Genomic DNA, 57671 nt, shown 5'->3' on the forward strand with positions numbered 1-57671 from the left:
TTAAGTAAACGTAGACATTTCATGAAAAACGATATTTGGTTCAGAAATTGAAAAGAAAATGGATGGCGATATGGTTTGGTCACAAGATATGGGACCTGCTTTTTAGGCAAAGGAAATAATAAAAAGTGTGGGTCTACCAAATGGAGGAATAGACGTCGTTCTAATTTATATATCCTTACAGATGAATGATTAGAATTATAATCAGCAGATTCTTTTTGTGTTAAGCGTTAATCGGTTTTATTAATCTAGTGCACCAACATTATTGTTTAATAAATATACAAAAAAGAACGGTCATACTTGGAGAAGTATGACCATTTTTGTTAGTGTCTTTTGATTTAACATTAGCTTACCTTCGTTGTTTTACTTTTACTCTTGTTCCGTGATTTGTCTTGAGCGTATACCTTTATAGTAGACCCCTTCTTTTGTGCCTTGATTTTCACTTTATAATTTCCTCGGCTATCTACTACTCCTTGTCCGATTTTCTTGCTTCCATTGTAAATATAAATGGATGCGCCTTTTTCACTCTTACCAGTAACCGTTATGGTCTTACTAGTTATTTTATTAACCGTTGGGACAGGTGGAGCTGTTTTATCAATGACCTTAACAGTTCTGCTGGAGCTCTTATTTCCTGAAGCATCTTTCGCATAAACAACAATGGAAGTGCCAGCTTTTTGCTTCGAAATCTTCATGGTATACGAACCGCTTTTTGATGTGGCTTCTCCAATTGTTTTGGTTCCTACAACCGCATATACTTTTGCATTGGTTTCGGCTTTACCAGTAATAGCCGTCGCATAATCATAAACGGTATTAACACTTGGAGCAGAAGGAGCTGTTTTATCGATTACTTTTACCGATTTACTTGCACTCTTATTTCCAGCTACATCAACCGCATAAATAAGAATCGTTGTACCGGCTTTTTGTTTAGCAATCTTCATGGAATAAGCACTGTTTTTCGCTGTTGTTTCCCCGATTTTCTTGCTTCCCACCATCGCATATACTTTTGCATTGGTTTCAGCTTTACCAGTAATAGTAGTCGAATAATCATAGATAGCATTAACGCTTGGAATAGACGGCGCTGTTGCATCTTTAACCGTTAAATCTTTTGCCTCACTTGTGTTTCCTGCTTTATCAGTAGCTGTGACGGTTAGTTTTGTTCCAGCTTTTTGTTTGGATATTCGGACGGTGAATTTACCATCGGTACTTGTTGTAGTATACCCTATTACTGGTGTACCGGCTTTAACCATAAGGATGGAACCAGGTTCGCTTTCCCCTATTATATTCGTCGTTTTATCTGTTACTTCATTCACTTTTGGTAATGCAGGAGCTGCGTTATCTAAAGGTGGTGTCCAAGACGAATCTCGCTTTTTAATATAAGCAGAGGAAATATAACCAGTTGATTTCCCATCTTTCGTTTTAACATGAAACCAGACAAACTGATTTGCATTTGCTGTTTTCTCTGTTTTTAAGGTATATGCCAATTCTCCTGTGATTTCCAATAAAGTATTTTTTGGAGCTATATAATTTATCTCACTGGAAGCAGCAGGCTGTGCTCTTAAATACCTATTCCCTCCTGTTACGACTACATCTTGCCCGTTTTTTACAAAGTAGACAGAAGTATGCAATGGGTCAGTTAGTATAAATGTCTTTTCCCTAAAAACAATATTGTTGTTAGGGTCGTATGAGAAATGCTCTTTCTTGAAAGGAAATTGTGCTAAAAATTGAGTTTTTGTTAAGAAGCTATCATTTTCAATATAAGAAAAGACTATTTCTTGATAAGCTTTTGTATTTTTCGTCCCATCGCTCTGGTATACAGGACCGTTAATAGATTTTGTTCCATTGTACGCCATGATAGGGAAATACCAATTTTCTATTTCCTGTCTTCCTGCACCTTGTATTTTTGGAAGAGTATTGTTATCGAAATAATCGTACTTTTCGTTGAGGATTTTGACGCCCTCCTCGATATTGAAAGTAATATCGTATGATAATTTCTCTACATATTTTAATTTCTCTTCCTTGCCGTACTCCTCTGGTATATCTGTAACCTGCATGATACCGATTCCATCATCATAGGAAATTTTAGGTTTGTTCGGCGCTATGAATTGCACCCAATCACTTTCTTTCCAAGCCACAGCCTTTACTACTTCAGGAGGGATTTCTGCATCCAAAGCTGCATTCGTCAGTAAACAGTTAATATGCTGAAAAGAGGGATTTTCATTTTCCTTAATTACACCAAACAACGGTGAGCATTTGGATGCCCATTCTGACGCGGCAGAGGTTTCTTCATTGACCAAACCAAGTAATAAACATGTTAATAATCCTGTTCTCAATAAGATAGATTTCATTATTCCATTCTCCATTCTACTCAGTTAACAATCTAGCTATATTTTACCATAATTAGTTTTTATTAATAGATTCTCCAATGTTATTTAAATAATAGAATGAAGACTTGAAACACAGCCAAGGTAGTATTACTAGATTTAAAACAGAACAAAAAAAGAGTTAATACTCATACAAGCATTAACTCAAAAGTAAAACATCTAGATGGATGCTCCAACACTATATAAAAAACTAACTCACTTTTACCGTTTTGCTTTTACTCATGTTGCCTGATTTGTCTTACTAACTGAAATCCAAAATTAAAAGTAGTTACAAAGAACTATTTTTTATCTTATCAAAAATAAAATAGATATTTTCACATTTAATAAAATCAATTTGTTAATATCAGCGTGTAGAGTTTTGAAAGGAGGAAAATAAACGTGATAACAACCGAATACCCTTCTATATTAAAAGTTAAGGATATACAAAATATATTAAGAATCGGACAAAGACAAACGTATGATTTAGTTAAAACTGAGGATTTCAAGACAATACGACTTGGTAATAGACATCTCTATTCTAAAGAGCACTTTATTAATTGGTTAGAAGGAAAGGGGAAATAGACATGACAAATATAAGTACGCTTGATTCATATCCAGATGTTATAACTGTTACCGAATTACAAAATATCCTTGGGATAGGGCGGGAACAAGCTTATATACTAGCTAACAGCAATTCTTTTCCTGTTAGAAGAGTTGGGAAGAGAATTATAATATATAAACCAACTTTTATAGAATGGTTAAAAAGTTAACTAAACAGATGTATAAGATATCAAAAAGTTAAACATACTGTATCTATAAGACTATTAACGATAAAGGAGAGTTTAATATGAGAGGCAGCGTAAAGAAAGAGGGAAGAACTTGGTGTTATACAGTCGATATTGGTAAAACAGCTGATGGTCGGAGAATTAAAAAGAAAAAAAGAGGATTCAAAACTCAGAAAGAAGCACAAAATTCCTTGAATGAAGTGTTAAATGAAATCAATAAAGGGAAATTTATACAGGCTGCAAAGTATACTTATTGTGACTTTTTAGACATTTGGATGGAACAGATTGAACATTCAGTTGCTAGTTCTACTTTTTCTACATATTCTAGTATTGTAAGTAATTATTTAAAACCGGTGATTGGTCATTATTTAATAGAAAATTTAAATATTAGACTACTAAATAATTTTAAAACCGGTTTACATGATAAAAAATTGTCCAATAACTCCATTAGTAAGATTATTTCTGTGCTAAAAAACAGTTTAAATTATGCTGTAGAACAAGAATATCTTTCAGTAAACCCTGCTAGTAAGATTAAAAAACCACCTGAAATTCTTAAAACTACTATTGAATGGTCAGAAGATGATATCAGGAGATTTTTAGATGTCGCAAAAGGTACAGTATACTACCCCGCATATCTTTTAGGAATTTTTTGTGGTCTTAGGCGTGGCGAGATTCTTGGTATAACTTGGAATGAAATTGACTTTACCAAAAAGAAACTAGTTGTTCTGAAAGTTTTAAGTACAGATGGAAAGACAATCATTATGAAACCTAAGACAAAAGGCTCTCGAAGGAATGTTGATATTCCTACTGATATCTTAATGGAACTTAATAGAATAAAAAATGAGCAAGAGAAAAAAGACCATATATCCAGAGAACTTAACTTGGTTGTACCTAACGAAATTGGTACAACTGTAAACCCTAGAAACCTTCTACGTAATATGAAAATATTAATAAAAAAAGCTGAAGTACCTAATATAACATTTCATGACTTGCGTCATATTCATGCTTCTCTTCTTCTTCAACAAAACATTCACATGAAAGTTGTTTCTGAAAGATTAGGACATACAAAAATATCAACTACTATGGACAGATATTCTCACTTAATTCCTTCACTACAATCGGAAGCAGCGGAATCATTAAATTATTTATGGGGTAAATAGACAGCAGATTGCTGTCTATTTTATTGTTATTAGTATGAAACTTACACTTCCACAATTACCTTATTGACTGTCAATCATTTTAAGAATGTCCTTAAAAATACAAAGGAAGTTTTCAGTGTGGTAAAGTTCTAACCTACTCAGAATCCAGCAGGATATCTGTGCTGATAAATGGGAATTCCGGGTATTCCACAGAAATACTTAGTTTTTTTCCGACTTCATCCTTTCTGAGAGCTCATTCGCTCCGTCTAAAGCCCCTTGATGTAAATAAACTACTGTTTGATAATACCCAATTGCTGCCCCAAACTGCATCTTCCATAAATTCCTTAAGGAGTTTTCTTTTTAGAGTTCTTGAATGGTTGGACGAACAATCATCTCATTAACCGCTACATCTGATGGTTGTTCAATTGCAAATGCAATGGCACGAGCAATGCTAGCAGGCTCGATTCCAATTTTGCTATCTTCAACGATTGCAGATTTCAACTCTAAATCTGAAATGGATTCTAGTAATTCTGTAGCAATAGTTCCTGGTGAGATAATGGTTGTACGAATATTGTTGCTAGCCTCTTCTATACGGAGACCTTCTGTGATGGCACGTACAGCAAACTTTGTACCACTATAAACTGCACTAGCAGGGAATACTAAGTGACCAGCTATTGAGGAAACGTTAATAATATGCCCTTCTTTTCTTTCTCTCATGGAGGGAAGAACAGCAGCAATACCATAGAGTACACCCTTGATGTTCACATCAATCATCTTATCCCATTCATTGATTTTTTTCTGATGAACAGGTGATAGAGGCATTACTCCTGCATTATTGACCATTACATCAATCTTTCCAAACTCTTTAAGAACATAATTAGCTAACTCTTCCATTTGTTCATTTGAGGCAACATCCGTCACTTTATAAATAGCTTGCCCGCCATTATTTTGAATCTCTTCTTGTAATTTCTTTAATCGCTCTTCACGACGAGCCGCCAGTACCAGCTTCGCACCTTTAGATGCAAGTTCTTTTGCAGTAGCTTCTCCTATCCCACTAGAAGCACCGGTAATAATGACAACCTTACCTTGAATATTTGACATATAAATAACATCCTCTCTTAATAAAAACGTGATAAAAAACAATTACGATGTTATTCCTCAATCTTAAACCAAGGACCTGAAGCTTGAATTATATTCCAAAGTTTTTCAGGAAGCTCAAGCTCGCTTACTTTTGACGTCTTAATGGCTGTCTCAATTTCAGCTTCTTTTCCAGTCTGAACCTTTTCTACCCAGTCTGGATTCATGATTAACGTATGTCCAATCGCTGCTAGGGATAGACCCTTATCTACCGCTGTTGAAACGTCATCCGGAGTTACCATAGAACCAGCAGCCATTACAGGAACTCTGCCGTTTACATGTTCAACAATTAATTCAAGATATGTTTTTTCATCTTTACTATCTACAGGCTTTGAGGATAGGGCATTAGCCAACGAAGCATGTACATAATCAACATCTGCTTCAATAAGACGATTAATTAATTCATAGGTATCCTTCATTCTCAAACCGCCTTCTTCATGTTCGTCAGGAGATATTCTGTATCCGAAAATAAATGGCTTTGTTGCATGTTTTTTAATCACATTTTTCATTTCCTGAACGACTGCCAATGGGAAACGCAAGCGATTTTCTAGAGAGCCACCCCATTCATCCTCACGTCTATTGAAGAAAGGAGAGAAGAAGTTTTGAAGTAAAAATCCATGTGCACCATGAACTTCAACACCATCAAAACCAGCTTCAATGGCTCGTCTTGTTGTATCTCCAAACGCATGAATCACTTCCATTATTTCATCATGTGAAAGTTCTCTAGGTAATACTGAAGGAGCAAATCCAGTAGCTTCAGTCTCTACAGCACTAGAACTAACCACCTCTCCATCTGGAGTTAAAGATGGTAGTGCTTTGTTACCCGCATGGAAAATCTGAAGTATTGCAGGAGCTCCCCCACTTTTAGCAGCATCAGCTAACTTACGTAGACTTGGGATAAATTTATCGTCATAAGCTGCGAATTCATTCGTAAAACCTATACCGTTTCGTTGCACATGAGTACAGCCAGTAATAACAAGTCCTACTCCATTGACTCTTTTTTTATAATATTTCACTTCTTCATCTGAAATGGTGTAATCATCATTACTGGACCAAGTCGTCATTGGTGCCATCACGACACGATTTCTAAGGGTGATTCCATTTTCAAATGCGAAGGGTTCAAATGAGTTGTTATATTTTGTGTTCATTTTTTAACCTCTTTCTATATTTTCTTGTTAGTTATGCACTATTTTGTAAATGTTTATCAATCCTTCATGTATTTAAATGGTGCAAGAGTAGATTAATCCTTAGAGTACACTCTAAGGCAAGTGTTTTTTTGTTATTTTTTTCGATAGGCACTGTTTCAGAATGATGTTGATTTTCTTCTTCAACTAACGGGTCAAGTTAGTTAAACAAGGCCCTTAGATTAATAAAGAGAGGGAAATCCCCTCTCCTAAAGTCCACATATTTCAAAAGATATATAGTTCTTGATTGTTTTTTACCAGGTACCATCAGTGCTAATGGAAAGAGCGTGCCACTCATCGAGCTGTTCCTTTTTTTGATTAACAACGCTCTTTGCCCAATCCACTGCATCAGTACCCGCAACAAACGAAACCGGAGGCTTCTCGACCTGAACCAGTTGAAGAACAACATAGGCGAGCTTCGCCGGGTCGCCAACTTGAGTATGATTTCGGTTGTCATGGAAATCACGAAATTCCGCTAATGCTTCAGAATAGTCACTAATGCCTGCTTTAGAATATTTAACAGAACTCAAGTCAAGGAAATCTGTCCGGAAGAAGCCTGGTGAGACGACAGTAACGTAAACTCCAAATGGCGCGAGTTCTTCAGCGATTGACTGTGAGAAACCCTCTACCGCAAACTTGCTGGAGTTATAGATTGAACCGCCGAAAACACCCTTCAAACCTGCAGCTGACGAAATGTTGATAATTCGCCCGCTACGTTGTTTACGCATAAATGGAATAACCGCTTGAGTTACTGCCATCGTTCCAAAAACATTCGTATCATACTGAGCACGGACCTCATCCAAGGAAGTTTCCTCGAAGACACCGAGATGTCCATATGCAGCGTTGTTGACCAATACATCAATACGACCAAAGCGATTGATGGCTGCCTCCATTGCGTTCTTCACTTGACCTTCACGCGTGATATCAAGCTCCGTGACGAAGAGGTTTTCCGAAGTGCCAAGTGCCTTAGTTACCACATCTACACGACGACCCGTCGCAACTACTTGATTACCGGCGGCTAGGGCTGCTTTTGCAATTTCAGCTCCCATACCGCGGGCAGCACCTGTAATAAACCAAACTTTACTCATATATAATTACCTCCTTCATTAACTTAATTTGATTGTACGTTGTTATTGTTACTGCAAGTCAAATCAAAATTATATGAAAGCATGAATGTGATAAAATAAGGTTTATCTAAATTACTTTCTGATTTGTGATGAAAATTTAGTTATAGTAACTATAACTTAAAAGGAGAAGAGTTAAATGTCATATTCATTGAAATATGTAGTTGAAAATTTAGATGTATCGGCAAATACACTTAGATTTTATGAAAGAGAAGGGATTTTAAAGGACATTTCTCGTGACTCCAATGGTCACAGAATATATAACAATCAAAATATTGAGTGGATAAAGCTCATTCGCTCTTTCCGATTGACAGGAATGCCTATTGCCAAAATAAAAGAATATGTAGAACTCTATGAATTAGGAGATGAGACATTCTTTCAAAGAAAAGAAATGATGATGCAGCATAAATTAGAGGTACAGAACAAAATTAATGAAAATCTTAAACATTTAGAAGTGATAAGTTATAAAGTAGCAATGTATGAACTTCAGGAAAAAGAAATCATACAAAAAATTTAATTTACGCAATTGTGTTACCTGTGTTAAAAATAGGTGGTTCCAATACCCGTTCCCTTATTTTTTAAGATTGTGGAGTATTGTACTTAAACTATCTGGTGCGTTAATTTAAGAAGGTGTAATCAAAAGGACCGTCTTGGTCCTTTTGGTTTTGCTAAAAAAATCAACACTATCGTTTAACAGAGCAATTTGATAAAAACACGATTTCAAAGACTGCCAGTACGAGGTTTATCAAAATTTCAAAAAACTTGTTGCTTAATTTTCAGAGAAACAGTCTCCTAATTCATTTTCATAAAAATTTATTTTATTATCCAGATGCTCTAAACTTTGACGAAGCTTCTCCAAATCTTCCACTACTTTCTTTCGATGATTTTTAAGTAGAGATAACCTTTCATCCATAGTTTCTTCCCCGATATGCCCCCACATGGCAAATTTCTTCATGTCTTTTAGAGTCATCCCCGTATTTTTTAGGTGGAGCAAAGATTCAATCCATAATTTATTTTCATCCGAGTAGATTCTGACATTTTTATCGTCTCTGTTTACTTTTATTAACCCTTCTTTTTCATAAAACCTCAATGTATGTTCGCTCAACCCAACGATATTAGAAAATTCTCCAATAGAATATGTCAATATAACCGCCTCCATTAAATCTGATATGTCTATTTCTTCTTTCTTTTTTAATTACTGACACAAAGGAAGAGTAACACTTAGAGTTTACTCTAAGTCAAGAAATTATGAGCTTTTCTGAACTAGAGTAAGCTGTTTTTACTACACCGATGTCAGATGGAAAATCCTTTAGCTCTTCAGTCCACATGGAATTACATATTTACAGAATGGTTTCCACAATCGGCATTGAACATGATGGAACAGTGGAATTCGAACTGTATGATGAAAGATGTATGGAGCAGAGAACAAAGAATTGTACATTTACATTCCGGTGAAAAAACAAACAATAAGGGGGTAGAGTTAAGTATCTCTATTGTAAAAAGACTTAGCGAACTTCTTTTCAATTTATAAAGGCACTATTCCTTTTGGAACAGTGCCTTATCTTATTGAGACTAACAATTTAAATTTTTTCATAAATAGTTGATTATCCTATTCAAGCAAAACCTCCCTTTAGTTTTTAACATTAAAAGTTTTTTATTAGACAATCTTCTTAGTAACCTGCCCCGTCAGTTCAATAAGAAAATCAACAAGTTCCTTTAACAAAGCCATTGTTTAAATATTGCAAAGCACCCTTTAGACAAAATAAAAAGCACTAACATTTAATTATAAGAAGACCAACATAGAATAAGTTGATGGTCTTCTTTTTAACCTCCATCATTAGCTAAATAAGCAAAAGGCTTTACCTACAGTTCATTGAAATATTAATTATTACAAGTAAATTGTCCTGTAATACGTTTAAATGCCGCTCTATCCGCCACCATTACGCCACCAATTGAGTAAATAATACAAAATGAACTAATTCTTTATAAACAAAAAAAGACCCAAACCCCTGTGATATCAAGGATTTGAGCCTTTGGCAGTTGATGACCTGTGAGGGATTCGAACCCACGACCCCTTCCCTGTCAAGGAAGTGCTCTCCCACTGAGCTAACAAGTCGTATGTAAATCAAGCTCTTTAGAGCTTGGTTTTAACCTTACTTAGTTGCTGACTTCTTTTCTGAACAAGATTTATTATATAGTGGTATTCAAAATAAAACAAGTAGTTTTGCTAAAAAAAATTTTTTCCGTAAAGTGTGGTCTTAGGCGTTAATCCCTGAAAGATCGATCTGACCCCAAAAATTTCTCGGAATAGAATCCGCCTCACCTTTTTCAAGGAGAATCCAAGGCTCCTAATCATACGTTTACTCAACTTTAATTAACAAATATGATGTCCATTTACTCAATCTAAGACTAAAGCAGAAAGATCTTTACATTGGAGAAGGGAATCTGGCAGCCTGAAAGTTTGTTAAAGATGCTTCTGCTAAAATTTCTCCGTTTGCATCTGCGCTAAATAATACTTGTACCCGATCTCCTGCTTGTAACTGAAGGATTGTAGTAACGGATAGTCCAATAGGTCTTGATTTCTCCAAGAAGTCATTAACAATATCTAAATTATCTCCGTTTACGTTAATGGAAATGGATGCGACATATCCTTCTTTTGAAGAATTCCTTTTTTTGTCTTTTGAAGAATGATGTTTTCTGCAATAATCACAGTTGCAACTATTTTTACTGCAATAATCACATTTGCAATTATCTTTTTTGTTTTTTGAGGAATCATTGCTTTTACTTTTTGACGGACAAAACGAGACTTTTGCTGTTATCTCATAAATTCCATCCTTAGTTGGAATAAATGTTGATATATGCGGATTATATTCATCCGCTAAATCAAACTGTTCAGTTTGGAATAAAACTTTTACAGAGGGAGTTAACGCTGCTTCGTAAAGTTGTGGTGTATTCTTATTAGCCCTGAACGCAGATGCTCTTACTAGATTATGTTTCTTATTATCACAGTGACAGTCATTATGTTTCTTATGGCACAAATGACAGTCATCGGTTTTCTTTTGCTCACAAATACAGTCACTGTGTTTTTTATGACAACAATGACAATCATCCGATTTCTTTTGATGACAAATACAGTCATTATGTTTCTTATGGCACAAATGACAGTCATCATCTTTCTTTTGCTTACAAATACAGTCATTGTGTTTCTTATGACAGCAGTGACAACCATCCGGTTTCTTTTGATGACAAATACAGTCATTGTGTTTTTTATGACAGCAATGACAATCATCCGGTTTCTTTTGGTGACATATACAGTCATTGTGTTTCTTATGGCAGCTATGACAATCATCCGGTTTCTTTTGGTGACATATACAGTCATTGTGTTTCTTATGGCAGCTATGACAATCATCCGGTTTCTTTTGCACACATTTCTTATTAAGATATGTGGTGTCTATAAAGGAATTACAATGTGAAATGGAATAATGATTTTTAATTATAATCACCTTTTTCTTTTTTTATTTTCGGGTTATTTTATTCATTAAAAGAAAAGATGTTTGTACATATGTTACAAATTTGAAAATAAATCTAACTCAAACAGCAAAAATCTACTGGATTTTTATATTTTATTAAGAAGGTGGTCGTTAACAATAAGGAAGGGATTTTTGTGGATATAATCGGGGAAACAGATTCTTTATTCTCAATGAAAATGAGGTGAGGTATAACCGCACTTCAGTTTTGGTTGATGAAGAACCTAGCTACTGCGATTCAAAGAGACCTGTTAGTAGAAAGGTCAGAAATTGAGTACATAAATCGTTTTTTGTTTTTTTGTTAAAAACTCTACATATAATATTAAAAAAGTTATAATTTCATCTTCTTCCATTCACCCTCACAACAAAACAGAACAAACATTCGCTTTTCACTTGCATATAAAACGTATGTTCGCATATAATGATAGCAAGCAAGTCAGCAAAGGAGTGACTGGGAATGAAATATATACTTCGTAAACATATGGAAGAAAATGCTCCATTAGAAATAATTTATCTCTCTGAACAAGGTAAGATTACACAACGGAAAATCCAGGTGCTTGAAATTTATCCAGGCCATATTCACGCATTCTGTTTTCTAAGGCAGACAAAACGGACATTTAAAGTAGCCAACATCCTTTCTGCCCGCCTCATTAAGGCCAGGTTTTACAGGTCTGGCTGAAGAATGCTCTTCAAGGTTCAACCTATTAACTCTTCTTCTTCCTGGATGTCCTTTTCCTGTTCAGTTAACGATTCCTCTTCATCTCTCAGACGATGAGCTAACCTTGAGGCGGCACTCGCGGCAATGCTTGCAACGATGTCATCCAGGAAGGTATGCACGATTCCTTCTTGCTTCTTATCAAGTTCGTGTATGACGCCTATTTTATTTTTATCCAAATGGCCAAAGGTTGTTACAGCAATGCTTCCGTAACCGAGTACTGCACCAAAGGCAATCGTTTCATCCACTCCGAATAGCCCTTCATCCGATTCAACAATCGATTGCAGGGGTTCTGATAGTTTTTTTTGCTCTGCCAGTTTATCCAGCTCCACACCGACTAAAATGGCATGTTGAATTTCCCTTTTCAACAGGACACGCTCAACGCTGTGGATGCATTCCTCCAACTTAAGATCAGCTTTGTACGGGAACTGCAATTCATATACGATTTTTGCAATTGCCTCCACACTGACACCACGCTCCAATAATGTTCGTTTAGCCGCCTTTGTCACTTCCCTGCTGTGCACGTGTACATCTGCCATTTTATTCGCCACCTTTTTTTGTATTATTTTTCTATATCCTTGTATTATAACACCTTATAATTTAAATTTTTAGAAAATATAACGAAAATTTTATATTCCAAATTCTTGTCGCGGGAAAAAGTTGCAAGGCTATGCTAAAATAATCAAGTAAGTTGTTTTTCATTATTAATTATCATTGAGGTGCGGGAGAATGAGTTTACGCAAAGGCACAATTAAAGAGTACATGTTTAAAAGCGAAGCTTTAGCAGAAGAATTGGAATTGCTTGTTTACTTGCCTGCTAATTATTCGCCATTGTATAAATATTCGCTTGTGATTGCTCAGGATGGCCGTGATTATTTTCAAATGGGCCGAATCGGTCGGGTAGCAGATGAACTGTTAGGGAACGATGAGATCGAGAATATCATCATTGTCGGCATTCCTTATAAAGACCGCTTTGACCGCAGGCGCAAATATCATCCGGACGGGGAACAGCATATTACATACATACGTTTTCTTGCTCATGAACTAGTTCCGTTTTTAGATGATGAATTCCCAACCTATCAAATGGGACATGGTCGAACTTTGATCGGTGACTCTCTTGGCGGTACAGTTTCTTTATTGGCCGCTTTGCAGTATCCGCATACATTCGGTAAATGCATCATGCAGTCCCCGCTTGCCAATGAAGCAGTAATGGATGCTGTACGTAATTTTGAGGATCCGCATCTCCTCGAACTTTACCATGTGATCGGGACGGGTGAAACGGATGTACCGACGACGGATGGCAATAAGGCAAACTTCATAGAACCAAATAGGGAATTGCATAAATTAATAAACCAAAAAGGATTTCCTTGCTTCTATGAAGAATTTGAAGGTAATCATACCTGGAAATACTGGCAGGCAGATTTGAAACGAGCACTATTGGAAATGTTCTAATTACTCGAAATCATCTGTTTGGGATGGTTTCAAGAAAAAAACATGTCCAACTATAATACAACAATAAAAAATATCAGGAGGTTTTATTTATGAAATATGGTGTTGCAATTTTCCCTTCAAAAAAACTTCAAGATTTAGCTAACTCCTATCGCAAACGGTATGATACGAAGTATGCTTTCATACCACCGCATCTAACGCTTAAACCAACGTTCGAAGCGACGGATATGGAAATTTCAACAATCGCGGAACAATTAAAAGGCATCGCTCAAAAGTGCAGACCTTTTACGATGAGCGTAACCAAAACGAAGTCTTTCCAACCCGTAAGCAATACTATTTATTTCAAAGTAGAATTATCCGAAGGGCTTCAAGAGCTGCATGATGCGCTTAACAATGAGGATTTCATAAAAAGTGAAAGTGAACATGCATTTGTCCCGCATATTACAATCGCTCAAGATTTATCCGATAATGAGCATTCTGATGTTTTAGGCCAATTAAGCATGCTTGACATCAGCCATGAAGAAGAGGTGAAACGAGTTCACTTGCTGTATCAACTTGAAGATGGGGCATGGACCGTTTATGAAACATTTAGATTAGGAGCTGAATGATTTCGTGTTTGTAAAAATCGCAGAGAACAGCCAAGAGCTTGAAAACGCATATATGATTCGAAGAAAAGTGTTCGTCCAAGAACAAAACGTCCCTCTTGAAGAAGAGATCGATGAATATGAAAAAGATTCCACACATTTCGTTTTATATGATGAGCAGCATCAGCCAATCGGTGCCGGCCGCTTCAGGGTCATTGACAACATCGGTAAAGTACAGCGCATTTGTGTACTGTCATCGGGCCGTAAGAACGGTGCCGGCGCCATGATCATGAATGCTATTGAGGAATACGCAATCCAGCAGGAAGTGCCTCAATTAAAGCTTGATTCCCAAGTGCATGCCATCCCTTTTTATTCAAAATTAGGTTATGAGATCGTTTCCGACGAATTCATGGATGCTGGCATTCCTCATAAAACGATGAAGAAAACCATTTTTTGATATAAAAAAGCTGTCCTTTCAGTCTTCTGATTGGACAGCTTTTTTTGTTCGTTCATGGACTTAAATTATCGTTTTATGAAAAAAACCATTTCCGTTCAATGGCAATCTCATCAAAAATACATAGTCTATATATAGAAAGCAAGAAGGAGGGAAAATTTTATGGGTAACAATGATTTTAACCTGGATGAGTCTCAAAAAAGACTGATGGAGCTGCTGGTTTCGAGGACTTTGAGAAAACATGGTTTCAAAAAGGAAAAGGTCGATCTTACTGAAAAAGAGAGAAACAACCTTAAAGAAACCGTTCGTTATTTACAAGAGCAATCACTAAAAATCATAAACCAAGAAAAGAACATCACGGAACATGATGTTAATCCAGTTACCAATTCCATTCACAACAAATTCACGGATTCCAAAAATAAATGACGCACCATATCACCTAATCACCTTACTTGCTGGCGAGAAATAAGTAAACCGAGACATAGCAGCACTTACATTTCATTCCTAAAGCTCCAGCTTCTTTATTATTCATCCCCCACACACTAATAATTTCTCTAAGTATTTAAAAAATAGACGAATGAACTGATTTATTCGTCCAACCCGATTAACCATCAAAGCATATTTTAATAGGGAATAAAACCTAAGGAGGAAAAAACAACATGAACCAAAATGTATATCGTAGCAATTGTAACACACATGATGACTCTGAAAGGTCATGGTCGGCTCTAGATTCCGCTTCCAGACATCCCCTTTCAGGATTCTGTAACGACGATGACACAAAGATTGACCAAGATGCAAGACAGGATAATAATCAAGTTCAGCTTTCTGAAGAACTTATTTACATTAAAGATTCTTGTAATGTAAATATCACTTCAACGGATGTTAAAGCGGCCCTCTCACTACAAGCTGCTCTACAAGCTGCAATTGCGGTCATCGTAAGCATTTCCGTTGCAGATGCTGATAATGCTGATAAGATCACTCAACAATTAATCCAATCTTCCAATGTTAAACAAATCACGCGCCAAAAAACAATTGTTGAAAACAGCCGTGATATCGACATTACAACAACTGATGCACAAATTGCTCTAAACATCCAACTTTTATTGCAACTATTGTTAGCCCTAATCGTGGAAATAGACATTCTTTAAGAAGTCAGCACAAAAAGGACACTTCACGTGTCCTCTTTTGTCTTTCTGGAGGAACTAGACAATTTCGTTGATGAACCTGCCTTTTCCTGTCATTCCAGCCGTTAAATCTTTCCTGACGCTCCTGCCCATTTCATGTTGATATGTGCCTGCTCCATATGCACTTACCCGAACATTATCTTGAATTTGATTTAATCCTTCAACGCTTTCCCTTTCCCTTTCCAACACCTGATCAAAACGGATGGGTTGAATGGGTGCCGCTCCTTTAACAATTCTTACTTTCCCTGCAGCTTCGACCGTCCGGTTGGCATATTGAATATAATCAAATTGTGTGACAGGTGCTATATATCCCATAGTAACCCCTCCTTATATTGAGATAGTTATGTTGTCATTTAATTACCCTGCCAGAACAATATTTAAACATGATTTCCACATTCTTTTTTCCTAATCTTCTGGTATGATGAATATTGCCGATATTTTTAATAGATTAGAGGTATCCATTTATATGAATCAAGCAAAATCTGGCAATGAAATCGTACATTTACATACCGTTTCAGCTGGTGAGCTGCAGACACTTTTTGAAAAAGGAAAACGTGATCAGCTTTCTTGTATCATTTGTCATAAACCAGTGAAATTATTTATTGGAATCCATGAGACACCTTATTTTTATCATAGCGACCCATCGCAGGGACCCTGTGAAATGCCAATTTCAGAATCCATAAATGAAGATAAGCCCTTAGAATATATGGAACAGAATGGATTTAGGATTCCTACATCACGAACCATTACTGAAACGAAAACCATTACCGAACCTTTCCTTAAAAGCCGCCCTATAACCGGCAATCCGAAATATTCAGATAAACCATATGACATGGCACAATCAGAGGAACCATACTTTCAAGAATTATCCTCTTCAGGGGTTGTACTCGATGCAGAGCAACTCAAAGCGGTAATGACGATCGATGGACCCATCCTTGTCCTTTCAGGAGCAGGCAGCGGGAAAACCCGCGTATTGACAGTACGTACTGCCTATATGCTCACAGTGAAAAAGATTGATCCAAAAAGTATCATGCTTGTAACATTTACGGCGAAATCCGCAAAGGAAATGCAGCAGCGTCTGCTCGGCTATCCCAATATGACTCCTTCCCTTGTTTCTCAAATCGTTAGCGGGACATTTCATAGCATCTTTTATAAAATCCTGATTTTCCATGAACCAGCCAAATGGCAGCGCGATTTCCTATTGAAGTGGGAGTGGGAAAAAGAAAAGGTATTGAAACAGGCTGGCAGGGAATTGGAACTTGATGATAAGGAATTTGCATATGATCAGGCCCTTCAACAAATTGGACTATGGAAAAACTCATTGGCTTTTCCAGAAGATATACAGCCTAAGGACGATTGGGAGAAATCCTGTTTACATTTATATAAGAAATATGAAGAATATAAACAGCAAACAGGGAAGTATGATTTCGATGATATGCTTGTAGGCTGTTATGTATTTTTAAAAAATAATCCGGAATTTTTAAAGAAATATCAGCAAAGGTTTAACTATTTTTTGGTTGATGAGTTTCAGGATATTAATAAAGTTCAATATGAATTGATAAAACTCCTATCTGCTGAATCAAAAAATGTATGTGCGGTTGGAGATGATGACCAATCCATCTATTCATTCCGTGGAAGCGATCCGAAGTATATATTGAATTTCAATCATGACTTCCCTCGATCCCAAGTGGTGAAGCTGACGGAGAATTACCGCTCTTCCCATGAAATTGTCGCTACAGCGAACCGCTTGATCAAGCGAAACCAGAACCGGATGGAAAAAAAGATGAGGGCGCAGCATGATTCAGGAAATCCACCTGTTTTATTTTATCCTTATGATGAAGAATTGGAAGCGACGATGATCGTATCCGATATCCAAGAGAAAATATCCAAGGGAGCAAACCCTGGGGACTTTGCAGTATTGTATAGGACACACACGATGTCAAGGGCCATTTTTGAACGGCTAGCCGCTTCCAATCTGCCATTCGTCATTGAAAAGGATGCGGATTCGTTTTATCAGCGCAAGGTCATTCGCGGCATGCTTGCCTTTATGCGCTTGAGTTTGTTCCCGCATGACAGCAAGGCAGCATCTGATGTCCTTTCCTCCCTATTCTTAAAGCAAAGTATATTACAAGAGTTAAAAGCAATGACAATATTGCAGGATTGTGATTTCATCGATGCATTTGCTTTTGTTAAGACTGGACATGCTTTTCAAGAACGAAAATTAAAAACGATTCCGGGACAGATTCGGTCTTTAAAAATTATGTCGCCACTCGTAGCGTTAGAGATCATCGAGAAAGATTTAGGATACCAGGAATATGTAAAAAAACGCGGTAATGATGCGAACCTGGAAAAAGGGTCCGATGACATCCGCGACTTAAAGGTGGCGGCAAATCGTTTTCCAACCGTTGCCGCTTTCATTGAACATGTCGATCATATGACTGCGATGGTCCAAGAGATTAAACAGCTATCGAAACACTTTAAGGATGCCATACAACTTACCACCATACATCGTTCCAAAGGGCTTGAATATCAAACCGTATATGTCCTTGCTGCTGTCGATGGCAGCATTCCTCATGATTTCGCACTTGAATCTTACCGAAAAGGGGAACTATCCCCTCTTGAAGAGGAAAGACGATTGCTCTATGTAGCGGCAACCAGGGCTAAAAAGGATCTTTACCTTTCCATTCTGCAAACTAGACGCGGTCGGACTGCCCATCCATCACGTTTCCTGAAGCTTTGACCAAAAGCCCACGCTATAAATCTTGCAAATGGACTTTTTAAAATTAAAAAACTGCAGGCAAACTCGCTTTTTTCAAGTTTGTCTGCAGTCTGAAGGCCTGCATGATAGCAGGCCCTTTTTCATTTTTTATTAATCATATTGGATATCGTCCCGAAATCAAGTTTATTCCCTTCAGCTACGATGGAATGTACGATTTTATCTTCCGTTTCCTTATTGACCGGCTTATTCGCTATTTTTGAAACGCGCTTAATGACGTTTCTAACCGTTGTTTCATCTTTGAAGTTGGCTCCTTGCAGCGAGTTTGCCAATTCTAATACATCTTTCATATTTACGCCGGTTTTACCTTCTATGTTTTTAAAAAAGTTATTATCCATACTTAAGCCCCTCCCTTTTCTGTACCTATCCTATGGCATTATCAGAAAAAAGTGCTAGGCCATACAAAAAAAATAAAAGGAATAGGCTTCTTCTGCCCATTCCTTTTACGCCTTAGCAGAAAGAAGCCCCTACAATGATCAATAGGATAAACAATACAACGATTATCGCGAAAGTGGAACCGCCGCCACTGTATCCTCCGCCATAACCGCCGCCGTATCCATAACTGCTGCCGCCACAACAACCGTAGCCACCAAAACCAAACATACATATCACCTCGCTCTCGCTAAAGCTTACTGATAACATATGTAGGTCTGGACAAATATGTATAGGCCATGTCCTAGTCCAGGCTGCCTATTTCCGCTTGTTTCATCCTTTTGGCCTGAAAACCAAAGCTCCGATGAATCCAAAGACGATTGCTGCGGAGATACCTGAACTTGTAATTTCAAACATGCCTGTCAGTACGCCGACTAGACCATGCTTTTCCGATTCCATCATCGCCCCGTTCACCAGCGAGTTCCCGAACGAAACGATCGGTATGGTTGCTCCGGCACCGGCAAAGTTAACAAGCGGCTCATATAAATCAAATCCGCCAAGAACAGCCCCTATTACAACGAACAAGCTTAACGTATGTGCCGGTGTCAGCTTAGCAACATCGAAAAGAAGCTGGCCGACTACACAGATCAAGCCACCGATGACAAAGGCCCAAAAAAACATTGCTAACATCGAAATCTCTCCTTTTTCATGAATTCATCCCATATTCAATTGCTACAGCATGGGCAATGCACGGAATCGTATCTTTTTGCTGGACGGAAAGCGGTGACAATAATGCTCCTGTTGCGACAAGGAGGATTTTTTTATATTTGCCGGAAATCATTTCATTCAGTATATGACCGTATAATACCACTGCCGAACATCCCGCACCGCTCCCGCCAGCCAAAACAGGCTGGTCCTTTTTGAAAATCATCAACCCGCAATCCTTGAATTTTTCCTGATTGATATCACAGCCCTTTTGCTTTAATAAGTCAAGAGCTGTCTCCCTCCCTATTTGACCTAAATCACCGGTAATGATGAAATCGTAATCATCCGGGGTCAAACCAGTATCTTTGAAATGGGCAAGTATCGTATCGGCGGCCGCCGGGGCCATCGCTCCCCCCATATTGAAAGGATCTTTCAATCCCATGTCAATGACCTTTCCGATAGTGGCGGAGACAATATGTGGAAATTCCCCTTGCATGCTTCCATCAGGAGCAACCAGCGCCACCCCCGCTCCCGTTATCGTCCATTGAGCTGTAGGTGGTTTTTGCCCGCCATATTCAGTTGGATAGCGAAATTGTTTTTCAACAGCTGCATTGTGGCTCGAGGCACCTGTCAACACATAGTTAGCACCGCCATAATTAGTGATGAAGGCAGCTAGAGCAAGCCCTTCCATCGATGTGGAACAGGCTCCAAACAAGCCGAAATATGGAATTCCATTGGTTCTGGCCGCAAAGCTTGTGGGTGTAACCTGATTGATTAAATCACCCGCCAAGAAAAATTGTACCTGCTCCTTGTCAATCTTGCCTTTCTCCAATGCAAGCTCTACCGCTTTCTCCATCAAATGCCGATGAGCCTTCTCATATGAATCCTGCTCCATCCACAAATCGTCGTATAAAATATCGAAATCACCAGCGATTTCTCCATTAGCTTCAAATGGCCCGCCTGTTACCCCTGTTTCCAAGATGACCGGTTTATTGGTGAACATCCATGTTTGTTTTCCCTTTAACACCGCTTAGCCCCCAATCATTAGGTAAATCGTTTTTATCAACGCCACGACAAAGGCTGAAAATACTCCAAATAAAATGACCGATCCGGCCAATTTAAACATATTGGATCCAACTCCAAGTACAAAACCTTCCGTCCGATGTTCGATTGCTGCCGAAATGACTGCGTTACCGAACCCAGTGACAGGGACGGCACTCCCTGCCCCCCCAAACTGGCCAATGCGGTCGTAAAACCCGAAACCGGTCATCAAAAGGGCCAGAAACACCATGGTGGCCGTTGTCGGACCTCCTGCTGTCTGCTCCGTAAAGTTAAAAAAATAAATATAGAAGTAGGAAATGGCTTGTCCCACTATGCAGAAAATGCCACCTACTAAAAAGGCCTTCAAACAATTCTTCACTATCGGTCTTTTAATTTCATGCTTCCCTTGGAGCTGCTGATACGCATCCTGTATTGGGGTAGTTTTATCCTTGCCGCTCATATTGCTGAACCTCTCTTCTAAATTAATTCTTTTTGAAGTTCTTCAATTTCCTTGAACTTCTTTCTTGCCTTTTTCTCGGGTACATCTTTTTTCTTAAGTAACTCGTTCAACCTTACCGATTCCAAAAAGATTTTATAATCGCTAGATACGATGAAATCATTTTTGGGAAACTTCTCTTCCAGATTTTCAGTCACAGTCTTTTCAATTTTCTTCATATGAAAACGTTGTAAGTGCTTAACTTTATAAGCGACGATAATCTTTTTGTCGTTTTTCACGACGATCACGTCATAGATGGTGTCTTCATTAGCAACTGTTTCCTTGACCTTTGAGATCAGTCCCTTTTCATCCTTTTCATCCATTCCATTAATGATATCCATCGGTTCAGGATTCGTACGTTTAATCATCGCGAAATTCTCCGTTTTTCCATCATTCTGATTGCTGCACGCCGTAAGCACACATAAAACAACTATAAAAATCAGCCAGCTTCCCTTAAAATATCTTCCTTGTCTGAACATAGAATCACATCCTAATTTATCGTTCTATTGTTATTTTCTTGTTTAACGGTTTTTTTATGAATGGTAGGATTAGGAAATAAAAAAACCCTTCCAAAATGGAAAGGTTTTTTCACTCAATAGCCTTTATTTTTATTGTTATTATTACAGCCACAATCTTTCTTGATTTTGATCGGCTGATCTTTTTTTATCGGTTTTGCATATGCCCATGGATTATTCTGTTTCTGATTCAATTCCTGACTCCTCCTTTAAGATCTATATCATACTATATGAATGATTAGACAAGTTGTTTCCAATCAAATGTCCATAATTTTGCTGATTATGACCTCAATTATCGCTCCTACTGCTGCAACGGCAAGGATTAATATCAGTACGTCGCCTATAAACCAATGTTGGATATAAAGGAAAACCAGAAAAAGGCTGACCCAGACACCCACGCACCAGAAACAACTTAGCAATTGACCAATCCACCCCAGCAGACCCTTTTCTTTAGGCATTAAAAATATTTCCACAATTCCTTCTTCGTTTTTTTCCTCTATCTCTTTAAAAAAGGGGCTGCGCAGCGGCTCCATGATTTTATCGAAAACGATCAAGCGTGTCAGCCTGAAGGAAGCCAAGCCTAATATGATAAATAAGGTAAATTCACTTTGTGGGGGAAACATTTAATATTGCTCCTTCACTTGGATTCTTCAATTATTTTGGCATCGATGATATCCGGCAGACCCACGAAACGGATATGGTTCCCTCTTTTAATTTTCACTGATTCCCCTCTCATGCCCAACACATGAAACCGAAGCTTTTCTCCGTTAATTACAGCCTCACATAATGGTTTTGGAAAACCTTGATGATTGGATAGGCGGGAAATGATGTCACGGGAAGATTCTTTCTTCTCCACCTTTTTCCTTTTTCTCTTAACTGGCTTTTTATTTTCCTGTTCTATTTGTTCAGGATGTTCCATTTTTTCAACCGGAGCTTGCTCAGGGACATATTCTTCCGTGATTTTCCTTAATCCCGTAATCTCTTTTTCAATTTCCATCATGGCATCATAAACACCAAATTCGCGTTTGACCTGTTCGATTTTTTCTTCTTTATGCTCGGCTTCTTCCTGAAGTTCCGGCTCAGCGCTGTCTTGAGGTTTAGCCTTTTTCGTTCGAAAATCACTTTGCATATTTCCACGCAGATCTGATATTTTTGCTTGATCGACATATATAAGTGGTTTGGATTCCTTATCGCCATTTTTTCCTGACATGAAAACCCTCCTTAATATTTCAGAATATCCACGGACTGCAGCTGTTCCATTTGGTATTGGACAACTTTTTTCCCGAATTTATGCCTTATGAACAAACTGGATTCTTTTTTTTGTTCCAATTTCCCGAATAGTGTACGGTCATTGATGATGAACTTACAAACAGGCTTAGGTGCAAAGGCTGGAAGTCGGGACAATAGCTCCACCAATTCCTCGGCGGTATATGAAGTGCTGATATTTTTTCCATGTAAATTGATATGTCTCTTCAGCGTATTTTGTATGGTTTGTTTTCCATCAGCACAAGGCACACCAACTTTTTCCACGTCCATGATACCCCTCCTTCTTTTTCTCGAATAGGGTTGAAAGCCGCTTTATGCCGATTCTCGCAAACAATGAATATCCGCTCTATGTATCATTTATATGAAACTCACCCTTCTTTATGCTGGAGATGTGACACTCCTTCAAAAAAGGACATCAACCAAGCTTGGATATGTTGGGCATTTATGGAGAAAACTAATAAATAATGGCTGTTAAAGGAGGAGCTCCGAAGATGAAAAAAAGCGGAAAAATTTCAACTGTACAACTATCTTTAATCGTGATCACGGCTGTCGGTTTAAAAAATCATGTCACGATTCTTCCTCATTTACTGCCAAATGCAAAACGGGATGGATGGATTTCCGTACTGCTTGCTCTAGGATTGATATTGATTTGGTGTTTACTTTTGTTTTACATACACAAATCCACCGGACAGAGCAACATATTTGTATGGGTGGAAACGAATATCGGAATGGCATCAGGCAAAATTTTATCCATTGCCACGAGTATCTTTTTCGCTTCATTAGCTGCAGTGTCGTTGAAAGAGATGATTGTGTGGACAAAAGTTTCCTATTTGCCCATAACGCCACCAATTCTCGAAATAATCCTTTTTACGGGATTATGTTTTTTTCTTGCTTCCACTAACATTCAAACGATTGTTATCACGAACACATTCGTACTGACTGCGGTAATCGTTTTTGGAATATTTGTGGCGATCGCAAATATTCAATTTAAGGATTTTTCACTATTAAAGCCCATTATGGAAAATGGTTGGTCTCCAGTTGTTTCTGGAATGATTTATCCTTTGTCCGGGCTCATTGAGTTGATTGTCATACTATTCATGCAGCAGAAAGTACATGGCCAATTAAAATTCAAGGTATTTACATTAAATGCCATTATCCTCACCTGGCTAATCCTTGGACCCCTAATTGGTTCCATTACGGAGTTCGGTCCGCTGGAGGCTTCCAGACAAAAGTATCCGGCTTTTGAACAATGGGGACTGGTGACTTTAGGCAGATTCATTGAGCATCTTGATTTCCTCTCGATTTACCAATGGTTAACCGGAGCCTTCATAAGAGTATCGTTTTTCTTATTCTTATCACTGGAAGTGCTATCCATAAAAAAAAAGCGAAGCAAAACGATTTTGCTACTTGCCTATTCAATTTTACTTATCGTCGCCAACGCATACAGCTTCAGTGATGTAATTTTATATCACATTATCGGAGCATTTGTCATGCCGATTACATTCTGGTTCTTTTTAGCGGTTTCCATCCTTTTAAGTATTTTTGTTTTCTCCAGCAATCGTAGAAAAAGGAGGCCCACATCCGATGTTCAAGAAAACCAAAAAGCAACTGTCCAAGCCGAAAAGTAAAAAGGATTACATAGAAAAGCTTGAAATAAAAGAAGAATCCGATTTAAGAAAAATATTCCAAAATTCAGGAGATGTTTTTTTCCAAAGCAGTCTATATCGCAATGAGTTTCCCCTTAAAGTCACATTAGTAGGATGTGAAGGACTTATCGATACAGAACTGTTAAATAATCTTGTTTTTGAAAGATTAACATTATTTTTTCAAAAGTACCCAAAGGGGAAGTTGACGATTGAGGAGTTAAAGGACTCCCTTTACCTTCCTCAACTCGCCGAAGTTAACACAAAAGAAGAGTTATTTGCAGACATCTACTCTGGGAAGTTAATCCTTCTCATTGAGGGATTCGAATATTTATTATCCGCTAATATTTCTAAGCGTCCCCAACGCAACCCTGAGGAAACATCTGCCGAAGTCACGATTAAAGGCCCTAGAGATAATTTCATAGAAGATTTATCCATTAACGTCGCTTTAATCCGTAAGCGAATGCGAACAAACTCCTTGAGTGTTAAATATTTCGAGGTGGGCAAGCGAACTTTGACTAAAGTCGCAGTTTTATATATGGAGGACATTTCCAATCCCGATATGGTTCAGGAAATATCTCGAAAAATAGAAGCGATCGATGTGGATGGGATATATGGCGGTAATCAATTTATGGAATTGATTGAAGAAAAGCCTTCGATACTTTTCCCTAGGCATGACTATTCGGGAAAGCCGGATTTTGCCGTACAATGCCTGTTAAAAGGAAGGCTCCTAATTTTAATTGATGGTGTTGCCTACACCATGATTACACCAATCAACCTCTTCATTGTCTTAAAAACATCCGAAGATAATGAATATCCGTCCATTTATGCTTCATTTGAAAGGGCCCTTCGATTATTCGGTATTTTTATTGCGGCTTTATTACCTGGTTTTTGGGTCGCATTAACAACCTTTCATCAAGACCAGCTACCGCTGATATTGCTGGCAACGGTAGTGGAGTCCAGAAGGGGCCTGCCACTTCCAACCGCACTGGAGGCAATTACCATGGTGATCGTCTTTGAAATCTTCAAAGAAGCAGGGATGCGTCTCCCCACTTCGATTGGATCTACTTTAAGTGTATTGGGAGCCTTGATCATAGGGGATGCCGCCATCCGTTCCGGTTTAACCAGTCCGGCCATGCTTGTTGTCATTGCCGGCTCGGCTGTTGCCACTTTCACTCTCGTCAATCAATCGATCATTGGCGTCATCAGCTTAATAAGACTCGTGGCTATTATATCCGCTTCATTTTTGGGACTTTTCGCATTTATGCTACTAGCTCTATTTTTATGTGCATATGTAAGTAATATCCGGATATTAGGAGTTCCTTATATGGAAGTTTCCGCTAATTTGAGTATGTCCAACATAGTCAAAACACTTTTTCGCATTCCTCCCTCATTTGATAAAAGACGACCATCCATCTTTTCTTCAAAAGATCCTACCAAGAAAGGTGAGGAAGGACATAAATGAAAATGAAATGCACTTTCATTCTTTTATTAAGTGTTTTCGTTCTAGCTGGCTGTTGGGATTCCAATGAACCTGAACGACTCGTATATGCTAATGGTTTAGGTATCGATTATAAAAACGGAAAGGTCCTCGTTCACCTTCAAATAATTAATATGAAAGGGTTAGCCAAATCGGAATCCGGCGGTGACCCTAGTTCACTTAACGCAGCTGATGTTGGAACAGCTACTGGAAACACGTTGGAGGAAGCATTATTCAATTTATATCATACGGCCGATCGGCGTATTTATTGGGGACACCTTTCATTTGTGATTTTTTCTGAAAAAGCGCTTAATGCGGGCGGGCTCAAATATGCGGTTGATTTTTTGGACCGTTACCGTGAAACACGTTATCGGATATTCTTTTTCATGACTAAAGATTCAATAAAAGATGCCATGCTCATTTCTCCCATTGAAAATATCTCCATGGCATTTTCAAAGTTGAGTGATCCGGATGATAACTATCATCAAAGTTCTTTCATCCCGCCCATTAATCTAAGAGAAATTATCATTCAACTGGATGAACCTGCTTATCAAGTATCCATACCAGAATTAAAAATAACAGAGCAATGGACCGGTCAGGATAAAAAGAAGAAGTCATTATTGATGGAAAGTGTAACTATCATTTCCAATAATAAAATAAAAGAATTTCTGCCGAATAATGCCATGAATGGAGGGCGTTTAGTCAATAAAGATTTCGTTCGTGATAGCATTACCCTTTTCCCCGGAACAAAAAAGGATACATCTGTCGTCCTTTACGATAAAAAGACAAAAATCACTCCTATCATCGAGAAAAACGGCAAAGTCCGATTTGATGTGGACCTGAAAATAAGGGCAAGTGTGGAATTGATGAAAATTGATATAACGCGTAAACAATATGAATCAGAAATAAAACGCTCAATCAAGAAAGAGATAAAAAAGACATATCAATATACGCAAAAAAGAGATATCGATCTCTTCAAACTCTCTAAAATACTTTATCGGAATGAAAATGATACTTGGAAAAGAATTGAGAACGAAGGAATGATCCCCTTGGAAGATGATACACTCAGATCAATTCGGGTTGAGGTAGAACTTCAAGATACCGGTAAACAAAAATTATCTCCTATCTTTGAAGGGCATAAAGACAAAGGAGTGGAAAATCAATAAAAAAGGGGACCGATATCGGTCCCTTCTTTTACTGTCATCCGATTATATGGTAACCAGAATCCACATGGATATTTTCCCCGGTAATCCCGCGGGACATGTCACTTAATAAAAATACGGCCGTATCCCCTACTTCTTCTGGTGTTGTTGTACGACGAAGCGGTGCTTCTTCTTCAATCTTCTTTAAAATGGTATTGAAGTCGCGAACACCTTTTGCGGATAAGGTACGGATAGGTCCCGCTGAAATAGCATTCACTCGAATGTTATCTTTGCCAAGATCACTTGACAGGTAACGGACATTGGCTTCAAGTGAAGCCTTAGCCACTCCCATTACATTATAATTAGGCATGACCCGTTCACCGCCAAGATACGTCATTGTGACGATGCTGCCGCCTTCCGGCATGATTTCTTTCGCCGCTTTAGCTACAGCCGTTAAAGAAAATGAACTGATATTATGGGCAAGCAAGAACCCTTCACGGCTCGTATTGACGAACTCACCATCCAGTTCTTCCTTGTTAGCGAATGCGACACTGTGTACCACGCCATGAATGATACCTGTTTCTTCCTTAATCGTCGCAAAACATTTTTCAATGCTTTCATCCTTCGTTACATCACATTGTAAAATGATGGAGGGCTCCCCTTCCAATGTAGAAGATAGTTCCCTAACGCTTTTTTCCGTACGGTCTTTTCCGTAAGTGAAAATCATCTTTGCACCTGCTTTATGTAAGGAACGGGCAACTCCCCAAGCAATACTTCTTTTATTCGCAACACCCATTATGACAAACGTTTTTCCCTCTAATGAAAAAGTCATCGTATGTGACCTCCTATTTTTAATACAAGTTATTAGTACCTGCTACTAATGACAGTATATCAAATTTCCTTTGATAAAAACACCGTTTTCTAAAGTCCTCTGGAAATGACCCTCCAGGAGGACCTTCTTTGACTTATAGTAAATAGCCCATTAATAATGTTGCTAATCCGAAATAAATAAGAATACTGATAAGGTCATTTATAGTTGTAATGAAGGGACCTGAAGCTACTGCTGGATCGATTTTCATTTTATGCATGAGAAGCGGGACGATTGAACCGGCAAGTGTGGCAACGATCAGGGTTATGAAAATCGAAATACCGACCAATAACCCCAGCATTAAATCTTTTTGCCAAAAATAGACGATGAAAATGATGGCAATTCCGCATGTCAGACCAATAATAAGGCCAGTTCCAGCCTCTCGAAGGACTAGTTTCCACTTGCTTTCCTGTTCTAATTCACCTGTTGCGATTCCTCTGACCGCCACGGCCAATGCTTGTGTTCCTGTATTTCCAGCCATGCCGCCAATCAATGGAATAAATACAGCCAGAATCGCTTTTTGGCTTAGTGTCTCTTCAAATCGCCCGATCAAACTCGCAGTCAGCAAGCCTAAGAACAAGAGGATGACCAACCATGGCAGCCGTTTTTTTGCAGCTGAAAATGGACTCTTATCAACATGATCCAGATCAGATATACCGGCGAGTTTAGAATAATCATCGGATGCCTCTTCATCCATGACATCAATGATATCATCAACCGTAATAATCCCTAACAAATGGTTCTGGAAATCGACGACCGGCACGGCAAGGAAGTTATAGTCCCTTATTTTTCGTGCCACCTCTTCCTGGTCTTCAGATACAGGTACGGAAACTACCCTGTCATCCATTAAATCACCAATTAAAGCATCTTCATCTGCAATGATCAAAGTCCTGAGCGATAAAACACCAAGCAGCTTCTTTTCCTGATCGGTAACGAACACATAATATATCGTTTCCGCATCCGGAGCTTCTCTTTTTAAGATCTGCATGGCTGATCGAGCCGTTTCATTTGCTTCAATGGCAATGAACTCTGTCGTCATGATACTTCCTGCCGTAGATTCCTCGTAATTCAGAAGTTCCTGGATTTCGCTTGCCGCTTCATCATCCATGATGGTCAAATAGCTGACGGCCTGCTCATCATTGATTTCATTCAGGACGTCAGCAGCATCATCCGCATACATATGGGAAAGCATATCGGCTGCGTAAGAAGGATTCATTTCAGCCAACAGGCTTTCATAATCCTCTTCATCTATTTCTATATTCTCAAAAAGGTCCGCCATTTCTTCCGGTGACAAATATGTGTAAATGACGGATCTGAATTCATCTGACAAGCTTGTATAAAATTGAGCCTGATCATAAGGATGCATTTCGAGGAACTCCGTACGGAACTGATCTAGATTTTCCGTTTTAAGCGCTTCAAGCAAAAACTCGTTATTCACTTGACTACTCTCCCGCTCCCTCTCCCGGTCCTTCATCTCCTCCATAACCATACACCTCCTAAAACAAATTTTTCATTTCTTCGTTTATATTTTATTTTTTAAATAATACTATACTAATACCATAAACATATACAAAACAAACAAAGGATGTGTCAAATGAACATCGATATCATAGGTGACATTCATGGATGTTTCGCTGAATTCAGGCAGCTGACCGAAAAAATGGGCTATACATGGGAGACTGGGGTTCCTGTACATCCCTCTGGAAGGATTCTCGGCTTTGTAGGGGATTTAACCGATCGCGGCCCCAATTCCCTTCAAGTAATCGAGGTTGTCCATGAATTAGTCATTAACCAAAATATAGCAAGGTATGCCCCAGGTAACCACTGCAATAAATTGTATCGTTATTTTTCAGGCAATAAAGTACAAATTTCACACGGTTTAGAAACTACTGTAGCTGAATATGAATCACTGAACAGTCGGGAGCAGAAGAAAATCCGAAAAAAATTCATGGATCTATATGAACGCTCCCCACTTTATCAAATCATGGATGAAGGGCGATTGATCATTGCCCATGCAGGAATTCGCAGTGACTATATTGGTCAATATAGCAGTAAAGTAAAAACATTTGTCCTCTATGGTGATATAAATGGCTCCAAACATCCGGATGGGTCTCCGGTCAGGAAAGACTGGGCCAAATCATACAAAGGGGAATCTTGGATCGTATATGGCCACACACCTGTCCCTGAAGCTAGACAAGTCAATCATACATACAATATTGATACAGGCTGCGTCTTCGGTGGAAAACTGACGGCTGTCCGTTATCCCGAAATGGATCTTCAAGAAGTGCCTTCAACCATGCCATATATAGCGGAAAAATTCAGGAAATCTTTTGATTAACCAAAAAAACTCGCCATCTTGGTGAGTTTTTTTGAGTCCATGATTTTTTTCAAAATCCTGAATCGTTCGTTTTAATGTGCCCCGTTATAAAATCAGGAATCCCATCCTTTACTTCCATCGAGCAAACGGGACATATCTTCTGGCAACTCTTCTTGAAACAACATCATCTTCTTTGTGAAAGGATGTAAAAATTTCAGCTCAAAACAATGCAGGGCTTGGCGAGGTATCCCTCTCCTGTTCCCTCCATATAAATCATCACCAGCCAGCGGGTGACCAATATGAGCCATATGGACCCTGATTTGATGCGTACGCCCTGTTTGGAGTTCCAAATCAAGGAATGTATGGGACTCTGTGTGTGCCAATACCTTAAATAGGGTACAGGCATGCCGGCCATCCTCCCTAACTTCCCGTTCGATGATGCTGGTCGATTTTCGTCCGATTGGCGCCACTATCTCTCCTACAGGTCCTTCAACGATCCCCTCAGCTATGGCTTGGTATCTCCGTTTAACCTGTCCTGATTTTTGCTGTTCACTTAATAGGTGATGGATATGCCGGTGCTTGGCAATTAAAACCAGACCTGATGTGTCCCGGTCAAGACGTGTAACTATATGGATCGTCGCCTGTACTCCCGTCTTCCTATAATAACCCGCCAAGCCATTCGCCAGACTGCCGTTGGGATGCTCGCGGGAAGGAATGGTATTCATGAAAGGGGGCTTGGCCACCACCAATACAAACTCATCTTCATACCTGACATCCAAGGGGATCGGTTCCGGTAAAAGGCCTTCGCTTGCCTGCTCCGGCGGGAATATGACGGTGACGGTGTCACCTGTTTCAATCCGTTCCCTTACGGTTACTTCTTCGCCGTTCAACCGGATATATCCACCTTTAAACTTAATATCCGTTAATGCTCGTTTTGAAATATCGCATTTGCTGAGAAACTCTCGCAATAAAGAGCCAGAATCCTCTTCAGAAACCGACCAGGTCAAAGAAAAGTTTTGATTTGACATGAGGTGAGTCTATCTCCTTAATTAGCAATAAATGAATCATGCACTCTTTTCCAGAAAGGAAAAGGGCGGAATCTGGCAAATCGGATCTTTTCATCTGCCACCCGGCACTGTATCGACTTTACATTTTCCTGAAGCAGGGACAAATGGTCGACCGTAATTTGAAAATTGACCGCATTCACCGGCCTGAACATACATGTATGATGTGCCGGCAGCAGAAGTGGAGATCCTACCGTTCTAAACACCCGGTTATTAATGGATGCCAATTCGGTAATCTGGATGGCATCGATTGATGGATGGACGATGGCCCCGCCAAGCGCCTTATTATACGCCGTGCTTCCAGATGGCGTCGCAATGCATAAACCATCTCCACGGAACGTCTCGAAATGCTGGCCGCGTATTTCAACGTCCATTACGAGCGTCCCTTCAACACTTTTGACTGTCGATTCATTCAAAGCCAAAAATCTGTTTTCCCGTCCTCCATGCTGATAACGGACAATCGTTTCGAGCAGTGGATATTCCACTATTTGAAATGGGGTTTTCGCTAAAGCTATCACCAATTTTTCAATTTCATCAGGGGTCCAATCTGCATAAAACCCAAGATGTCCTGTATGTACTCCAACAAAGGCGGTTTTATCCAATCGATTCTTATAACGGTGAAAAGCATATAATAAAGTGCCATCACCACCGACAGAAATGACAATATCCGGCTGATCTTCGTCATATTCCAAATGAAAGTCCTGAAGATACGTTCGCATCCTTTGCATTAAAGTATTCGATTTCGCATCTCCTTTTGACGTAATCGCAAATTTCATGTAATCCCACCTTCAATATAGATTTCTTCTCGTTTACCCATTTATTTGTTCAAGAATCTTTCTTCCGGGAAAAAAGACGCTGTGCTTCCTGGATTTCCGTACGGATTTGCGACATCTCTGCATCAAGCAGGAAGGCCGCTTCAGCTGCACGTTTGAGTCGCAGTTGAATATCTTCCGGGAAAATGCCTTTATATTTATAATTTAAAGAATGTTCAATCGTCGCCCAAAAATTCATCGCAAGAGTCCTGATTTGAATTTCGGCAAGGATATTCTTTTCACCATGGATCGTCTGGACCGGATAGCGGATTACAACATGATAAGAACGATAGCCGCTAGCTTTTTTATGGGAAATATAATTCCTCTCCTCGACTATCTCGAAGTCATTTCGACCTCGTAAAAGTTCAACCACCTGTTCGATATCATCCACGAACTGGCACATCATGCGAAGCCCTGCAATATCCTGGATCTCAGTTCCCAATTTATCAATGGGAATGTCCTTTAGGCTCGCCTTATCCAATATGCTGACAATCGGCTTTACCCTGCCTGTTACAAATTCGATCGGTGAGTGAATATTCTCTCTCTCAAACTGTTTCCGTAAACCCTTTAGCTTAACCTTCAATTCTTCGACAGCCTGAGTATAAGGCGCCAAGAAATCGTCCCAACTCTCCATTGCCACACCACCTATATCTATCTAAAAAGCGCCTGTTCAACTCTGGTATGGGCAGAACGCTCTCCTAAACCCAGCAGCCAAATGACTTTATGCCAATTCACCACTGGATCCTATTAAATCTTTCTCTAGCAAAGAATATGTATTAAATTTCTATATATACGATTGACCAATTCTCGTGCTCAACGTTTATATTTTATCATATCCTGCAATTGATTCCTAAAAATTCAAGTACAATAGCAAAAAATTATTGAATTCAATTTGACAGCTGGAATGGTTCTTATATGATTAACCTAAGAATCAGCGAAAAAAGGATGGGACACATGAACCAGCATATTGAAATTGAATTTAAAAACCTCTTAAGCGAAAAAGAATTTCGTCAACTGATCGAATACTTTCATGTCGGGGCATCGAACTTTAAAACACAGAAAAACCATTACTTCGATACACTTGTATTCTCTTTGAAACAGCAAGACTCTGCACTTAGGATCAGGGAGAAAAATGGGCGATACGAGCTGACTTTAAAACAGCCCGCTAAAGAAGGATTATTGGAAACGAATCAAGATATTCCTGAAGAAATCGCATATGGCTTCCTGAAACATAACATATTCCCTGATGGCGAGATCCGACATCTTATCCTCGGGTGCGGAATTGATCCAAAAGACTTTACCTGCTTTGGGACACTACAGACAGACCGTTTTGAATTTCCTTACAAAGAGGGTCTGCTCGTTTTAGACCATAGTTCGTATTTGAATCAGGAAGACTTTGAGCTTGAATATGAAGTGTCGGATGCAAAAGCCGGGAAAAAAAACTTCCTGACCCTCCTTGAAACCCTTAAAATTCCGGTAAGGGAAACCGAAAATAAGGTTAAGAGGTTTTATCGTGCCAAATTCCAAAAATAATCCTGTTTGAACCCATTCGGAGGTGGAGAGTTTGAAAATCCAAGATTTCAAAACGTTTATGGAATTGCAGGCAATCCAGCAATTCACGAACGGCAACATCAAAAATACAAATTCATCTCGATCCGTTTTCCAGGACATGCTCTCGGCATTGGTTTCAGATGATGCTCTAGAAGGCGCTTCGCAGACATTGGGTTCCTTATTATCCAATGTGGAAACGGAAGCGAAGAAGTCCTTTCTTCAACCCATCGGCCTGACATCGAACATCAACCCGATTTCCGCTGCCCATGCTAACAATCAGAGCAGCGGAAACGCAACAAACTATGATCATATCATCAGCCAGGCGGCAAGTTTATATAATCTCCCGGAAAAACTGATTAAGTCTGTCATTAAACAAGAATCGAACTTCAACCCTGAAGCCACCAGTTATGCGGGTGCAACCGGCCTTATGCAGTTAATGCCAGCAACTGCAAAAAGCCTTGGGGTGGATGATGCAACCGATCCAGAACAAAACATCATGGGCGGGAGTAAATATTTAAGTCAAATGATGGCTCGTTATGACGGGGACATTCAGGTTGCCCTTGCTGCATATAATGCTGGGCCAGGAAATGTCGATAAATATAACGGCATCCCTCCTTTTAAAGAAACTCAGAACTATGTCCAAAAAGTTTATGGCACATTTTCAAGCTAAAGCAAGCTGACCCAGTTTATTTATGATGGGTCAGTTTTTTCATGTCTATATTTGCTTCTTCCACGCACCTTGAACAAATGGTAAAGCTCCTCAAATGCTGTCATCTTCGATCATTTCCCTGTGTCATACTACAGATGTAAAATTTTCTTTAAGCTATATATTTGTTATATCAGTACGTCATTGATAAAATATGATTAAATATCAACCATCTTTCTTTAAAAGGAGTAATCAACATGATGCAAGGGAACCCTACACCATATGAATTAATTGGAGAAGGGCAATTACACAAATTAATTGATGTGTTTTACTCCAACGTTAGTCAACACCCGGACCTGCAGCCAATATTCCCTGACGATTTAACTGAAACGGTCCGTAAGCAAAAACAATTTATGACTCAATATTTAGGCGGTCCCTCTTTATATACCGAAGAGCATGGCCATCCTATGTTGCGGGCTCGACATATACCTTTTGAAATTACACCAGAACGTGCGAAAGCATGGCTCTCATGCATGTATCATGCCATGGACGAAGTTGGCCTTGAAGGTGAGATTAGGGAGTTTTTCTATCACCGCCTCTATTTGACGGCACAGCATATGATCAATACATCCGGAACTGACGGGAAAGGAGAAGACAGTTGAGCGCACAAAAACCAGTTTTCAATATTTCCGATTGGATCAAGACGCAGCATTGCTATGAAATAGGAAAAAAGCCAATTGAAATTTATGTTTTTGTTGATCCGCTTTGTCCCGAATGCTGGGGCTTAGAACCAATTATTAGGAAATTACAGATAGAATATGGCCAACTGTTCAGTTTACGCCATGTTTTAAGCGGTAAAATCGATTCTCTTAATATGGGGAAAAATAAAAATTATGAAAACCTTGCTCAAGTTTGGGAAAAGACAGCCAGCCGCTCGGGAATGTCCTGCGACGGGAGCCTTTGGTCTGAAAACCCAATCTCTTCTCCATATACAGCTTCCATCGCAATAAAGGCAGCGGAATTGCAGGGCCGTAAATTGGCCATTCGTTTTTTAAGGCAGCTTCAAGAATATGTATTCATAGGTAAAAAGGATATATCCAATATCGAGGTCTTGACCGAATGTGCCAAAATGGTCGGTTTGGATGTGGAGGAATTCCTTTATGACATCAATTCTTCCAGTGCAGCAAAAGGCTTTCAATGTGACATGAAAATCACAAGTGAAATGGAAGTGACTGAAATACCTTCCCTTGTCTTTTTCAATCAAAATATTGAAGAAGAGGGAATAAAGGTTTCAGGTGTCTATTCTTACGAGGTATATGTTCAAATTTTAGAAGATATGCTGAATGGTCTTCCAGCCCCCGCACCCCCTCCCTCTCTCGAAGAATTTCTAAGCTGTTTCAAACTAGTGGCCACAAAGGAGATTGAAACGGTTTATAATATGAGTAAGAATACCGTCGAGTTGGAAATGAAAAAGCTTGTTTTAAAACAGTTGGCAGAGAAAATTCCTGCTAAATACGGAACGTTTTGGAGATACACAAAGAAACAGTCATGAATTTGACTGCTTCTTTGTTATATATTAAAAAGGAAAAACCATGCAAATCAAAACATTGCATGGTTTTTTTATTATAAGAAATAAGGGGATGGGAGAAATTTTTCACGATCAAACAAAGGGGTATAAGTTTGTTTGTGATTCACTTCACAATATATAATATATCAGATAACCCATTTATGTTTCAACCATATGTGTAACTTTTCACAAATTGTTCACAATATATATTTTTCGTCTTTTATTATCCTTTCTAGTATATATAGCTAAATAAGAGACGGTTTTAATTTTTAGGCCATACGTGTTTTGATAGCTGATATAGTATGGGATTGAATCTATTTGTGAAATGTTTCACAATAATAACTAAACATTTCTTTTTATTCATTCAGCTTACGTTCAACTTTTATTACTACCGGTACCATTATATTTCATGCACATGAAAAACCCCGGCAAATCACGAAATTTGCTGGGGTTTTCACCTATTTATACGATTAAGGGGATAGGAGAAATTTTCACGACGAACAAACAAAGGGGTATATGTTTGGGATGTGATAACTTCTATATCTGTACTATAGCAGATTACACACCTTATTTGCAAGAACTTTGTGCGCGACTTCACATTATTGTCATATTCTTAGAATACTGCTTATTCTAAAACATACTATCTAATAATGAGCAGATGAGTTTTTACTGCTGCCAGGTTGGAGGTGACCAAATTGAAAGGCTTTATTCTACTCATACTCTTGATAGGGTCGCTATTTGTCCAGCTACTCGGTATCATGGACCTCATTCCTCTGTATTTTACCTCCCCTATTTTATTTTTTGTTTTGTTCATAATTCTTCATAGCTTAAATCAGAGAAATCGTTTTAAAGGATTATGACGGACATCCAGATAAAAATGAAAAGGACCCGAAGTGTTCGGGTCCTATCCACATCCTATTTATTCAAAAGTTCTTCCAACTCATTTAATTTTTCTTCGAATACATTCATGGCTTCTTGTACAGGCTCGGCTTTTGTCATATCGACGCCGGCCTTTTTGAGTACTTCAATCGGATAATCGGAACTTCCTGATTTCAAGAACTCCAGATACCTTTTGACAGCAGGCTCTCCTTCTTCAAGGATTTGCTTGCTCAATGCTGTTGCTGCACTGATTCCAGTTGCATATTGATAAACATAGTAATTATAGTAGAAGTGTGGAATACGAGCCCATTCCAAACCGATTTCTTCATCAATGGTCACGTTCTCGCCAAAGTATTTCTTGTTCAGCCCATAATATTCCTTAGTAAGCATATCCGCCGTCAACGCTTCCCCATTTTGAGCTTTTAAATGAATGGTATGTTCAAACTCTGCAAACATCGTTTGTCGGAACAATGTGCCACGGAAGCCTTCCAGGTAATGGTTCAGTAAATAGATGCGTTTCTTTTCATCTTCGATCGAATTCAGTAAATAATCATTCAACAGGTTTTCATTACAAGTGGATGCAACTTCCGCTACAAATATTGAATAATTCCCGTATGGATATGGCTGATGTTTACGTGTATAGTAGCTATGGACCGAATGCCCAAACTCATGAACGAGCGTGAATAAGTTATTGACGTTATTTTGCCAGTTCATTAGAATATAAGGGTTCGTCCCGTATGTCCCCGAAGAATAGGCACCGCTTCGTTTCCCTTTGTTCTCATGCACATCGACCCAACGGTTTTCAAATCCCTCTTTCAAAACGTTCAAATAGTCCTCCCCTAGCGGAGCAAGACCTTTAAGGACATAATCTTTGGCCTCGTCATATGTCACTTCCATCTTCACTTCTTTAACAAGAGGAGTGAATAAATCATACATATGAAGTTCATCTAATTCCAGTACCTTTTTACGTAAATCAAGATAACGGTGCAGTAATGGCAAGTTGTCGTTGACCGTTTTAACGAGATTATCGTATACGGTCTCCGGAATGTTATTATTACTTAACGCCGCTTGGCGTGCTGAATCATATTTTCGAACCGTGGCATTGAAGTTGTGGTTTTTCACCTCACCTGACAGGGTTGAAGCAAATGTATTACGGAACTCCCCGTACTTGCTGTATACCCCTTTAAATGCCTCCTCACGTACACGGCGATCTTCACTCTCAAGAAATCTGATATACCTTCCGTGAGTAATTTCCACTTCATTTCCCTCTTCATCCTTGATGGTCGGGAATTTCAGATCGGCATTGTTAAGCATACCGAAAGTATTACCCGATGCATCGAGTACTTCTGATGCCTGTGCCAATAGTTCTTCCTGTTCTGCTGATAGGATATGGGGTCTCTGAAGATTAATTTCCTCTAAAGAATGTTTATATAATTTCAATTCTTCTTTTTCTTCCAAAAACCCTTCCACTTTACTTTCGTCAATACTCAATAGTTCAGGAACCATATATGAAAACGCAGCCGCTGCCTGTGCGTATAAAGCTTTTGCCCGATCCTCCATCCCTTGATAAAATGGATTGGTTGTATCTTGATCATTGCGCATGTGTGAATAAGAATAAACTTTCCCTAGCTTCTCGAAAACCTCATCTTGAAGTTGGAGGGCCGCAAATAGCTTTTCTGCGCTTTCTCCCAACGTCCCTTTATGCGCCTCCGCTTTCTTGAGGTCTTCCTTTACCGCTTTGAAGGCAGCTTCCCAATCTTCCTCGGTTGCGAAGATATCTTCCAGTCTCCACGTATCTTCAGGAGCTATTTCACTTCTTGAAGGTAATGTATTCGTTTTTGTTTCCTGTACCATAAAAATTCCTCCCCATTCTATAGAAACTTGCCATTGGGCTAACTCATTAAACCGGATTGAACACTGCAATGCTTCATTCTGTTTAATTCCCAGTTCTTATTACTATTTCTCCATTTACAAAAATAATCCTGCCATTTCATCTGAATTCAAGATAAATTGAGATGTTATCACTGATTATACTGGATATTCCCCTTTTCCATCATCAATTTATGCTTATCATAGAAATCTTTTTCCAAAATTTGAGCTTGATCACTGGTGAAGGGAAGGGGAAATTCCTTTTCAATTATAAAAACCCCTTCTTCCAGCTTTGATAGATAACCCAATTGCTCCAAAAGCATGATATATTGATCTATAGGGTACTCGATGGCTTTTTCATGAAGCAATGGCAACGGTCTGAACTTTATTTCCCCTTTTTTTGAACGCTTTCTAAAAATGCGGATAATATCAGCCATATAAATCTTTTCCCCTGTTCTTTTCTCTTGAAACGCATCCATGTATAACCATGCCTGCCATTCGATTGAGGCAGTTTCGATCAACAGCATCCCTCTGACGGGAACACCCACTTCAATTGGAAGTGTCGCAGGTGAAATATGATGTAAATACAGGGCCTCGAAAAAAGGATCGCATCTGCGTGCTGTTTTTACTCGATGTAGCGACCAGCCATTTCGTTTATATCTCCATACAGGCAGAAAAGGGAAACGAAAGCAGTTTTGGGGCAATGCCCGACTAGGAGGAAGGAGCTTTAGAGAAGCTGTTGTCATTTCGGCAAAGACGGTTCTAGGGGTAAAAGGAGTGAGGTTCTTCAATACTGATAAATGATCAGTTTCTGGGCAATACATCCAAAGAAACGGATGATGGAAGCTGCCGGTGACGAAGAGCCATTGGAAGCGGGATATACTGAATTCATAAAAGCTTTTCCTTTTTAAGCTTTTTGCAGCGAGGATCCAGATTGGTTTAATGCCTATGCTTTGATAGGCTCTTGACCTTTCCATGAATTCCACCTCGGGGATAACTGAGCATTGAAATTCTATCGCATAACGATTACCTCCTATCCTCACTAAAATATCAGTCCTTTTCTTAATTTCGGGAAGGTAGGCTTCTAGATCCACTTGATAACCATGTGATAAAAACCACTGAAACAATTTTCTTTTTCCCATTAAATGATAGGCGGATTCCGGTTCTGAAGAAGCACGGCATGAAGAACTATTTTTATGGGCGAAATGCGGAACCCTTACACTGCCCGCTTTGATGGTCAATTCCATCTTGCAGCATGGACAGTAATATTCTGCTGACTTTCTCCAGTCATCAATCATGTTTGCCGGTATCTTTTCAGGGAGGGTAATCCAAGTCCCATCTTTATTTATCGCAGTTAGCATACATCTCCTCCTCACCCACTACATTCGCCTGGTTTGCTTAGGATTCCTTTTAATGTGAAAAAAAAAATGCCTGATCGGCATAAAAGAGAGTTACTATCTAAAGAAGGGGTGAAAGCAACCGGCATGTGGACTCCAATAATTTCAAACCGAAATTCCGTTTGGAAAACTCATCAATCTCCACTTCCTTGGATACCTTTATATCTTCCATGTAATCATTCACCAGCTGCTGAGCACTTTCCGTCCGGTAAAGAAATGCATTGACTTCGAAATTCAGGTTAAAGCTTCTCATATCGATATTGGTTGTCCCAATTGATGCCATTTGGTCATCCACTATGATGATTTTACTATGCATGAAGCCTTCATTATATTGAAATATACGAACTCCAGAAGCAAGCAATTCGGGAAAATAAGTTCTCGAAGCATGAAATACGATACGTTTATCGGGGTTCTTCGGGACGAGAAGCCTGACATCCAAACCACTTAAAGCAGCCACCTTCAACGCTTGTAAGATATTGTCATCAGGAACGAAATACGGGGAGGCAATCCAGACGGACTTTTCTGCTGAAGTGATCATCTTAAAAAAAATGCTTTTAATGATCGTCCATTCACTATCCGGCCCTCCGCCAATCAATTGAACTCCGCCATATCCGTGATGGTTCGGCATTCCGGTCATGAGGTATTCATCGCTTAAAAAACTATTGTTGGTGCTATAATACCAATCCTGCAGAAATATGAGCTGTAACGTCCTGACCGCTTCCCCCTTTATGATGAGATGCGTATCCCGCCAAGAACCGAATTTCTGGTCTTGTCCCAAATATTCATCCCCTATATTGAGGCCGCCGATGAAACCGACAGAGCCATCTATCACAATTATTTTACGATGGTTGCGAAAGTTGAATTTATTATTTAATAAAGGGAGATGCAACGGACCAAAGGCCACCATTTCGGCTCCCGCATTCTTCAGTTCATCGATATAAGATCGAGCTAACTTCCAGGAACCAACCGCATCATAGAGAAAACGGACCTTTACCCCTTCTTTTACTTTTTGTATCAAGATGTCTTTTAGCAGTCCGCCAATGCGGTCATCCCTAACAATATAATATTCTAAATGAATATGATGTCTTGCTTTTTTTAATTCTTCGATGATATTGGAAAATGTCTCCTCACCATTCCGTAAAACCCTAGTTTCGGTCGTAAATGATACAGGGCTATTCCCCAGCCTATTTGCAAGAGTGATTAACTGCTGAGGGTGCTCGCCCATTTCCTTAATTCGTTCATTATATCCCGCTTCGCCGCTTATTTTCACGAAAGTCTGTTTATCCAAAAAGTACTTCTTGCGAAATATCCTATCTTTCCGAAAATTACGGCCAAACAAAAAGTAAAAAATGAAACCGATGAATGGGAAAGCGCAAAAAATAACAAGCCATGTTATGGTCTGGATGGGATCTCGATTTTCGAGGAAAATGTTGAATCCAATTATCACCAGGAAAATGGTCAAAATAAGGCTAGAATAAAAAATCAGCCCGCCATCAACGCCATTTAATAGAAAATGCCAAGTGCTGACCAACATGAGAATAAGCAGACCGATGCCAACTATATTCTTCACCTAGACTCCCTCCAATTAACAAACACAGGAACACTAAAAAAACCCCCTTAGACGAAAAGGCCGATTTCTACTGAAATCGGCCTCAACAGTCTATGCGAAATATTTATCGACCGTTGTGAATACATCATTTTCGATAACTATCTTTCCGTACTCTTCAAGCATGTGCACCGTTATAGGCGACTCCTGGCTATATTCCAATAAAAGACTTAGAACATTATCGATTTCTTCCTCATCAATCTCCGCTTCGGAAAATTCGATATAAAGATAATATTTATTCTGATAAACATAAAGTTTAGTCGTCCAATCATCCAAGCCATGACGTTTGCTTAATGAAATGACATCTTCGAAATCCTCGAAAGTCGTGATGAATTCAATCATGCCATCTTCGAATGTCATACCGCTTTCTTCATCTTTACCATGAAAATGTTGATCAAGAAGCGTATCCATCTTGTCTGATACATTCAAATCCCTTAACTTATCATCTGAAAGAGGCAGCTCGAGTTTCTGACCATCTTTGGCAAGCTGGGCTTTTGTGACCAAAACTTCCAAGCCTTTTTCAAGGGCTTGAACTTGAATCCATAAAGGTCCTTCAATCATGAATTCTTCTTCCTGATGCACTTCATCCATCATTTCCCAAAAAAGTTCCTCACTTCGCTCGCGGCTGTACCAAATTTCTTCGCGATCAAAGCCTCTTTCCTCAATATCTATATAGGAAATATAAAATTTTACTGTATCGTCATTAATGCGTTCGATTTCCATGATTCCCCTCTCCCTTCCTTTCTCATTTTGAAGGGATAATAACCCCCAAGCGAAAATTGCTCTTAAAAGCTCTTTACCCGTAAGTGAATACTGTAAATCATGATAGTCATTAAAACAGACTATTTTACATCATTTTATGACAAAACCTTGAAGAAGGGAAATAAAAAACATTACTTATCTAAAAAACAATTGTTTGCCTAATATTCCATTCATTCTATAAAAAAATACATCCGCATGCAACTATCATAATGCTTTATTAAATTTCACTCTTACTGCCGTCAATGTCATATTATATACATGGCATGATGAGCTGCATTCTTATTTTTTCTTTAAATGATGACCGGTTCAAGGGACCTGTTGCAGCTAAGAAACGACCGCTGTCGCCTATCATTCCTGTTATGTTCCCCGTCATTAAGTTAAAAAAATCAGCGGAAAATCGGATATGTATAAAGAAAAAGCCCTGCACATTTCCTGGCAGAGCTTGAAAGACCTTATTAGTTGACCATACGTTGTGCTTCCCGTAATTGGAAGGTACGAACTTTACGTGGTAAAAATCGTCTTATCTCATCTTCATTATAACCAACTTGAAGCCGTTTCTCGTCAAGGATAATTGGACGTCTCAACAGTCCAGGATTCTCCTTGATCAATTTATATAATTCTTGAAGAGGCAGGCTCTCTAAATTTACGTTTAACTTTTGGAAAGTTTTTGACCGTGTTGAAATGATTTCATCGGTTCCATCTTCTGTCATTCGAAGAATTTCTTTAATCTCATCAATCGTTAACGGTTCTGAAAAAATGTTTCTTTCTTTATATCCAATCTCATGTTCCTCTAACCATGCTTTCGCTTTTCTGCATGAAGTACAACTAGGTGATGTATATAATGTTACCATGCTTACTCACACTCCCTAAATATAGAATCGGTGATCTATGAGGGGAAATCTACTATTAGTATTCATAAGTACCACTCTAATTTGAAATAATTTTAAATAAGTATTTCATGTTCCTTATTATACACTAATTTTTTTAAAATGAATACCCTTTTTGATATTTGAAAAAATCCTTTAAAACTTCCTGTTCAAGCTGTACTATAGCTATTTCATTTTTTTATGTAATACATTAAGACCACATTTTCTAATTGAAAAAACATACCTGCCATTCTCATTTAACTCTCAATTCGGCCCTCATGATTATTTAATTATCTCGTTATTTTATTTACCCCCAATCCTTGTCAATAAACAAGATCATGTTAATATATTTTCTTTAATAAAAAGCAAATTCCTCCTTTTACAAGAAAAACCATTCTTTTAGCACATATATTTCCAAAAGTGAAAAAGGTAATTCGAAAGAATCCGCAATAAGGGAGTAATCTACCATCCAAGAAGTTATGGATATTCATTTCCCTGCAGAATATGCCAATAAAATACAGTTAGTCTTCAGTCTAAAAAACGATCCAGTTGATTCCAGAAATCAGCTCCCTTTCCGCCGACTGTCTGCCCTGCCTCCTCGACGCAAGCGTCTGCGGGGGATCGACTAGCCAGCATCTCGGCAGGAGTGTGGCAAATTTCTCAATATATTGGAGGTTACATCCAATATGACTTTATTGAATATTAACCAAATTATCCTTTTAAAAAACATGATCTCGACAAACTAAAAAGGGCCGGTTAACAACCGGCCCTTTTTAGTCAAACTTCCATCTCTTTAAAAATATCGGCTTCCTGACCTGCATTCAAGCTAAGTACATCATCTACATCTTGATAAGATTTCCCATAAAGATCATCATCTTTGTAAGTATGGATTTCAGAATAAATCTCTTTCATGAAATCAAATACATCTTCTTCATCAATAGATGGATTTGCCGGCCAATACAAGATTTCCATAGGCGTATTCTCCTTGGTGGCAAGCGATTTTCTGCTGTAGGAAATCGAAGAGGCGTGCTTGAATCCTTCCCTTTTATAAAATTTCAGCCTTTTAAATGTATCATCATCATTTTCTTGTACTGGTTCTACTTCCAGCAAGATCGTTTTCTGCTTTTTTTGCAATTTTTGAATTAATTTCCTTCCAAGTCCCTGACCCCTTGATTTCTTTGATACAAAAAGGTAATCAACGAATATAAACTCGTCCCCTTCCACATATAATAAAACATGGTCGGGGCCTTCATCCTTTTTATATATTTCCTGCTTATCTTCTAAAAGAACTTCTATGTGTTCTTTTGACTTCATTTCTTCAATAGGGAAATACTGGTTTAGCTTTTCATACCAATTCATAATTTAATCTCCTCATTTGCTAGTTTATACTTTCCAGATTTTTTCTTATCCTCTACAATGGAACTTGAATAGCTTGAAAATATTAGGAGGGTTTTGATGATCAGCTACTTTTTGGACTTTTTTTTAGTCGCCGCTTGCGTTATTGGCATTACGGCTGTGAATGGCGTTGTGACGAATGGCATCGGTGAAAAATGGTTTGGCGGGAAACGTCACTCTCATATTTTCGATCAATCGAAACGAATTCAGTCAGGGTGGAGTCAAGTTGGCGGGAATAAAAAGCGGTAATTCAGAGAGAATTTTGGATGACCGGAAGGAACTTCCTGGGTCATCCTTTTTTTCATGGGGTATAGTCTACTCCCTTTGTATATCGATTTGCTGCATTCCACAATAAGTATTCATCAATACCATTATCATTCAATGCTTTTATTTGGGCTTCCACTTCTTCCTTACCATACCTTTGGTAATTACCATCACCTAAATATGAGGCAGTAAAATCTTGCAGCCAAGGTCTTGAAGTAGGTGGTGTTTTTAATTCCTTCAGCTTCCCGTTCTCCAATTTCGCATATTCCTTAACGAGATTATAAGGCTCCAAATCAGGCTTTTCGATACCAAAATAAGATGTCCAGTGGCTCGGATAGATCATCGAGGAAATTACATCAACATTCTCAGAGATTTTTGTGAAGTTTTGCCCAATTCCGGGAGCTTCAGGCAATGTAGCCGCATATCCAAAAATATCCACCGACACTTCGACATCGTATGGCTCCAGTTGCTTCCTCGCATAACTTACGAAATCCGTAACTGCCTGAACCCTTTTGGCTGTATGACTCATTTTCGCTTCATCATATTCACCGACATCATATTTTAAATCATCTTCTTTATTTTCGAATCCTTCGGGAAAACGGACATAGTCAAATTGAATTTCTTTAAAACCCATCTTTGCCGCTTCAATGGCAATACCGACATTATAATCCCACACCTCTTTTAAGAATGGGTTAACAAAGGCTTCCCCTCGACCATTCTTCCATACCTTTTCACCATCTAAAAAAGACAACTCAGGTTTCTCTTTGGCCAAAAGGGAGTCTTTAAAGACGACAACCCTTGCAATCGGATAAATCTGTTTATCCTCAAATTTTTTCAGCATTGCCTTTGGGTTTTTTATGTAGTCTTTACCAATCCCAGCATATGGAGAGTCGGGATCTTCCGTTTTATACGTTACGTTCCCCTTGTCATCCTTAATGTCAATGACCATCGCATTCAAATCGGTTTCATCTACATATTTGATAAGTTCATTCAGTTTATTGCCACCCGCTGCAGGCCCTGTCACATATATTCCGCGTACAGCATCCGGATAGTCGAATTTCAACCCCGAATCAAAAACAAAACGCGGTACGCTCGCAGGCAATTCTTTATTTTCTAATGCTACCTGCCTGGTTTCGTTCATGCCTTGCGCATGAACTGGCTTTTGAATCAGGAATATGCACATACCTGTCATCAACCATTTACACATTGGTTTCATTTTCTCCACCTCATTCGCCATCAGTCATCAATATTCAACAAATATAATAAACCCCTTTCTTTAATACCACAAACAATTAACTTTACTCCTATATATGATAAATAATTAAAAAAACTGCTTTACAAAGTTTCAGCTTAAGAATACGTTCACAATCCTGTATTCCCTTGTGAGTATCCTTCCCTAAAATGGTCTGCTCATTGTGATATATGTTAAACGGTTTGATTTTCCTTGAAGCCTTCATTTCTTCCATGTCAAAAAAAAGAAACGGAAAATCCTTTCTATTGGCTTGATTTCCGTTTCGATTATACATTTAATATGAATAAATGCTAAAATACAGTATAGTGGACATTTCGTATTCTCAAAATGGCATCGATACAGGACAAAACGGCCCTCCACAAGATTCAAATGAGCGTTTCCCCACAAAGGAACATGCACATTTCTTTCAAAGAATGTGGATTCATTTTCTATTTATCCTTACAATAATGAAGAACGAATATCCATTTATCAATAAACGTATTTAGAGGAGTGACTAGCAGTTGAAAAGGATTTTCTCCGGCATTCAGCCATCCGGTTCCGTTACTTTAGGAAATTACATTGGAGCCATGAAACAATTCGTTAACTTACAAAATGAATATGAATGTTTCTTTTGTATTGTTGACCAACATGCAATTACAGTTCCACAAGACCGCATCAAGTTAAGGAAAAACATTAAAACATTGGCTGCTTTATATCTGGCCATTGGCCTGGATCCTGAAAAGAATACCATCTTCATTCAATCAGAAGTACCAGCGCATGCACAGGCAGGCTGGATTTTACAGAGTATATCCTATATCGGGGAACTTGAGAGAATGACACAATTCAAGGACAAATCCGCTGGCAAAGAAGGGGTATCCGCAGCACTGCTCACTTACCCGCCGTTGATGGCTGCCGATATTCTCCTTTATAGTACAGATGTGGTCCCTGTCGGGGAAGATCAAAGACAGCATCTAGAATTGACACGCGATTTGGCTGAACGATTCAATAAAAAGCATAATGACATATTTAAAATCCCGGAAATCAGCCTCCCTACAGAAGGGGCCCGTATCATGTCCCTTCAGGAACCAAACAAGAAAATGAGCAAATCCGATCCTAATAAAAAGGCGACGATTGCCTTATTGGATAATCCGAAACAAATCGAAAAAAACATCAAGAGCGCAGTTACCGATTCGGAAGGAATTGTCCGTTACGATAAGGAAAACAAAGCAGGTGTTTCCAACCTGATGTCCATATACTCCATTTTCAGTGGAAAATCCTATTCAGAAATTGAAGAGATGTATGAGGGCAAAGGCTATGGTGACTTTAAAAGTGATTTGGCTGAGGTGGTTCTTGGAGAAATCCTACCAATCCAAGAACGCTATAATGCATTGATCGATTCACCTGAATTGGATGAAATTCTGGACCGCGGTGCAGAAAAGGCGAATATTGAAGCCAATAAAATGATCAGAAAAATGTATAATGGCATGGGACTTGGCAGAAAGAGATAAAGGAAGACAATCCTTATCGTCTCAGTGTGTAAACAAAAAGGTTTCGGAATGGTATCATTCCGAAACTTTTTGTTTGTTTGGAGAAATTAACTTCTCGTGATTCTTTCTCACATTTTTACCAAATATGTCACTCCTCCGCGGGCTTAGGCAAATTTTCAATTGCATAAAAAACTGTAGACAGATTCGATTTTCATCAAGTCTGTCTACAGTCTGAGACTTATCCTCAACGGATCGTCTTTTTTGTTCATAAAATCGATGGGCTATCGCCAGCCTCCACTTGCCAAAGCTTTTCAAAAAAAGGCTGCCCCTTCACAAGGTTTTCACAAAGTTGAAGGTGCTTCTCTGACCAGCCTTCCTTCATTTCTTCATATAACTCAAGCCAAGCTATCTGAAAATCCATTTCTTGAATGCTTTCATATTTCTCAGGGGCCCATTCTGTGTACCAATAACGGATTTCAGCAGTGTTTTTCGCCGTGAATAATTGGTCCATGGCCATGAATAGCAATTGCTTAAGCTGTCTTTCTTTTCTTGTCAAACCGTTCATGAATAAGGGAGACGGCGACAAAATATGATATTCTTTCTCAGATGTAGGTTTTTCAGTAAAGGTGTAATCCATCTCATCATGGTTTTCTATCATGTCATAAACAATTTGTTCCTGCCGGGGAATTATTCTGCTTTTCCTAATCGGAATATGATAACCTATCGTATCAACAGCTAAAATTCCATTTCCGTCAGTCACGATAAAACAATAGTCAAGCTGAATTCGCTCATGATTTTTCCTTGCATATGCTTTTTGATAAACATCATTCAGCAATGGCTTAGGTAATTCTGACAAGTCGTTTTCTATGTAGTGGAACAATGTTGATGACACTTTCAACAAAGGAACTTGATCTAGTAGTTCGATCCCGTCATCTTTCCTCCATTCATGAAAATGACAAATATTATAGCCGTTTTCTTCTCCTTCAAACCAGTTAACCCATACATCATGAAGATATAGCATCATTCATCCCTCACTTAAACAAATTTCTGTTTGTCAATCAGTATAGGCAGGAACCATACAATTTATTCCTATTCTAGAAAACAGATTTAGAAAAAAAGAACGTATATATTAGCTCTATTTTGATAAGAATTCTTCAGATTGAATAATGAATGATCTTTTCACGGAGAGTTTTTCAAAATTTTTCACCAGGTAATAGCCACTACAGTATCCAAGCATATATGGATATCCTTTCGTCCCAAGCAGAAGTACATCATGAAGAGGATCTGTACGTTTTATCGTGTGCTTTTCCTCTAAATGCTTTCTCCAATATTCTCGTAGTTTATCTTCCTGATATAACTTAGTCCAATTCGCTAAATATTTTGTTCCTAAATATTTTCCCACCGTTCTTTCCGCCAGTCCTTCCATGATCATCGTATCAAGGAGAGTGAATTCTTTTTGGTCCTTTTTCAAATGATGCAGACGGCAAACATGATGGTATTCATGAATCAACAGGGCCTCCATTTCCTTTTCGGCTATCCCCTTTCCGTAAAAAAGGAATAGTTTATCTTTAAAGGCCAACCCTGATTTCGTTTCAACTTTTTTATTCCATATCCCTGTAGACATGAGCGGGAAAATATATATGGGAACATCTGGCCCTCCCCATAGCTTCTTATAAGCTGTAAACAAGCTTTGTGTTTTTTCCCATACATCGTTTTCCTGTAAGTCTTCCCATGTGAGTTTTGTTTTTTGATTCGGCGAATACATGCCATGCTTCAATAAATGATGATAAATCATTTCAGCATCAAGGGTATCGTTGAAAGTGCTTTTAAGTCTTTCCATCATCTGGATCGGCCGGTTGAAATCCTTACTCATCCATTCATTGGTTGAAATGACTCCCATTTCCCCATACACCTCCGCTTCTATTGACTATCGTATGATTTAATGAAGGCGCATGACACAATATATCCCTTTTCCCTTCAACATAAAAAAGAGCAGATCCCAAAAGATCTGCTCTTCCTTCAAAACTTATTGATATTTCTTGAAAAGAATCGTTGCGTTATGTCCACCGAATCCAAGTGAATTGCTGATGGCTGCATTGATTTCGCCCTTCCTTGCTTGATTCGGGACATAGTCCAAATCACACTCAGGGTCTGGTGTTTCAATATTGATGGTTGGAGGCAAAATGCTGTCCCTGATTGCCTGAATCGTGAATATTGCCTCCACACCGCCTGCTGCCCCTAACATATGGCCTGTCATTGATTTAGTGGAACTTATCGCAAGTTTATTAGCATGGTCGCCAAAGACTTCTTTGACTGCCATGGTTTCGTATTTGTCATTGTATGGCGTACTCGTTCCGTGGGCATTCACATATTGGATGTCTTCAGGATTCAAACCTGCATCCTCAATTGCAATTTTCATGGCTCTTGCCCCGCCTTCTCCACCTGGTGCCGGAGCGGTAATATGGAAGGCATCTCCAGTTGAGCCATAACCAGCTATTTCAGCATAAATCTTGGCTCCTCTATTCAATGCATGTTCAAGGTCTTCCAGAACGATGATTCCAGCTCCTTCACCTATTACGAAACCATCACGGTTAAGATCGAAAGGACGGCTAGCGGTTTGTGGATCAGGATTTGTCGACAAAGCCGTATTTGCACAGAAGCCTGCAACCGACATTTTTGTGATTGGCGCTTCGGCCCCGCCTGTAATCATGACATCGGCATCGCCCCGTTGAATGGCTTTAAACGCATCACCAATTGAGTTTGTTCCTGTTGCACAGGCTGTTACCGTACATGAATTGATTCCTTTTGCACCCAGTAAGATAGAAACCTGGCCGGCTGCCATGTCCGGTATCATCATTGGAACGAAAAATGGGCTAACCCGTTTATATCCCCTGTTTAAAAAGTTTTCATGCTGTGTTTCAAGTGTCTCCAGCCCGCCGATACCCGAACCGATCCAGACCCCGACACGTGCAGCATTTTCATCGGTTATTTCCAGCTTGCTATCATTATATGCCATAACGGAAGCTGCAATTGCATAATGCGTAAAACGGTCCATTTTGCGAGCTTCTTTACGATTTATATATGTTTCTATATCAAAGTCCTTGATTTCAGCAGCCACTTTAACGGGAAATTCTTCAGCATTCAAACGAGTTAAAGGCCCTATTCCCGATTTCCCCTCGATTATATTCTTCCATCCAGTTTCTGCATCATTACCAACTGGAGAGATTGCTCCAATACCTGTTACAACTACACGACGATTAGTCATTGAAAATGGCTCCTTCCTATTTTTAAAGCTCTTACGATTTGTTTCTTCTTTTATTTACCCCACCTAAGAGCGATCGCTCCCCATGTAAGGCCACCACCAAAACCGACCATGACGATTAAGTCATTGTCCTTGATTCTTCCGGCTTCCATTTCTTCCACAAGGGCCATTGGAATGGACGCTGATGAAGTATTTCCATATTTATGAACCGTTTTTGTCATTTTTTCAAGCGGGAGACCCAGGCGTTCCCTTGAGGCTTCCATTATGCGTATGTTTGCTTGATGCGGAACAAGCAGATCCACATCTTCCTTTGTCAAACCAGCTTTGTCCAATACACCCAGGCTGGATTCCCCCATCTGACGGACAGCAAATTTAAATACTTCACGTCCATTCATATGAATGAAATCTCCTTCCTGTAATAAATGCTTCCCGCCGGTTCCATCTGCGCCTAATTCAAAGGAAAGGACCCCTTTGCCATCAGATACAGGTCCAAGTACAGCTGCACCCGCTCCGTCACCAAAAAGGACAGCAGTATTACGGTCTTCCCAATTGGTTACTTTCGAAAGTTTTTCAACACCGACAATCAACACATGCTTATATGCACCTGTCTTAATAAATTGCTGTGCCGTGATCATTGCATACATAAATCCGGCACATGCCGCACTTACATCCATTGCAGCTGCCTTCATCGCTCCCAATTTCTCTTGAATCATGCAAGCGACAGAAGGAAACGACTGATCAGGTGTAACGGTAGCCACAAGAATCATATCTATCTCTTCAGCCGAAATTTCCGCATTTTTCAATGCAGCCTTTGCGGCTTCATAAGCCATATCTGATGTATCAATATCATCATTTGCAATTCTTCTTTCCTCGATACCCGTCCTGGTCCGGATCCACTCGTCAGAAGTGTCCATAATTTTTTCTAAATCCGCATTTGTAACGATTTTGTCGGGTAAGTAGCGGCCAAGCCCTAGTATTCCAGCATTCATCTTGCCATCCCCTTATATTTTAATGAGTTATTATAATCATCTATTATTACCTGGTACTAATTTTATATAAAAAAAGACTTCCTTGCAAGAGTTAACAATTTGAAAGGCTAAAGAAATCTCTTTCGGAAGTCGGTCAAGCGCCTATGCCAGGGGAAATTCAGGGACATACATTATAAATAAAAGGAGTAAAGGAGGACTCATTGTGGACATTTTCAATCGCAACCGCGAAAGAAACCCGGATGATCATTTTTCGAATTTGATGTTTGGCAGGAAACCCGAACCGGAGCAAGAGGAATCGAAGGTTGATTACTTGCAATTGTTGGCGAGCGTTGAAACATTGATGGGCTTGTACAGTCAATACAAACCGACCATTGATAAAATCAATCTGGATCCATTGATTGCCAAGTTCTTGAAAAAAGAATAAAAAAGTTAAGGCTGCCCTTTATCGGGACAGCCTGCCTTTAATTAACGCTGAGCATCTTGTTTGCCAAGCTCATAAGCTTCTTGCATTACGCTTTTAAAGAGCTCCATGAATGGCTCTGCCATCTCCATTGAAAATGGAATCCCGCTTGCCTCAAGCTTCGCTTTAGCCTCTGGGAAGTATTTCATGGCGATTCCCATAAATTCAAGAGTTTTATCTGAACTCATTCGCGTTTCCCCCCAATCTTTTGAATATTCATCAATTGATTTGTGATGCCCAAATAAAGCTCAATAATATCATAATTCCACAGAACCCTTTCGTAAAGGGCGCACATATAAAATCATGGATATCTTTTGATGTTCTTCCTATCCTTGTACATTATAGTACAAGACATATAGATTAGAGGCAAATATACCGTTTTGTTCTTCTCAAATAACGAAAATATTTTTTTAATCACGCTTTCTCCACTTTTTAAGTAAGTTTAATCGTTTATTATGTTTTTTTTGTAATGCAATGCCTTCTTCCGGTTCCATTTTGCATTGCACTTCAAATATTGTTCCTTTATTGATTTTAGTTGTTGATTGTTGGGGAGTGAATGAATCCATGCTTTCACCAAATATTAGCTTGGCACATTCATTCCAATGATCATCAATAGAGCTGCACAATTGGATGTCCCTATCAGAACCTGAGGTTAGCACCGCTTCCAAGGCATTAACAAAATCAGTGATATAGAGAGCATCAAAGGTATATTCGGCAGCAATTGCCGCTTTGATATCAGACTGCCCAAGCTGATTGATTCCAGCTTCAAAGCTCATGCCTTCCGATTGCCAAGGTCCATAAATCGTCGGTAAAAATATGATTTTTGCGGAATCGATTTCACGAATCGAGCTTAATATGGAATGAAAAATACTGACATCTTTTTCAATGGGCATGAAAAGAACGAAATTGGGCGTTTCATTCTTGCCATTTTTGAATTTCTCAATGAAGGAAACGATTTCGCCTATCAGAAAATCGATTTTCCCCATTTTGCCGCTTTGAATATCGTAGCAAGAGATGAACACCGTGTCCTCCTGTGAAATATCCAATAATTTAAGTTTATTTATCGGAAAGTATATAAAATTTGAATTCCTTCCTATTTCAAGTTCTTTTTCTTCCATAATATATTGATTTGCTTCGGAATCATCCCAATCGATTCCAATTACTTCTTTCCCTTGGTTCAAAAAATATTGAGTCACATAGAATCCCACAAATCGATAAGTGCCAATGACAATGTTTGTTTGCATAAATACAGCCTCCTCGTATGCCATCAAGCCCACTTCACCCGGCACGTCTAGTTTTTTTAGATGCTGTATCGTATGCAAACTATTGTAAAAATATATCTCTTCTCATAAAATCTCTTCATTCTCATTGAAAAACTTTTGTATTTGATAGGGGATTTTATAACGTTTTTCGGGCAATATATACGTCAGCTGCAGTTCTGCTTTTCTTGCCAGCTGGATTTGACGATAAAGGGAGGCTTGCTCTTTCCGTAAGCTTCCAAAAACCTGAATCACTTTCATGGGGATATTCTCTGCGATTACTGAATCTTCAGTGTCCAGGATATGCTTCTCACATTCTGCAGGTTCAAGCTCATATGCAGCAGCAACCTCGGACAGCCACTTTTTATAGAAGAACTTATTTTCCTTTTCTTTCTCTAATTGTGCTTTCAAGGAAAAAACCGGATCAATCAATACGACAGACCGAATTTTATTTCCAAGTTCATTCATTAACTTTAGGGCAAGGAGTGCGCCTGTCCCCTCTGCCAATATATGAACCCTTTGATTGACTATTTCTTTTTTCATGAAAAGAATATATAGGTTAAGGGAAAGGTCCAGTGCTTTAGGACTGCCCCAGTTGGCTCCGTGAAAATTGGATGAAAACAGCGTGTATCCGTATTCCTTTAAATATTCCAATATTTGCAGCCTCCCAGGATGCTGCAGCCAAAAGCTGCTGTCTTTTTCGACAAAATGACTGCGGTCTCCAATTACCATTACGGAAAAACCACTGGGCCGCTCTGGATAATAGATGATATTCCACTGGTCATCAATTTGAAAAGTTCGTTGTTCCATCGTTCTAACTCCTTTAAGGAATATTACTACTACTATATTAATTTATGACGAAAAATAGAAAGGGTCAGTGGAAACGCCTAACTTCTTATCTTAAATTAACCAAGCAGGGACGATTTTTGCTTTTATTTTCCCCTATAATTTCCTTTTTGAAGTTTTGAACCACCTTGTATGCCAAAAAAAATTCTCTTATGATTTAATGTATTGAATAATTTAAAGGTTATTATTAAAAACACGTTTTAACTGTATATTAATTATGGTAAGATAAAAATGAATGTAGTGGAATGAGGTGAAATTCGATGCGTTATGCTTGGACAATTTTTTGGACATTCTTATTAGTGCATATGACTGTATATGTTGTTTCTTCCATGATCGGAGTTTCATACGATGCTGCGCAGGGAACGATTTTAGGATTGGCTGCTGCTATCCTGATTCTTATCATCCCTGCTATCTTGCCTGCTGGGCCAGCTAAAGACTCCCATCAACATTAAGAAGCAAAAGAGGACATCCTTTTTAGGATGTCCTTTTTGTTATACCATACTTTGCTTACGGGTAAACTGCATGGCGACGTTTTTATATGAGGACCAATTCATCATGATCATAATCAATCGTGATTCCTTCTTTAAGCTCAACAGTCCCAGCTATGATTTTACGGGCGATTTTCGTTTCGAGATGCTTTTGGATGAAACGCTTCAGCGGTCTTGCTCCATATACCGGATCATATCCCTGGTCCGCAATGAATTCCTTAGCCGCTTTTGTGACGTTGAGGACTATATTTTGTTCAGTTAACCTAACTTGTAATTGATGAACCATTTTATCTACGATTTCAACGATTTCTTGTTTTGTCAGAGGTTTGAATAAAACAATATCATCAACTCGATTCAAAAATTCCGGACGGAAATGCCCTCTTAATTCTTTAAAGACCTGATCTTTTATTTCTTCTTCAATGCCACCATCCACCCGGTTGGATTGCAATAAGAAATGGGAACCGATATTGGAAGTCATGATGATCACCGTATTTTTACAGTTGATTGTTCTGCCTTGGGAGTCTGTTATTCTTCCATCATCCAACATTTGCAGTAAAATATTGAAGACTTCCGGATGCGCCTTTTCAATTTCGTCCAATAATATGACCGAGTAGGGGTTTCTCCTAACTGCCTCCGTAAGCTGGCCGCCTTCCTCAAATCCAACATAACCGGGAGGTGCACCAACAAGTCGGGACACGGAATGTTTCTCCATATATTCCGACATATCAATTCGAATCATATGTTCCTCACTATCGAATAATGTTTCTGCCAAAGCTTTTACCAATTCGGTTTTACCGACACCAGTCGGCCCAAGAAAAATGAATGAACCGATTGGTCTGTTTGGATCTTTTATTCCAGCCCTTGCTCTTAAAACAGCATCGGATACGAGTTCCACCGCTTCTCCTTGACCGATTACGCGTTCATGCAGGATATCTGATAGGCGAAGCAGCTTCTCCCTTTCACTTTCCACCAGCTTGCTTACCGGAATCCCTGTCCACCTTGCCACAATCGAGGCAATTTCCTCCTCCGTCACTTCCTGGCGAAGCAATCGTGATTCCTGTTTTTCCTTTTCCAATTCGTCTTCCATTGCTTCCAATTCTTTTTGAAGCTGCGGAATCCTTCCATGCCGAAGTTCAGCTGCCCGGTTAAGGTCATAGTCATTCTCTGCCTGTTCCAGTTCATGACGCAGTTTCTCAAGCTCTTCACGTTTGTCCTGCACCTTTTGAAGCGCTGATTTCTCCATTTGCCACTTTGATTTCATGCTATTCGCTTGATCCTGAAGTTCTGATAGTTCTTTTTGAAGCACTTCCAGCCTTGCTTTGCTTTGAGGGTCGTCTTCATTTTTCAGGGCCGCTTCTTCAATTTCAAGTTGCATGACTTTTCTCGTGATTTCATCCAACTCGGATGGCATGGAGTCGATTTCCATGCGGATCATCGCACAAGCTTCATCCACTAGATCGATCGCTTTATCCGGTAAAAATCGCTCCGTTATATATCGGTTCGAAAGGACAGAGGCTGCAACGATTGCCCGATCATGTATCCTGACGCCATGATGAATTTCAAACCGTTCCTTTAATCCCCGCAAAATTGAAATCGTATCTTCAACATCCGGTTCAGGAACCAGAACCTGTTGGAAACGGCGTTCCAGAGCCGGATCCTTTTCAATATATTGCCGATATTCATCAAGGGTCGTTGCACCGATACAATGCAGCTCACCGCGCGCAAGCATCGGCTTTAACATATTTCCGGCATCAAGGGCGCCATCCGTTCTTCCTGCACCGACAATTGTATGCAATTCATCAATGAATAAGAGAATTTTCCCATCACTCTTCTTGATCTCATTCAACACCGCTTTTAGGCGTTCCTCAAATTCACCTCGGAATTTGGCCCCTGCGACAAGTGCACTCATATCGAGTGAAAAAACGGTCTTATCCTTTAAACCTTCCGGCACATCCTTCCTGACGATCCTTTGAGCCAACCCCTCGACAATCGCTGTTTTACCTACTCCAGGTTCTCCTATTAAAACAGGATTATTTTTCGTTTTCCGTGAAAGGATCCGGATGACGTTACGGATTTCCGTATCTCGACCGATTACTGGATCGACCTTACCCGATTTAACCTCAGCAACGAGATCTCTGCCGTATTTTTTCAGTACTTCATAAGTGCTTTCAGGATTTTGACTAGTCACTCGCTGATTCCCCCTTATATCGCTTATAACCCGTTTTGCTTTATCATAATCAATTCCATATGATGAAAATAGCCTGTTTACATTCGTTCTATTGACTTGCAAAGACGCAAGCAGTATATGTTCGACAGATAAGTATTCATCCTCCCACATCTGCATTTCCTTTTCGGCAGCCGTCAGGATTTGCTGTAGGGAGGATGACATGTAAACCTGGGAAACACCCCCGCTCACTTCCGGTAATCTATCCAATTCCTTATTCAGCTCTATATCAAATTGATTCACCGATTTACCAGATTCCGATAAAATCCTGATTAATAAACTTTCATCCTGCTCCATTAAGGCCTTTAATAAATGAAGCTCCGTCAGCTCGGGATTCCCTCTTTCGCTGGCTAGTTCCTGACCGCCAGTGAATGCCTGTTGGGTTCTCTCCGTCATTTTATTAATATCCATCTTGAAACCTCCCATTCATCTATATCATGAACGAATCCCCACTTGGTTTGACCAATTTTGACCTTTATATTTTCAT

The 57671-nt window shown here is 39.1% G+C and carries 61 protein-coding genes and 1 tRNA gene; 24 read left to right on the plus strand and 38 right to left on the minus strand.

What is annotated here, in order from left to right; all coding sequences use genetic code 11:
* Positions 1-341: 341 nt before the first annotated feature.
* Positions 342-2342: an Ig-like domain-containing protein gene (locus ACFX4H_RS08915; RefSeq protein WP_377434985.1), complete on the minus strand. Its 2001-nt coding sequence runs from the start codon at positions 2340-2342 to the stop codon at positions 342-344.
* 414 nt (positions 2343-2756) lie between these two features.
* Here ACFX4H_RS08915 and ACFX4H_RS08920 point away from each other — a divergent pair, with 414 nt between their 5' ends.
* From ACFX4H_RS08920 to ACFX4H_RS08930, 3 genes are all read left to right on the plus strand, one after another.
* The gene (locus tag ACFX4H_RS08920) at positions 2757-2939 is read left to right on the plus strand and encodes a helix-turn-helix domain-containing protein (protein ID WP_377434987.1); all 183 of its coding nucleotides are present in this window, start codon (positions 2757-2759) and stop codon (positions 2937-2939) included.
* 2 nt (positions 2940-2941) lie between these two features.
* Positions 2942-3127 (plus strand): helix-turn-helix domain-containing protein, encoded by a 186-nt coding sequence (locus ACFX4H_RS08925; protein WP_252433379.1) that lies wholly within the window; start codon positions 2942-2944, stop codon positions 3125-3127.
* A 77-nt stretch (positions 3128-3204) separates the two neighbouring features.
* Positions 3205-4302: a site-specific integrase gene (locus ACFX4H_RS08930; RefSeq protein WP_377434989.1), complete on the plus strand. Its 1098-nt coding sequence runs from the start codon at positions 3205-3207 to the stop codon at positions 4300-4302.
* A gap of 339 nt (positions 4303-4641) precedes the next feature.
* On the opposite strand, the gene ACFX4H_RS08935 is transcribed toward ACFX4H_RS08930, so the two are convergent.
* The 3 genes from ACFX4H_RS08935 to ACFX4H_RS08945 all read right to left on the minus strand — a co-directional run bounded on the left by ACFX4H_RS08935 (position 4642) and on the right by ACFX4H_RS08945 (position 7690).
* On the minus strand, positions 4642-5382 hold the full coding sequence (locus tag ACFX4H_RS08935) for an SDR family oxidoreductase (RefSeq protein ID WP_377434991.1): 741 nt from the start codon (positions 5380-5382) through the stop codon (positions 4642-4644).
* A 50-nt stretch (positions 5383-5432) separates the two neighbouring features.
* Positions 5433-6566 carry an NADH-dependent flavin oxidoreductase gene (locus tag ACFX4H_RS08940; protein ID WP_377434993.1) on the minus strand — a complete coding sequence of 378 codons (1134 nt, stop codon included), beginning with the start codon at positions 6564-6566 and terminating at the stop codon, positions 5433-5435.
* Positions 6567-6856: 290 nt separating this feature from the next.
* On the minus strand, positions 6857-7690 hold the full coding sequence (locus tag ACFX4H_RS08945; protein WP_377434995.1) for an oxidoreductase: 834 nt from the start codon (positions 7688-7690) through the stop codon (positions 6857-6859).
* 175 nt (positions 7691-7865) lie between these two features.
* Here ACFX4H_RS08945 and ACFX4H_RS08950 point away from each other — a divergent pair, with 175 nt between their 5' ends.
* Positions 7866-8243, plus strand: a complete 378-nt coding sequence (locus ACFX4H_RS08950; RefSeq protein ID WP_377434997.1) for a MerR family transcriptional regulator — start codon at positions 7866-7868, stop codon at positions 8241-8243.
* Between the two features lie 252 nt (positions 8244-8495).
* Here ACFX4H_RS08950 and ACFX4H_RS08955 read toward each other — a convergent pair whose 3' ends face one another.
* The 3 genes from ACFX4H_RS08955 to ACFX4H_RS08965 form a co-directional block, all read right to left on the minus strand.
* Positions 8496-8870, minus strand: coding sequence for a MerR family transcriptional regulator (locus tag ACFX4H_RS08955; RefSeq protein WP_377434998.1), 375 nt, complete (start codon positions 8868-8870; stop codon positions 8496-8498).
* A 900-nt stretch (positions 8871-9770) separates the two neighbouring features.
* Positions 9771-9842 (minus strand) — tRNA-Val (locus tag ACFX4H_RS08960).
* A gap of 310 nt (positions 9843-10152) precedes the next feature.
* A complete protein-coding gene (locus ACFX4H_RS08965; RefSeq protein ID WP_241636742.1) occupies positions 10153-10764 on the minus strand; it encodes a hypothetical protein in 612 nt (203 codons plus the stop codon).
* Between ACFX4H_RS08965 and ACFX4H_RS08970 the strand changes: the two genes are divergently transcribed.
* Together ACFX4H_RS08970 and ACFX4H_RS08975 are read left to right on the plus strand one after the other, a co-directional pair.
* On the plus strand, positions 10747-11199 hold the full coding sequence (locus ACFX4H_RS08970) for a hypothetical protein (RefSeq protein ID WP_377435000.1): 453 nt from the start codon (positions 10747-10749) through the stop codon (positions 11197-11199). The two genes, ACFX4H_RS08965 and ACFX4H_RS08970, sit on opposite strands and share 18 nt — an antisense overlap.
* Before the next feature lie 511 nt (positions 11200-11710).
* Positions 11711-11932 (plus strand): hypothetical protein, encoded by a 222-nt coding sequence (locus tag ACFX4H_RS08975; protein WP_034314444.1) that lies wholly within the window; start codon positions 11711-11713, stop codon positions 11930-11932.
* A gap of 17 nt (positions 11933-11949) precedes the next feature.
* On the opposite strand, the gene ACFX4H_RS08980 is transcribed toward ACFX4H_RS08975, so the two are convergent.
* Positions 11950-12507 (minus strand): phosphatidylglycerophosphatase A family protein, encoded by a 558-nt coding sequence (locus ACFX4H_RS08980; protein WP_034314446.1) that lies wholly within the window; start codon positions 12505-12507, stop codon positions 11950-11952.
* A gap of 190 nt (positions 12508-12697) precedes the next feature.
* Here ACFX4H_RS08980 and ACFX4H_RS08985 point away from each other — a divergent pair, with 190 nt between their 5' ends.
* The 5 genes from ACFX4H_RS08985 (at position 12698) to ACFX4H_RS09005 (ending at position 15603) form a co-directional block, all read left to right on the plus strand.
* Positions 12698-13420: an alpha/beta hydrolase gene (locus tag ACFX4H_RS08985; RefSeq protein ID WP_377435002.1), complete on the plus strand. Its 723-nt coding sequence runs from the start codon at positions 12698-12700 to the stop codon at positions 13418-13420.
* Between the two features lie 89 nt (positions 13421-13509).
* A complete protein-coding gene (locus tag ACFX4H_RS08990; protein WP_034314450.1) occupies positions 13510-14025 on the plus strand; it encodes a YjcG family protein in 516 nt (171 codons plus the stop codon).
* A gap of 4 nt (positions 14026-14029) precedes the next feature.
* A complete protein-coding gene (locus ACFX4H_RS08995; RefSeq protein WP_034314452.1) occupies positions 14030-14458 on the plus strand; it encodes a GNAT family N-acetyltransferase in 429 nt (142 codons plus the stop codon).
* 159 nt (positions 14459-14617) lie between these two features.
* Entirely contained in the window at positions 14618-14881 is a 264-nt protein-coding gene (locus ACFX4H_RS09000; protein ID WP_034314453.1) for a hypothetical protein, read from the plus strand.
* A gap of 233 nt (positions 14882-15114) precedes the next feature.
* Positions 15115-15603: a spore coat protein gene (locus tag ACFX4H_RS09005; RefSeq protein WP_063577043.1), complete on the plus strand. Its 489-nt coding sequence runs from the start codon at positions 15115-15117 to the stop codon at positions 15601-15603.
* A 54-nt stretch (positions 15604-15657) separates the two neighbouring features.
* Here the strand turns inward: ACFX4H_RS09005 and ACFX4H_RS09010 are convergent, their stop codons facing one another.
* On the minus strand, positions 15658-15954 hold the full coding sequence (locus ACFX4H_RS09010; RefSeq protein ID WP_328137033.1) for a hypothetical protein: 297 nt from the start codon (positions 15952-15954) through the stop codon (positions 15658-15660).
* A gap of 151 nt (positions 15955-16105) precedes the next feature.
* Here ACFX4H_RS09010 and ACFX4H_RS09015 point away from each other — a divergent pair, with 151 nt between their 5' ends.
* Positions 16106-18379 carry an ATP-dependent helicase gene (locus ACFX4H_RS09015; RefSeq protein ID WP_249597043.1) on the plus strand — a complete coding sequence of 758 codons (2274 nt, stop codon included), beginning with the start codon at positions 16106-16108 and terminating at the stop codon, positions 18377-18379.
* A 119-nt stretch (positions 18380-18498) separates the two neighbouring features.
* Here ACFX4H_RS09015 and spoVIF read toward each other — a convergent pair whose 3' ends face one another.
* The 9 genes from spoVIF to ACFX4H_RS09060 form a co-directional block, all read right to left on the minus strand.
* Positions 18499-18753: a sporulation-specific transcription regulator SpoVIF gene (gene spoVIF, locus ACFX4H_RS09020; RefSeq protein ID WP_034314458.1), complete on the minus strand. Its 255-nt coding sequence runs from the start codon at positions 18751-18753 to the stop codon at positions 18499-18501.
* A gap of 112 nt (positions 18754-18865) precedes the next feature.
* Positions 18866-19018, minus strand: coding sequence for a YjcZ family sporulation protein (locus ACFX4H_RS09025; RefSeq protein WP_377435004.1), 153 nt, complete (start codon positions 19016-19018; stop codon positions 18866-18868).
* A gap of 102 nt (positions 19019-19120) precedes the next feature.
* Complete coding sequence (gene spoVAE, locus ACFX4H_RS09030; protein WP_048686576.1) at positions 19121-19477, minus strand: stage V sporulation protein AE; 357 nt, start codon at positions 19475-19477, stop codon at positions 19121-19123.
* A gap of 16 nt (positions 19478-19493) precedes the next feature.
* A complete protein-coding gene (gene spoVAD, locus ACFX4H_RS09035) occupies positions 19494-20519 on the minus strand; it encodes a stage V sporulation protein AD (protein WP_241636750.1) in 1026 nt (341 codons plus the stop codon).
* Between the two features lie 3 nt (positions 20520-20522).
* Entirely contained in the window at positions 20523-20993 is a 471-nt protein-coding gene (gene spoVAC / locus ACFX4H_RS09040; RefSeq protein ID WP_048686569.1) for a stage V sporulation protein AC, read from the minus strand.
* A 17-nt stretch (positions 20994-21010) separates the two neighbouring features.
* Positions 21011-21508, minus strand: a complete 498-nt coding sequence (locus ACFX4H_RS09045) for a YhcN/YlaJ family sporulation lipoprotein (protein ID WP_048686567.1) — start codon at positions 21506-21508, stop codon at positions 21011-21013.
* A 293-nt stretch (positions 21509-21801) separates the two neighbouring features.
* A complete protein-coding gene (locus ACFX4H_RS09050) occupies positions 21802-22167 on the minus strand; it encodes a DUF1360 domain-containing protein (protein WP_034314467.1) in 366 nt (121 codons plus the stop codon).
* Positions 22168-22181: 14 nt separating this feature from the next.
* The gene (locus ACFX4H_RS09055) at positions 22182-22754 is read right to left on the minus strand and encodes a spore coat CotO family protein (RefSeq protein ID WP_241636751.1); all 573 of its coding nucleotides are present in this window, start codon (positions 22752-22754) and stop codon (positions 22182-22184) included.
* Between the two features lie 11 nt (positions 22755-22765).
* Positions 22766-23080, minus strand: coding sequence for a hypothetical protein (locus tag ACFX4H_RS09060; protein WP_034314470.1), 315 nt, complete (start codon positions 23078-23080; stop codon positions 22766-22768).
* Between the two features lie 221 nt (positions 23081-23301).
* On the opposite strand from ACFX4H_RS09060, the gene ACFX4H_RS09065 reads away from it, so the two are divergent.
* Genes ACFX4H_RS09065 through ACFX4H_RS09075 form a run of 3 tightly spaced genes read left to right on the plus strand, consistent with a single transcriptional unit; the run spans position 23302 to position 27099 of the window.
* Positions 23302-24438 carry a GerAB/ArcD/ProY family transporter gene (locus ACFX4H_RS09065; protein WP_241636752.1) on the plus strand — a complete coding sequence of 379 codons (1137 nt, stop codon included), beginning with the start codon at positions 23302-23304 and terminating at the stop codon, positions 24436-24438.
* Positions 24395-25918 (plus strand): spore germination protein, encoded by a 1524-nt coding sequence (locus tag ACFX4H_RS09070; protein WP_241636753.1) that lies wholly within the window; start codon positions 24395-24397, stop codon positions 25916-25918. The genes ACFX4H_RS09065 and ACFX4H_RS09070 overlap by 44 nt, the downstream gene beginning before the upstream one ends.
* Positions 25915-27099 carry a Ger(x)C family spore germination protein gene (locus ACFX4H_RS09075; protein WP_249597040.1) on the plus strand — a complete coding sequence of 395 codons (1185 nt, stop codon included), beginning with the start codon at positions 25915-25917 and terminating at the stop codon, positions 27097-27099. The genes ACFX4H_RS09070 and ACFX4H_RS09075 overlap by 4 nt, the downstream gene beginning before the upstream one ends.
* A gap of 34 nt (positions 27100-27133) precedes the next feature.
* On the opposite strand, the gene fabI is transcribed toward ACFX4H_RS09075, so the two are convergent.
* Together fabI and mgtE are read right to left on the minus strand one after the other, a co-directional pair.
* Positions 27134-27907 (minus strand): enoyl-ACP reductase FabI, encoded by a 774-nt coding sequence (fabI, locus tag ACFX4H_RS09080; protein WP_034314473.1) that lies wholly within the window; start codon positions 27905-27907, stop codon positions 27134-27136.
* 133 nt (positions 27908-28040) lie between these two features.
* The gene (gene mgtE / locus ACFX4H_RS09085; RefSeq protein ID WP_034315491.1) at positions 28041-29417 is read right to left on the minus strand and encodes a magnesium transporter; all 1377 of its coding nucleotides are present in this window, start codon (positions 29415-29417) and stop codon (positions 28041-28043) included.
* Between the two features lie 120 nt (positions 29418-29537).
* Between mgtE and prpE the strand changes: the two genes are divergently transcribed.
* Positions 29538-30281 carry a bis(5'-nucleosyl)-tetraphosphatase PrpE gene (gene prpE, locus ACFX4H_RS09090; protein ID WP_034314476.1) on the plus strand — a complete coding sequence of 248 codons (744 nt, stop codon included), beginning with the start codon at positions 29538-29540 and terminating at the stop codon, positions 30279-30281.
* Between the two features lie 92 nt (positions 30282-30373).
* On the opposite strand, the gene ACFX4H_RS09095 is transcribed toward prpE, so the two are convergent.
* The 3 genes from ACFX4H_RS09095 to yjbM are packed head-to-tail and all read right to left on the minus strand — an operon-like array spanning position 30374 to position 32770.
* Positions 30374-31288 carry an RluA family pseudouridine synthase gene (locus ACFX4H_RS09095; protein ID WP_241636755.1) on the minus strand — a complete coding sequence of 305 codons (915 nt, stop codon included), beginning with the start codon at positions 31286-31288 and terminating at the stop codon, positions 30374-30376.
* 17 nt (positions 31289-31305) lie between these two features.
* Entirely contained in the window at positions 31306-32100 is a 795-nt protein-coding gene (locus tag ACFX4H_RS09100; protein WP_034314482.1) for an NAD kinase, read from the minus strand.
* A 49-nt stretch (positions 32101-32149) separates the two neighbouring features.
* Positions 32150-32770, minus strand: coding sequence for a GTP diphosphokinase (yjbM, locus tag ACFX4H_RS09105; RefSeq protein ID WP_034314484.1), 621 nt, complete (start codon positions 32768-32770; stop codon positions 32150-32152).
* 320 nt (positions 32771-33090) lie between these two features.
* Between yjbM and ACFX4H_RS09110 the strand changes: the two genes are divergently transcribed.
* The 4 genes from ACFX4H_RS09110 to ACFX4H_RS09125 all read left to right on the plus strand — a co-directional run bounded on the left by ACFX4H_RS09110 (position 33091) and on the right by ACFX4H_RS09125 (position 35885).
* Entirely contained in the window at positions 33091-33669 is a 579-nt protein-coding gene (locus tag ACFX4H_RS09110; RefSeq protein WP_377435009.1) for a CYTH domain-containing protein, read from the plus strand.
* Positions 33670-33691: 22 nt separating this feature from the next.
* On the plus strand, positions 33692-34357 hold the full coding sequence (locus ACFX4H_RS09115; protein ID WP_483878266.1) for a lytic transglycosylase domain-containing protein: 666 nt from the start codon (positions 33692-33694) through the stop codon (positions 34355-34357).
* A gap of 233 nt (positions 34358-34590) precedes the next feature.
* A complete protein-coding gene (locus ACFX4H_RS09120; RefSeq protein WP_034314489.1) occupies positions 34591-34995 on the plus strand; it encodes a globin domain-containing protein in 405 nt (134 codons plus the stop codon).
* On the plus strand, positions 34992-35885 hold the full coding sequence (locus ACFX4H_RS09125) for a ClpXP adapter SpxH family protein (protein WP_082201283.1): 894 nt from the start codon (positions 34992-34994) through the stop codon (positions 35883-35885). The genes ACFX4H_RS09120 and ACFX4H_RS09125 overlap by 4 nt, the downstream gene beginning before the upstream one ends.
* 930 nt (positions 35886-36815) lie before the next feature.
* Here ACFX4H_RS09125 and pepF read toward each other — a convergent pair.
* From pepF to ACFX4H_RS09155, 6 genes are all read right to left on the minus strand, one after another.
* Positions 36816-38633, minus strand: a complete 1818-nt coding sequence (gene pepF, locus ACFX4H_RS09130; protein WP_063591815.1) for an oligoendopeptidase F — start codon at positions 38631-38633, stop codon at positions 36816-36818.
* A gap of 167 nt (positions 38634-38800) precedes the next feature.
* On the minus strand, positions 38801-40009 hold the full coding sequence (locus ACFX4H_RS09135) for a competence protein CoiA (protein WP_377435013.1): 1209 nt from the start codon (positions 40007-40009) through the stop codon (positions 38801-38803).
* A gap of 97 nt (positions 40010-40106) precedes the next feature.
* Positions 40107-41615 (minus strand): cardiolipin synthase, encoded by a 1509-nt coding sequence (gene cls, locus ACFX4H_RS09140; protein WP_241636758.1) that lies wholly within the window; start codon positions 41613-41615, stop codon positions 40107-40109.
* A gap of 90 nt (positions 41616-41705) precedes the next feature.
* Positions 41706-42374 carry an adaptor protein MecA gene (mecA, locus tag ACFX4H_RS09145; protein WP_034314498.1) on the minus strand — a complete coding sequence of 223 codons (669 nt, stop codon included), beginning with the start codon at positions 42372-42374 and terminating at the stop codon, positions 41706-41708.
* Positions 42375-42868: 494 nt separating this feature from the next.
* On the minus strand, positions 42869-43264 hold the full coding sequence (spxA, locus tag ACFX4H_RS09150) for a transcriptional regulator SpxA (RefSeq protein WP_034314502.1): 396 nt from the start codon (positions 43262-43264) through the stop codon (positions 42869-42871).
* Positions 43265-44056: 792 nt separating this feature from the next.
* Positions 44057-44638, minus strand: a complete 582-nt coding sequence (locus ACFX4H_RS09155; protein WP_034314505.1) for a GNAT family N-acetyltransferase — start codon at positions 44636-44638, stop codon at positions 44057-44059.
* A gap of 96 nt (positions 44639-44734) precedes the next feature.
* Here ACFX4H_RS09155 and ACFX4H_RS09160 point away from each other — a divergent pair, with 96 nt between their 5' ends.
* Complete coding sequence (locus ACFX4H_RS09160) at positions 44735-44923, plus strand: hypothetical protein (protein ID WP_034314508.1); 189 nt, start codon at positions 44735-44737, stop codon at positions 44921-44923.
* Between the two features lie 52 nt (positions 44924-44975).
* Here the strand turns inward: ACFX4H_RS09160 and ACFX4H_RS09165 are convergent, their stop codons facing one another.
* Complete coding sequence (locus ACFX4H_RS09165) at positions 44976-46121, minus strand: putative glycoside hydrolase (RefSeq protein WP_377435294.1); 1146 nt, start codon at positions 46119-46121, stop codon at positions 44976-44978.
* 569 nt (positions 46122-46690) lie between these two features.
* Between ACFX4H_RS09165 and trpS the strand changes: the two genes are divergently transcribed.
* Positions 46691-47677, plus strand: a complete 987-nt coding sequence (gene trpS, locus ACFX4H_RS09170; RefSeq protein WP_377435015.1) for a tryptophan--tRNA ligase — start codon at positions 46691-46693, stop codon at positions 47675-47677.
* A gap of 244 nt (positions 47678-47921) precedes the next feature.
* On the opposite strand, the gene ACFX4H_RS09175 is transcribed toward trpS, so the two are convergent.
* The 4 genes from ACFX4H_RS09175 to ACFX4H_RS09190 form a co-directional block, all read right to left on the minus strand.
* Entirely contained in the window at positions 47922-48677 is a 756-nt protein-coding gene (locus tag ACFX4H_RS09175) for a YjbA family protein (protein ID WP_034314514.1), read from the minus strand.
* A gap of 114 nt (positions 48678-48791) precedes the next feature.
* Positions 48792-49556, minus strand: a complete 765-nt coding sequence (locus ACFX4H_RS09180; RefSeq protein WP_034314516.1) for a DUF2268 domain-containing putative Zn-dependent protease — start codon at positions 49554-49556, stop codon at positions 48792-48794.
* Positions 49557-49682: 126 nt separating this feature from the next.
* Positions 49683-50921 (minus strand): beta-ketoacyl-ACP synthase II, encoded by a 1239-nt coding sequence (gene fabF / locus ACFX4H_RS09185; protein WP_063232185.1) that lies wholly within the window; start codon positions 50919-50921, stop codon positions 49683-49685.
* A 50-nt stretch (positions 50922-50971) separates the two neighbouring features.
* Positions 50972-51907, minus strand: a complete 936-nt coding sequence (locus ACFX4H_RS09190) for a beta-ketoacyl-ACP synthase III (protein WP_034314519.1) — start codon at positions 51905-51907, stop codon at positions 50972-50974.
* A 202-nt stretch (positions 51908-52109) separates the two neighbouring features.
* On the opposite strand from ACFX4H_RS09190, the gene ACFX4H_RS09195 reads away from it, so the two are divergent.
* Positions 52110-52331, plus strand: coding sequence for a hypothetical protein (locus ACFX4H_RS09195; RefSeq protein WP_241636760.1), 222 nt, complete (start codon positions 52110-52112; stop codon positions 52329-52331).
* Positions 52332-52372: 41 nt separating this feature from the next.
* Here ACFX4H_RS09195 and ACFX4H_RS09200 read toward each other — a convergent pair whose 3' ends face one another.
* The 3 genes from ACFX4H_RS09200 to ACFX4H_RS09210 all read right to left on the minus strand — a co-directional run bounded on the left by ACFX4H_RS09200 (position 52373) and on the right by ACFX4H_RS09210 (position 54436).
* Positions 52373-52555 (minus strand): ComZ family protein, encoded by a 183-nt coding sequence (locus ACFX4H_RS09200; protein ID WP_034314525.1) that lies wholly within the window; start codon positions 52553-52555, stop codon positions 52373-52375.
* A 222-nt stretch (positions 52556-52777) separates the two neighbouring features.
* Positions 52778-53611 (minus strand): hypothetical protein, encoded by an 834-nt coding sequence (locus tag ACFX4H_RS09205; protein ID WP_063591823.1) that lies wholly within the window; start codon positions 53609-53611, stop codon positions 52778-52780.
* A 102-nt stretch (positions 53612-53713) separates the two neighbouring features.
* Positions 53714-54436, minus strand: coding sequence for an alpha/beta fold hydrolase (locus ACFX4H_RS09210; protein WP_063591824.1), 723 nt, complete (start codon positions 54434-54436; stop codon positions 53714-53716).
* Between the two features lie 296 nt (positions 54437-54732).
* On the opposite strand from ACFX4H_RS09210, the gene ACFX4H_RS09215 reads away from it, so the two are divergent.
* Positions 54733-54924: a YjzD family protein gene (locus tag ACFX4H_RS09215; RefSeq protein ID WP_034314532.1), complete on the plus strand. Its 192-nt coding sequence runs from the start codon at positions 54733-54735 to the stop codon at positions 54922-54924.
* An 82-nt stretch (positions 54925-55006) separates the two neighbouring features.
* Here the strand turns inward: ACFX4H_RS09215 and clpB are convergent, their stop codons facing one another.
* Complete coding sequence (clpB, locus tag ACFX4H_RS09220) at positions 55007-57595, minus strand: ATP-dependent chaperone ClpB (RefSeq protein ID WP_241636763.1); 2589 nt, start codon at positions 57593-57595, stop codon at positions 55007-55009.
* Positions 57596-57671 lie beyond the last annotated feature (76 nt).

This window comes from Peribacillus sp. YIM B13477 (assembly GCF_042787955.1).
GTDB classification, from domain to species: domain Bacteria; phylum Bacillota; class Bacilli; order Bacillales; family DSM-1321; genus Peribacillus; species Peribacillus frigoritolerans.

Bases quoted from the DNA above. Each gene is read 5' to 3' on its own strand.
- ACFX4H_RS08915 (WP_377434985.1), bottom strand. From the start codon at position 2,342: ATGAAATCTATCTTATTGAGAACAGGATTATTAACATGTTTATTACTT.
- ACFX4H_RS08925 (WP_252433379.1), top strand. From the start codon at position 2,942: ATGACAAATATAAGTACGCTTGATTCATATCCAGATGTTATAACTGTT.
- ACFX4H_RS08930 (WP_377434989.1), top strand. From the start codon at position 3,205: ATGAGAGGCAGCGTAAAGAAAGAGGGAAGAACTTGGTGTTATACAGTC.
- ACFX4H_RS08935 (WP_377434991.1), bottom strand. From the start codon at position 5,382: ATGTCAAATATTCAAGGTAAGGTTGTCATTATTACCGGTGCTTCTAGT.
- ACFX4H_RS08940 (WP_377434993.1), bottom strand. From the start codon at position 6,566: ATGAACACAAAATATAACAACTCATTTGAACCCTTCGCATTTGAAAAT.
- ACFX4H_RS08945 (WP_377434995.1), bottom strand. From the start codon at position 7,690: ATGAGTAAAGTTTGGTTTATTACAGGTGCTGCCCGCGGTATGGGAGCT.
- ACFX4H_RS08950 (WP_377434997.1), top strand. From the start codon at position 7,866: ATGTCATATTCATTGAAATATGTAGTTGAAAATTTAGATGTATCGGCA.
- ACFX4H_RS08970 (WP_377435000.1), top strand. From the start codon at position 10,747: ATGTTTCTTATGGCACAAATGACAGTCATCGGTTTTCTTTTGCTCACA.
- ACFX4H_RS08975 (WP_034314444.1), top strand. From the start codon at position 11,711: ATGAAATATATACTTCGTAAACATATGGAAGAAAATGCTCCATTAGAA.
- ACFX4H_RS08980 (WP_034314446.1), bottom strand. From the start codon at position 12,507: ATGGCAGATGTACACGTGCACAGCAGGGAAGTGACAAAGGCGGCTAAA.
- ACFX4H_RS08985 (WP_377435002.1), top strand. From the start codon at position 12,698: ATGAGTTTACGCAAAGGCACAATTAAAGAGTACATGTTTAAAAGCGAA.
- ACFX4H_RS08990 (WP_034314450.1), top strand. From the start codon at position 13,510: ATGAAATATGGTGTTGCAATTTTCCCTTCAAAAAAACTTCAAGATTTA.
- ACFX4H_RS09000 (WP_034314453.1), top strand. From the start codon at position 14,618: ATGGGTAACAATGATTTTAACCTGGATGAGTCTCAAAAAAGACTGATG.
- ACFX4H_RS09005 (WP_063577043.1), top strand. From the start codon at position 15,115: ATGAACCAAAATGTATATCGTAGCAATTGTAACACACATGATGACTCT.
- ACFX4H_RS09010 (WP_328137033.1), bottom strand. From the start codon at position 15,954: ATGGGATATATAGCACCTGTCACACAATTTGATTATATTCAATATGCC.
- ACFX4H_RS09015 (WP_249597043.1), top strand. From the start codon at position 16,106: ATGAATCAAGCAAAATCTGGCAATGAAATCGTACATTTACATACCGTT.
- spoVIF (WP_034314458.1), bottom strand. From the start codon at position 18,753: ATGGATAATAACTTTTTTAAAAACATAGAAGGTAAAACCGGCGTAAAT.
- ACFX4H_RS09025 (WP_377435004.1), bottom strand. From the start codon at position 19,018: ATGTTTGGTTTTGGTGGCTACGGTTGTTGTGGCGGCAGCAGTTATGGA.
- spoVAE (WP_048686576.1), bottom strand. From the start codon at position 19,477: ATGTTAGCAATGTTTTTTTGGGCCTTTGTCATCGGTGGCTTGATCTGT.
- spoVAC (WP_048686569.1), bottom strand. From the start codon at position 20,993: ATGAGCGGCAAGGATAAAACTACCCCAATACAGGATGCGTATCAGCAG.
- ACFX4H_RS09045 (WP_048686567.1), bottom strand. From the start codon at position 21,508: ATGTTCAGACAAGGAAGATATTTTAAGGGAAGCTGGCTGATTTTTATA.
- ACFX4H_RS09050 (WP_034314467.1), bottom strand. From the start codon at position 22,167: ATGTTTCCCCCACAAAGTGAATTTACCTTATTTATCATATTAGGCTTG.
- ACFX4H_RS09055 (WP_241636751.1), bottom strand. From the start codon at position 22,754: ATGTCAGGAAAAAATGGCGATAAGGAATCCAAACCACTTATATATGTC.
- ACFX4H_RS09060 (WP_034314470.1), bottom strand. From the start codon at position 23,080: ATGGACGTGGAAAAAGTTGGTGTGCCTTGTGCTGATGGAAAACAAACC.
- ACFX4H_RS09065 (WP_241636752.1), top strand. From the start codon at position 23,302: ATGAAAAAAAGCGGAAAAATTTCAACTGTACAACTATCTTTAATCGTG.
- ACFX4H_RS09070 (WP_241636753.1), top strand. From the start codon at position 24,395: ATGTTCAAGAAAACCAAAAAGCAACTGTCCAAGCCGAAAAGTAAAAAG.
- ACFX4H_RS09075 (WP_249597040.1), top strand. From the start codon at position 25,915: ATGAAAATGAAATGCACTTTCATTCTTTTATTAAGTGTTTTCGTTCTA.
- fabI (WP_034314473.1), bottom strand. From the start codon at position 27,907: ATGACTTTTTCATTAGAGGGAAAAACGTTTGTCATAATGGGTGTTGCG.
- mgtE (WP_034315491.1), bottom strand. From the start codon at position 29,417: ATGAAGGACCGGGAGAGGGAGCGGGAGAGTAGTCAAGTGAATAACGAG.
- prpE (WP_034314476.1), top strand. From the start codon at position 29,538: ATGAACATCGATATCATAGGTGACATTCATGGATGTTTCGCTGAATTC.
- ACFX4H_RS09095 (WP_241636755.1), bottom strand. From the start codon at position 31,288: ATGTCAAATCAAAACTTTTCTTTGACCTGGTCGGTTTCTGAAGAGGAT.
- ACFX4H_RS09100 (WP_034314482.1), bottom strand. From the start codon at position 32,100: ATGAAATTTGCGATTACGTCAAAAGGAGATGCGAAATCGAATACTTTA.
- yjbM (WP_034314484.1), bottom strand. From the start codon at position 32,770: ATGGAGAGTTGGGACGATTTCTTGGCGCCTTATACTCAGGCTGTCGAA.
- ACFX4H_RS09110 (WP_377435009.1), top strand. From the start codon at position 33,091: ATGAACCAGCATATTGAAATTGAATTTAAAAACCTCTTAAGCGAAAAA.
- ACFX4H_RS09120 (WP_034314489.1), top strand. From the start codon at position 34,591: ATGATGCAAGGGAACCCTACACCATATGAATTAATTGGAGAAGGGCAA.
- pepF (WP_063591815.1), bottom strand. From the start codon at position 38,633: ATGGTACAGGAAACAAAAACGAATACATTACCTTCAAGAAGTGAAATA.
- ACFX4H_RS09135 (WP_377435013.1), bottom strand. From the start codon at position 40,009: ATGCTAACTGCGATAAATAAAGATGGGACTTGGATTACCCTCCCTGAA.
- mecA (WP_034314498.1), bottom strand. From the start codon at position 42,374: ATGGAAATCGAACGCATTAATGACGATACAGTAAAATTTTATATTTCC.
- spxA (WP_034314502.1), bottom strand. From the start codon at position 43,264: ATGGTAACATTATATACATCACCTAGTTGTACTTCATGCAGAAAAGCG.
- ACFX4H_RS09155 (WP_034314505.1), bottom strand. From the start codon at position 44,638: ATGAATTGGTATGAAAAGCTAAACCAGTATTTCCCTATTGAAGAAATG.
- ACFX4H_RS09160 (WP_034314508.1), top strand. From the start codon at position 44,735: ATGATCAGCTACTTTTTGGACTTTTTTTTAGTCGCCGCTTGCGTTATT.
- ACFX4H_RS09165 (WP_377435294.1), bottom strand. From the start codon at position 46,121: ATGTGCATATTCCTGATTCAAAAGCCAGTTCATGCGCAAGGCATGAAC.
- ACFX4H_RS09175 (WP_034314514.1), bottom strand. From the start codon at position 48,677: ATGCTATATCTTCATGATGTATGGGTTAACTGGTTTGAAGGAGAAGAA.
- ACFX4H_RS09180 (WP_034314516.1), bottom strand. From the start codon at position 49,556: ATGGGAGTCATTTCAACCAATGAATGGATGAGTAAGGATTTCAACCGG.
- fabF (WP_063232185.1), bottom strand. From the start codon at position 50,921: ATGACTAATCGTCGTGTAGTTGTAACAGGTATTGGAGCAATCTCTCCA.
- ACFX4H_RS09190 (WP_034314519.1), bottom strand. From the start codon at position 51,907: ATGAATGCTGGAATACTAGGGCTTGGCCGCTACTTACCCGACAAAATC.
- ACFX4H_RS09200 (WP_034314525.1), bottom strand. From the start codon at position 52,555: ATGAGTTCAGATAAAACTCTTGAATTTATGGGAATCGCCATGAAATAC.
- ACFX4H_RS09205 (WP_063591823.1), bottom strand. From the start codon at position 53,611: ATGCAAACAAACATTGTCATTGGCACTTATCGATTTGTGGGATTCTAT.
- ACFX4H_RS09210 (WP_063591824.1), bottom strand. From the start codon at position 54,436: ATGGAACAACGAACTTTTCAAATTGATGACCAGTGGAATATCATCTAT.
- ACFX4H_RS09215 (WP_034314532.1), top strand. From the start codon at position 54,733: ATGCGTTATGCTTGGACAATTTTTTGGACATTCTTATTAGTGCATATG.
- clpB (WP_241636763.1), bottom strand. From the start codon at position 57,595: ATGGATATTAATAAAATGACGGAGAGAACCCAACAGGCATTCACTGGC.